Origin of the sequence: Burkholderia sp. Ac-20349, assembly GCF_017104865.1 — a bacterium.
GTDB classification, from domain to species: Bacteria; Pseudomonadota; Gammaproteobacteria; order Burkholderiales; family Burkholderiaceae; genus Burkholderia; species Burkholderia aenigmatica.
Genome location: NZ_JAAGPM010000047.1, coordinates 1 through 54,696, shown reverse-complemented (window position 1 = coordinate 54,696; position 54,696 = coordinate 1). Strand labels below are relative to the sequence as shown.

General features: G+C 63.5%; 53 protein-coding genes and 3 pseudogenes. 25 read left to right on the top strand and 31 right to left on the bottom strand.

Translation table 11 applies throughout. The features are described 5' to 3' along the window. From G3N61_RS17440 to G3N61_RS17410, 7 genes are all read right to left on the bottom strand, one after another. Positions 1-1,485, bottom strand: a 1,485-nt coding sequence (locus tag G3N61_RS17440; protein ID WP_205823181.1) for a pilus assembly protein N-terminal domain-containing protein, incomplete at its 3' end; no start/stop codon positions are given. Between the two features lie 104 nt (positions 1,486-1,589). Further along, positions 1,590-2,429, bottom strand: coding sequence for a Flp pilus assembly protein CpaB (cpaB, locus tag G3N61_RS17435; protein ID WP_043183817.1), 840 nt, complete (start codon positions 2,427-2,429; stop codon positions 1,590-1,592). A gap of 35 nt (positions 2,430-2,464) precedes the next feature. Beyond that, entirely contained in the window at positions 2,465-3,865 is a 1,401-nt protein-coding gene (locus tag G3N61_RS17430) for an ATPase (RefSeq protein ID WP_089452631.1), read from the bottom strand. Between the two features lie 32 nt (positions 3,866-3,897). Beyond that, complete coding sequence (locus G3N61_RS17425) at positions 3,898-4,437, bottom strand: prepilin peptidase (RefSeq protein WP_043183819.1); 540 nt, start codon at positions 4,435-4,437, stop codon at positions 3,898-3,900. A gap of 28 nt (positions 4,438-4,465) precedes the next feature. Continuing rightward, positions 4,466-4,672 (bottom strand): Flp family type IVb pilin, encoded by a 207-nt coding sequence (locus tag G3N61_RS17420; protein WP_089452630.1) that lies wholly within the window; start codon positions 4,670-4,672, stop codon positions 4,466-4,468. Positions 4,673-4,763: 91 nt separating this feature from the next. Further along, entirely contained in the window at positions 4,764-4,946 is a 183-nt protein-coding gene (locus tag G3N61_RS17415; RefSeq protein WP_043183821.1) for a Flp family type IVb pilin, read from the bottom strand. A 140-nt stretch (positions 4,947-5,086) separates the two neighbouring features. After that, on the bottom strand, positions 5,087-5,278 hold the full coding sequence (locus G3N61_RS17410; protein WP_089452629.1) for a Flp family type IVb pilin: 192 nt from the start codon (positions 5,276-5,278) through the stop codon (positions 5,087-5,089). A 1,050-nt stretch (positions 5,279-6,328) separates the two neighbouring features. Between G3N61_RS17410 and G3N61_RS17405 the strand changes: the two genes are divergently transcribed. Genes G3N61_RS17405 through G3N61_RS17390 form a run of 4 tightly spaced genes read left to right on the top strand, consistent with a single transcriptional unit; the run spans position 6,329 to position 10,416 of the window. Beyond that, positions 6,329-7,567, top strand: a complete 1,239-nt coding sequence (locus tag G3N61_RS17405; protein WP_205823180.1) for a glycosyltransferase family 87 protein — start codon at positions 6,329-6,331, stop codon at positions 7,565-7,567. Continuing rightward, positions 7,567-8,946, top strand: a complete 1,380-nt coding sequence (locus tag G3N61_RS17400) for a glycosyltransferase family 87 protein (protein ID WP_205823179.1) — start codon at positions 7,567-7,569, stop codon at positions 8,944-8,946. Before G3N61_RS17405 ends, G3N61_RS17400 begins: the two co-directional genes overlap by 1 nt. Before the next feature lie 24 nt (positions 8,947-8,970). Beyond that, positions 8,971-10,017, top strand: a complete 1,047-nt coding sequence (locus G3N61_RS17395; protein ID WP_089452626.1) for a glycosyltransferase family 2 protein — start codon at positions 8,971-8,973, stop codon at positions 10,015-10,017. A 15-nt stretch (positions 10,018-10,032) separates the two neighbouring features. Further along, positions 10,033-10,416 carry a GtrA family protein gene (locus tag G3N61_RS17390; RefSeq protein WP_043183829.1) on the top strand — a complete coding sequence of 128 codons (384 nt, stop codon included), beginning with the start codon at positions 10,033-10,035 and terminating at the stop codon, positions 10,414-10,416. Between the two features lie 140 nt (positions 10,417-10,556). Here the strand turns inward: G3N61_RS17390 and G3N61_RS17385 are convergent, their stop codons facing one another. Both G3N61_RS17385 and G3N61_RS17380 read right to left on the bottom strand, forming a co-directional pair. After that, a complete protein-coding gene (locus G3N61_RS17385) occupies positions 10,557-12,338 on the bottom strand; it encodes a DKNYY domain-containing protein (RefSeq protein ID WP_205823178.1) in 1,782 nt (593 codons plus the stop codon). Between the two features lie 119 nt (positions 12,339-12,457). After that, positions 12,458-12,967, bottom strand: a complete 510-nt coding sequence (locus tag G3N61_RS17380) for a GNAT family N-acetyltransferase (protein ID WP_205823177.1) — start codon at positions 12,965-12,967, stop codon at positions 12,458-12,460. A 520-nt stretch (positions 12,968-13,487) separates the two neighbouring features. Here G3N61_RS17380 and G3N61_RS17375 point away from each other — a divergent pair. From G3N61_RS17375 to G3N61_RS17365, 3 genes are all read left to right on the top strand, one after another. Next, a complete protein-coding gene (locus tag G3N61_RS17375; protein ID WP_205823176.1) occupies positions 13,488-14,681 on the top strand; it encodes an AAA family ATPase in 1,194 nt (397 codons plus the stop codon). A 4-nt stretch (positions 14,682-14,685) separates the two neighbouring features. Next, complete coding sequence (locus G3N61_RS17370) at positions 14,686-16,389, top strand: cobalamin biosynthesis protein CobT (RefSeq protein WP_205823175.1); 1,704 nt, start codon at positions 14,686-14,688, stop codon at positions 16,387-16,389. A gap of 257 nt (positions 16,390-16,646) precedes the next feature. Then, positions 16,647-17,738: an alpha/beta fold hydrolase gene (locus G3N61_RS17365; protein ID WP_205823184.1), complete on the top strand. Its 1,092-nt coding sequence runs from the start codon at positions 16,647-16,649 to the stop codon at positions 17,736-17,738. A gap of 46 nt (positions 17,739-17,784) precedes the next feature. Here the strand turns inward: G3N61_RS17365 and G3N61_RS17360 are convergent, their stop codons facing one another. The 4 genes from G3N61_RS17360 to G3N61_RS17345 all read right to left on the bottom strand — a co-directional run bounded on the left by G3N61_RS17360 (position 17,785) and on the right by G3N61_RS17345 (position 22,163). Next, a complete protein-coding gene (locus G3N61_RS17360; RefSeq protein ID WP_205823174.1) occupies positions 17,785-19,554 on the bottom strand; it encodes a histidine kinase in 1,770 nt (589 codons plus the stop codon). A gap of 79 nt (positions 19,555-19,633) precedes the next feature. Next, positions 19,634-21,055, bottom strand: a complete 1,422-nt coding sequence (locus G3N61_RS17355; RefSeq protein WP_043183836.1) for an HD domain-containing phosphohydrolase — start codon at positions 21,053-21,055, stop codon at positions 19,634-19,636. A gap of 137 nt (positions 21,056-21,192) precedes the next feature. Next, positions 21,193-21,642: a GNAT family N-acetyltransferase gene (locus G3N61_RS17350; protein WP_205823173.1), complete on the bottom strand. Its 450-nt coding sequence runs from the start codon at positions 21,640-21,642 to the stop codon at positions 21,193-21,195. Positions 21,643-21,725: 83 nt separating this feature from the next. Then, positions 21,726-22,163, bottom strand: coding sequence for a hypothetical protein (locus G3N61_RS17345; protein ID WP_043183838.1), 438 nt, complete (start codon positions 22,161-22,163; stop codon positions 21,726-21,728). 305 nt (positions 22,164-22,468) lie between these two features. Between G3N61_RS17345 and G3N61_RS17340 the strand changes: the two genes are divergently transcribed. Then, positions 22,469-23,770, top strand: a complete 1,302-nt coding sequence (locus tag G3N61_RS17340; protein WP_205823172.1) for a hypothetical protein — start codon at positions 22,469-22,471, stop codon at positions 23,768-23,770. Between the two features lie 11 nt (positions 23,771-23,781). Further along, positions 23,782-24,405 carry an ABC transporter ATP-binding protein gene (locus G3N61_RS17335; RefSeq protein ID WP_043183840.1) on the top strand — a complete coding sequence of 208 codons (624 nt, stop codon included), beginning with the start codon at positions 23,782-23,784 and terminating at the stop codon, positions 24,403-24,405. Positions 24,406-24,658: 253 nt separating this feature from the next. Here G3N61_RS17335 and pntB read toward each other — a convergent pair whose 3' ends face one another. From pntB to G3N61_RS17310, 5 genes are all read right to left on the bottom strand, one after another. Next, the gene (gene pntB / locus G3N61_RS17330) at positions 24,659-26,071 is read right to left on the bottom strand and encodes a Re/Si-specific NAD(P)(+) transhydrogenase subunit beta (RefSeq protein ID WP_089452616.1); all 1,413 of its coding nucleotides are present in this window, start codon (positions 26,069-26,071) and stop codon (positions 24,659-24,661) included. Positions 26,072-26,084: 13 nt separating this feature from the next. Further along, on the bottom strand, positions 26,085-27,677 hold the full coding sequence (locus G3N61_RS17325; RefSeq protein ID WP_205823171.1) for a Re/Si-specific NAD(P)(+) transhydrogenase subunit alpha: 1,593 nt from the start codon (positions 27,675-27,677) through the stop codon (positions 26,085-26,087). Positions 27,678-28,042: 365 nt separating this feature from the next. After that, complete coding sequence (locus G3N61_RS17320; protein ID WP_205823170.1) at positions 28,043-28,519, bottom strand: GNAT family N-acetyltransferase; 477 nt, start codon at positions 28,517-28,519, stop codon at positions 28,043-28,045. Between the two features lie 415 nt (positions 28,520-28,934). Next, positions 28,935-29,738, bottom strand: a complete 804-nt coding sequence (locus G3N61_RS17315; protein WP_205823169.1) for a lipid II flippase Amj family protein — start codon at positions 29,736-29,738, stop codon at positions 28,935-28,937. Between the two features lie 110 nt (positions 29,739-29,848). Beyond that, positions 29,849-30,754, bottom strand: a complete 906-nt coding sequence (locus G3N61_RS17310) for a LysR substrate-binding domain-containing protein (RefSeq protein ID WP_205823168.1) — start codon at positions 30,752-30,754, stop codon at positions 29,849-29,851. Between the two features lie 166 nt (positions 30,755-30,920). On the opposite strand from G3N61_RS17310, the gene G3N61_RS17305 reads away from it, so the two are divergent. The 6 genes from G3N61_RS17305 (at position 30,921) to G3N61_RS17280 (ending at position 35,241) form a co-directional block, all read left to right on the top strand. Next, on the top strand, positions 30,921-31,463 hold the full coding sequence (locus G3N61_RS17305) for a sugar ABC transporter (RefSeq protein WP_205823167.1): 543 nt from the start codon (positions 30,921-30,923) through the stop codon (positions 31,461-31,463). 7 nt (positions 31,464-31,470) lie between these two features. Next, positions 31,471-31,797 carry a hypothetical protein gene (locus tag G3N61_RS17300; RefSeq protein WP_043183847.1) on the top strand — a complete coding sequence of 109 codons (327 nt, stop codon included), beginning with the start codon at positions 31,471-31,473 and terminating at the stop codon, positions 31,795-31,797. Between the two features lie 18 nt (positions 31,798-31,815). Continuing rightward, positions 31,816-32,661: an MBL fold metallo-hydrolase gene (locus G3N61_RS17295; protein WP_205823166.1), complete on the top strand. Its 846-nt coding sequence runs from the start codon at positions 31,816-31,818 to the stop codon at positions 32,659-32,661. Between the two features lie 217 nt (positions 32,662-32,878). Next, positions 32,879-33,625, top strand: a complete 747-nt coding sequence (locus tag G3N61_RS17290) for an SDR family oxidoreductase (RefSeq protein WP_205823183.1) — start codon at positions 32,879-32,881, stop codon at positions 33,623-33,625. Positions 33,626-33,778: 153 nt separating this feature from the next. Continuing rightward, positions 33,779-34,633, top strand: coding sequence for a DJ-1/PfpI family protein (locus G3N61_RS17285; RefSeq protein WP_205823165.1), 855 nt, complete (start codon positions 33,779-33,781; stop codon positions 34,631-34,633). A gap of 125 nt (positions 34,634-34,758) precedes the next feature. Beyond that, positions 34,759-35,241, top strand: coding sequence for an SgcJ/EcaC family oxidoreductase (locus tag G3N61_RS17280; RefSeq protein ID WP_205823164.1), 483 nt, complete (start codon positions 34,759-34,761; stop codon positions 35,239-35,241). A 93-nt stretch (positions 35,242-35,334) separates the two neighbouring features. On the opposite strand, the gene G3N61_RS17275 is transcribed toward G3N61_RS17280, so the two are convergent. Continuing rightward, positions 35,335-36,282, bottom strand: coding sequence for a GlxA family transcriptional regulator (locus tag G3N61_RS17275; protein WP_043183852.1), 948 nt, complete (start codon positions 36,280-36,282; stop codon positions 35,335-35,337). Positions 36,283-36,539: 257 nt separating this feature from the next. On the opposite strand from G3N61_RS17275, the gene G3N61_RS17270 reads away from it, so the two are divergent. Continuing rightward, positions 36,540-37,151 (top strand): GNAT family N-acetyltransferase, encoded by a 612-nt coding sequence (locus tag G3N61_RS17270; RefSeq protein ID WP_205823163.1) that lies wholly within the window; start codon positions 36,540-36,542, stop codon positions 37,149-37,151. A 41-nt stretch (positions 37,152-37,192) separates the two neighbouring features. Here G3N61_RS17270 and G3N61_RS17265 read toward each other — a convergent pair whose 3' ends face one another. Next, positions 37,193-38,176, bottom strand: coding sequence for an AraC family transcriptional regulator (locus G3N61_RS17265; RefSeq protein WP_205823162.1), 984 nt, complete (start codon positions 38,174-38,176; stop codon positions 37,193-37,195). Between the two features lie 208 nt (positions 38,177-38,384). Between G3N61_RS17265 and G3N61_RS17260 the strand changes: the two genes are divergently transcribed. Next, positions 38,385-39,221: an alpha/beta hydrolase gene (locus G3N61_RS17260; protein WP_205823161.1), complete on the top strand. Its 837-nt coding sequence runs from the start codon at positions 38,385-38,387 to the stop codon at positions 39,219-39,221. 110 nt (positions 39,222-39,331) lie between these two features. Here the strand turns inward: G3N61_RS17260 and G3N61_RS17255 are convergent, their stop codons facing one another. The 9 genes and pseudogenes from G3N61_RS17255 to G3N61_RS17220 form a co-directional block, all read right to left on the bottom strand. After that, positions 39,332-40,255 carry an alpha/beta fold hydrolase gene (locus G3N61_RS17255; RefSeq protein ID WP_241017785.1) on the bottom strand — a complete coding sequence of 308 codons (924 nt, stop codon included), beginning with the start codon at positions 40,253-40,255 and terminating at the stop codon, positions 39,332-39,334. A 194-nt stretch (positions 40,256-40,449) separates the two neighbouring features. Beyond that, complete coding sequence (locus tag G3N61_RS17250) at positions 40,450-40,701, bottom strand: hypothetical protein (RefSeq protein ID WP_205823160.1); 252 nt, start codon at positions 40,699-40,701, stop codon at positions 40,450-40,452. Positions 40,702-40,756: 55 nt separating this feature from the next. Then, a pseudogene (locus G3N61_RS17245) lies at positions 40,757-41,080 on the bottom strand (integrase core domain-containing protein); the annotation flags it as partial. A 120-nt stretch (positions 41,081-41,200) separates the two neighbouring features. Continuing rightward, a complete protein-coding gene (locus G3N61_RS40280) occupies positions 41,201-42,358 on the bottom strand; it encodes a cytochrome P450 (protein ID WP_205823159.1) in 1,158 nt (385 codons plus the stop codon). 241 nt (positions 42,359-42,599) lie between these two features. Further along, positions 42,600-42,974, bottom strand: coding sequence for an adenosylmethionine decarboxylase (speD, locus tag G3N61_RS17235; protein ID WP_205823158.1), 375 nt, complete (start codon positions 42,972-42,974; stop codon positions 42,600-42,602). Continuing rightward, positions 42,975-44,189 (bottom strand): MFS transporter, encoded by a 1,215-nt coding sequence (locus G3N61_RS17230; RefSeq protein ID WP_205823157.1) that lies wholly within the window; start codon positions 44,187-44,189, stop codon positions 42,975-42,977. An 18-nt stretch (positions 44,190-44,207) separates the two neighbouring features. Then, positions 44,208-45,620, bottom strand: coding sequence for a radical SAM protein (locus tag G3N61_RS17225; RefSeq protein ID WP_205823156.1), 1,413 nt, complete (start codon positions 45,618-45,620; stop codon positions 44,208-44,210). Between the two features lie 481 nt (positions 45,621-46,101). Then, positions 46,102-46,332: pseudogene (locus G3N61_RS39585) on the bottom strand (IS30 family transposase); the annotation flags it as partial. A 632-nt stretch (positions 46,333-46,964) separates the two neighbouring features. After that, positions 46,965-47,279, bottom strand: a complete 315-nt coding sequence (locus tag G3N61_RS17220) for a hypothetical protein (RefSeq protein ID WP_089452596.1) — start codon at positions 47,277-47,279, stop codon at positions 46,965-46,967. A 200-nt stretch (positions 47,280-47,479) separates the two neighbouring features. Here G3N61_RS17220 and G3N61_RS17215 point away from each other — a divergent pair, with 200 nt between their 5' ends. From G3N61_RS17215 to G3N61_RS17200, 4 genes are all read left to right on the top strand, one after another. Further along, a complete protein-coding gene (locus G3N61_RS17215; RefSeq protein ID WP_080741607.1) occupies positions 47,480-47,695 on the top strand; it encodes a hypothetical protein in 216 nt (71 codons plus the stop codon). Between the two features lie 93 nt (positions 47,696-47,788). Next, a complete protein-coding gene (locus G3N61_RS17210; protein ID WP_205823155.1) occupies positions 47,789-48,106 on the top strand; it encodes a hypothetical protein in 318 nt (105 codons plus the stop codon). After that, the gene (gene pstS, locus G3N61_RS17205; protein ID WP_089452594.1) at positions 48,107-49,132 is read left to right on the top strand and encodes a phosphate ABC transporter substrate-binding protein PstS; all 1,026 of its coding nucleotides are present in this window, start codon (positions 48,107-48,109) and stop codon (positions 49,130-49,132) included. It abuts the gene before it with no gap. Positions 49,133-49,401: 269 nt separating this feature from the next. Then, the gene (locus G3N61_RS17200) at positions 49,402-49,719 is read left to right on the top strand and encodes a hypothetical protein (protein ID WP_205823154.1); all 318 of its coding nucleotides are present in this window, start codon (positions 49,402-49,404) and stop codon (positions 49,717-49,719) included. 10 nt (positions 49,720-49,729) lie between these two features. On the opposite strand, the gene G3N61_RS17195 is transcribed toward G3N61_RS17200, so the two are convergent. After that, a complete protein-coding gene (locus tag G3N61_RS17195; RefSeq protein ID WP_043183862.1) occupies positions 49,730-50,329 on the bottom strand; it encodes a DJ-1/PfpI family protein in 600 nt (199 codons plus the stop codon). A gap of 659 nt (positions 50,330-50,988) precedes the next feature. Between G3N61_RS17195 and thrS the strand changes: the two genes are divergently transcribed. From thrS to G3N61_RS40080, 4 genes are all read left to right on the top strand, one after another. Continuing rightward, positions 50,989-52,224 carry a threonine--tRNA ligase gene (gene thrS / locus G3N61_RS17190; RefSeq protein ID WP_051889902.1) on the top strand — a complete coding sequence of 412 codons (1,236 nt, stop codon included), beginning with the start codon at positions 50,989-50,991 and terminating at the stop codon, positions 52,222-52,224. Positions 52,225-52,542: 318 nt separating this feature from the next. Beyond that, entirely contained in the window at positions 52,543-53,022 is a 480-nt protein-coding gene (locus G3N61_RS17185) for a hypothetical protein (protein WP_205823153.1), read from the top strand. Then, complete coding sequence (locus tag G3N61_RS17180; RefSeq protein ID WP_205823152.1) at positions 52,992-53,567, top strand: hypothetical protein; 576 nt, start codon at positions 52,992-52,994, stop codon at positions 53,565-53,567. The genes G3N61_RS17185 and G3N61_RS17180 overlap by 31 nt, the downstream gene beginning before the upstream one ends. A gap of 642 nt (positions 53,568-54,209) precedes the next feature. Beyond that, positions 54,210-54,335, top strand: coding sequence for a hypothetical protein (locus tag G3N61_RS40080; protein WP_277405104.1), 126 nt, complete (start codon positions 54,210-54,212; stop codon positions 54,333-54,335). On the opposite strand, the pseudogene G3N61_RS17175 reads toward G3N61_RS40080, so the two are convergent. Next, positions 54,328-54,696 (bottom strand): annotated as a pseudogene (locus tag G3N61_RS17175) (FUSC family protein); the annotation flags it as partial. The gene G3N61_RS40080 and the pseudogene G3N61_RS17175 sit on opposite strands and share 8 nt — an antisense overlap.

The following is a 54,696-nucleotide window of genomic DNA, read 5'->3' as shown; positions in this document are numbered from 1 at the left end:
CGAAACTTCTTCGCTGCTCGGCGGACGCACCTTGAAAACGATATCGCTGCGTCCCCATAGATCGGCAGCCGTCGCCACGACTTCGGCCCCGGCCGTACGGTAGTCGTCGTCGCTGAAGTTCGCGCCGAGCACCGGCACTTCGCCGACACCCGGGATCGACTTCAGCGCGCCCGTCACGTTGTCCTTGATCAGCCCCCCGATCGCGAACGATTCGCCGTCGCTCATCTGAACCGTCGTCGATGCGCGTCGCGTCGTGATCAGCGGCAGGATCGACGTGCCGCCGATGTTGGTCGCGCTCAGCGTGACGCCCGTCTGCGACAGTTCCGACACTTCCGGCGCCACCTTCAGGCTGATCCGGCCATTCGCCAGCACGGTCGGCGTGAACTTCAGCGCGACGCCGAATTCCTCTTCCTGCAGCGTGATCGACGACGTGCCGTTGCCGCTGCTCTGCGGGATCGGGATGAAGATCTTGCCGCCGGCGAGGAACGTCGCTTCCTGGCCGCTGATCGTCACGAGATTCGGTTCCGCGAGGATCTTGACGAGGTTGTCGGTGTTCTGCACATCGGCCGCGATGCTGAACGGCTTGTTGTTCGCCTTGTTGAAGACGGCCCCGCTCGCGACGCCCGCCAGCAGGTTGCTGACCAGCGCGCCGCTCCACGAACCGAACCCGCCCTGGATGTTGAATGCGCTGCCCATCTGGTTCAACAGCGTCTTCGACACCTCGGCCACCTTCACCTCGAGCATCACCTGCTGCGGCGACGTGACGGCCAGCATGTTCAGCACGCCGCCACCGCCTGGCTTGCCGCCCGCGGCCGGATCGCCGGAGCTGTCGCCGTAGGCGTGCGCGATCTGCACGGCCTGTTGCGCGGCCTGCGAGCTCGACACCGTGCCCGACAGCACGATCGTGCCGGCCGCGGTCGTCACGCGAATGTCGCGCTCGTTCGGCATCAGTTGCTGCAGCGACGCCTGCAGGCCGCCGGCATCCGCGCCCACCGCCACGTCGATCACCCGGCATGCACCGCTTCTGCCCTGCACGATCATGTTGGTCGTGCCGACCGACAGCCCGAGGATGTACAGCGTCTGCGGCGACACCATCGTGGCCTGCGCGACGGCCGGATTGCCGATCGTCCGATTGCGGACCGGCTCCGGCATCGGCACCAGCAGCGACTTGCCGAGCGGCACGCTGACGCTGGTCGATTCACGCACCGCGCCGACGCAGTTCGGCCCGCGCAGCGGTCCCGCCGACGCGGCGGGCGCGGCGGCCGCCACCGGCGCCATGCTGATCGTCATCTGCATCGGCCCCTTGCCGACCGCGGCCGGCGCGCTGGCGCCCCCTTTCGTCAGCACGGCCGACTCGACACCTTCCTGGGCCAGTGCGCCATAGACGGTCAGCCATCCGGAACAGAGGATCGCGGCCATCATCGTGCCCCGAGCGACGCGTGTACGCAGCGGGCCGGTACCTGTGCATTGCGGTTTGATCTTCATTTCGTCTGATCCCCCGAGAGACCGGCGCTGCGCCGGTTATCGACTTCCAAGGCCGCCGTGTCTCACTGACGGCCGATCTGTTTATCTGGATGAATAGGTCTGCTTCAGAAACATTCGACGCTGCCCCGCACGCCCGTCAGCACGCCGACGCAGTCGCGCCGCACTTCCGGCGCCGCGTGCGATGCGACGTGTACGCGTACCGTCCGTACATGGACCGGTGCCGGCGGCGCTTCGGGTGCAGGCTCCTTGCCGAGCAGCGTCAGCTTGGTCGCGCCGTCGGTGTTCAGCGTCTTCTGGTCGACCTGGTTGCGCAGCACGAGCGACAGCGTGCCGACGCTGCGTGCGAGGTCGAGCCGTTCGGCCTGGTCGGGCGTGACTTCCAGCGTGACCGCGTTGACGACCTTCGGCGCCGTGTCGTCGCGGCTGACCTGCTGCGCGACGGCGAGCACGAGGATGTGTTCGAGCACGATCTTGGAGATGCTCTGCCCGTCGGTCTTGCCTTGCTGTTCCTGCGTGTTGACGATCACGTCGACGTAGTTGCCCGGCAGCGCGAAGCCCGCGACGCCGACCACGTCGTTCACGCGCACCGTGATCGCGCGGCTGCCGTCCGAGATCACCGCGGACAGCCCGCCCTTCGTGCCGATCGGCGCGAGCTTCGACTCGATCACCGGCTCGTCCCGCGACAGGCTGGTGCGGACCACGCGCCCTTCGAGCGACTTGGTATCGGTGAACGCGCCGGTCGGCACGCTGCCCGACGGCCAGTTCACCATGTGGATCTGGTTCGGCCCGAGCGGTTCGCCCAGGTTCAGGTCGGTGGCCGCCACCGCAACCGGCGTGACCGAGCTCGTGGATGTCTGCATCAGCCAGTGGGACGCGAACAAGACCGCGGCAAGACCCGCGACCATCGCGACGACCAGCATCATGACCGCTCGACTGTTTTTCATGGCAATGCTCCTCGACGAATCGTGAAAGAAACCGCTCAACCGGTGACGCTGGTGCGCCCGCCGCGCTCGACGGGCGGCGGATGGCCGCCGTCCCGTTCAGGCGCTGAACCGAAATAGCTCGCCCAGGCGTCGTACAGCGCGTCGTGCGTCACTTCGGGCGGATCGCCGCGGTAACGCGCGCCGGCAGCCACGAGACGCAACAGGTCTGCCGGGAAACAGGCGAGAAACGCCTTGCCGGTCGGCAGGTGCAGCCGATGCAGCAGGTAGTCGAATGCGTCGTGTGCCGCGACGAGGCCCAGCGACGCGCAGGCCGCGTCGAACAACGCGCGATAGTCGTCGATCGACAGCGCGCCGACGTGCAGCTTCGAGCCGAGGCGGCGCAGGAACGCGTCGTCGCCCAGCTGCTCCGGCGACAGGTTGCTCGAGAACACCGGCCAGACGTCGAACGGCATGACGAAGCGGTTGCCGGATTCGAGCGTCATGAAGTCGACGCCGCGATCGAGCGGGCGCAGCCAGCGATTGAGCAGGTCGCGCGGCTCGACGCGCTGGCGGCCGAGATCGTCGACGACGTACATGCCCATGTTCGCCTTCATGTGCGGCGGCGCCTGGTAGAAGCCGGCGGCCTCGTCGCGGCGCAGGTCGAGCTCGTCGAGCGTCAGTTCGCCGCCGGACATCACGACCGGCCGCTCGCACAGGCGCCAGCGGCGATCGACCGACTGGCCGCCGGGTTGCGATGCCGCGTCGACATGCACGAGCGGATCGTAGATCTGGATCACTTCGCCGGCCGCGCAGATCGCGTGCGGCACCGGCACGTACCCGTGCATCAGCGAGCCGAGCCGCTCGGCGAGGAAGGTCTTGCCGCTGCCGGCCGGGCCGTAGATCAGCAGCGGACGGCCCGCGTTCAGCGCCGCGGCTGCCGCGTCGAGCACCGCCGTGTCGATCACGATGCCTTCGAAGGCGGCCCACACGTCGTTCTGGCCGATGTGCAGCTTGCGCACCGAATGCGCGGCCACGCATTCGAGATACGCGTCGAGCGTCACCGGCGCGGGCCCGCTGTAGCCGCTGCGCGCCCGTTCCTCGAGCGCCAGCACGCGGCCCGCGTCGGTCAGACGGAACGTCACGTCGAGATCGGTCGCACCGCGATGGGTGAGTTCGACGAGGTGCTCGCGCACCAGGAATGCAAAGACGTCGTCGAGCACCGCGAGCGGCAGGCAGTGCCGCTCGACCAGGTCGCCGTACGACGGGCGGCCGAGCATCAGCGTCGACTTCAGCACGAGCCCGGCGACGAACGTCTTGCTCAGTCCCGTGTCGTCGAGCGAGCGCGGCGCCGCGGGCAACTGCGCACCCAGCTTCGTATGCGCCTCCCGCGACGGCAACGGATCGGGCAGATGGGCCACCTGCGCGTCGCGTCTCGGTTCGGTATGGTTCGTGTTCATGGTCGTTCCGTCCTCGTTGCGGATGCGTCGCGCTACACGTACGACGCGAACAACATGGCCAGCGTGCCGGCCGCGATCGCTACGCCATACGGCAGCGAGCCGACCGACGTCATTTCCGCGGCGCCGTCGGCGGCCGCCGCACCCTTGCCTTGCGCGTGCCGCGCGATCAGTGCGCGGACGTTCGCCCACATCTGGCGCATCCGCCCGCGCAACAGCACGACCGCGAGTGCACCGATCCCGCCGGCCACGAAGGTGGCCAGCACGATGTAAAACGTCATTTGCGCGCCGACCCATGCGCCGATCGCGAGCATCAGCTTCACGTCGCCGGCCGCCATTCCGCGCAACAGGTAGAACGGCAGCAGCAGCGCGAAACCGGTCGCGGCGCCGGCAAGCCAGCCGAGTGCGCCCGCCACGACGCCGTGCAACAGGCACTGGGCGACCAGCGCGCCGGCGAGGCCGAGCGCGACGAGGCGGTTCGGGATGCGGCGGGCCGCGATGTCCGTGCCGGCCGCGGCAACCGCGAGCAGCGTCACGCACAACGGAATCGGGTAAGGCGGCGCAACGGGTAACATGGCGAACCTCACGGAGCGGATCGAAGGATCAGGAAACCATCGCCAGCGCGGTGGCTGCGGCGGCCATGACGGCCGTTGCGATCACCACGTACGTATCGGCAAGCGCGCCCCGCAGCGTCACGACGCTGCCCAGCACCGCGACAGCGAACGTCGCGGCGAGGAACGCAGACTCGATCGACGTCACGCCCCGTTCGTCGCCGAACCTGGAGCTTGCGATACGCACCCTGGGTTGCATGATGGTCTCCGGTTCCCGGTCATCGGGGGCGTGGGAGCGGCTCGAACGCTGCACCGGCCGAGCCGTCCGCACGCGCTGCCCTTCAACGGCCTCAAATGGCCGAGGTCAGGTCGGCAGCGATCGTGGTGAACACGGTCTTGAGCTCCGTGCCGACCGCGGTGACTGCGACGATGATGCCGACTGCGATCAGTGCAGCGATGAGGCCGTATTCGATGGCGGTCACGCCGTCTTCATCGCGCACGAAACGGGCGGCTTGTTGAATGAACTTGGACATGATGATCTCCTTGCGTGGTTACTTTTAAAGCACCTCGGGTGCCGGCTGGTCGGATGACCATGCATCGATACGGCGAGGCAGGTGTTGATGCCGTGTGGTGGCGACGAGCAATTCGGATGTTTCGTTCGTCGTACCGTCCATCAGAGTGCTGTTACCGCCGAGTCCAGACTTGACGCGATCGTGCTGAACACGTTCGACAGGTCCGTACCCACCGCCGTCAATGCGACGATGATGCCGACCGCGATCAGCGCAGCGATCAGGCCGTACTCGATGGCCGTCACGCCGTCCTGATCCTGAACGAACCAGGCGATCTTTTCGATGATTCTTGACATAGGTACTCTCCTTTCGGACTGCTATTAATTACCCTTCGTCCGCCAGGACGTCGGGACGGGCACCACCGGCACTACTCGAAAAATCGGAACGCGCCGCTCAGCTGCGGGAACGGGGATGCACATCCCTGTCCGTACGAACGGGTATCAATGAGGCAGAGAGCCAGAGAGGCGTGTACGGTGCGACCGGCCGGATGAACCGCGCGATCCGATCGACCGGAACGGCACGACTGCCGTTCGACGCATGGAATCCAGTTGAACGGGAGACAAACTCCCGGCAAAGCTGCAATGTGTCTTTAACGCGGTTTGCGAGCCGCACTGTGCTGTGGTCTTTCATTTTTATTCCCCATATGCTGCCATGCCGATTTCTTATTGCCCTGAAGAGACCGGGTCTCATTGGTCATTCGACGAAAGCTGCGTGGTGAATCCACCTGGAGCTGCGTATTCCCCGACGCGCTCCGGCCTTCCTTTCCGCAGGTGATTCCGAAGCTGGTTCCGTCTGTCTTTTGCCGGAACCGCCCGGTCGTCACCTCGTCGACTGCCGTGCCAACGCTTACGCAAAGAGCAGGCCACCCAGGGCGAAATCGAGGCGTATCAAGGGTTCCGGCGATGCCCGCGTTCGTCGGCCCACGGCCCGATGCGAGAAATGTTTCAGAATTGATATGGGTTCGTCCGCAAGCGTTGTAAGCCGGAACGCCCGCAGCCGCGCTGCGTCAAGGATCAAAAATTTTTACTCAGGATTTTCCCGAACGTCCGCAGCGGCCTGCGCTGCACGCGATCGGCGGGATGCGGCCCCGGTCAAAATGACGGAATGTTTCAACGCAGAAACAAAAATGCCGATCGCGTCGATTACTCATACCTGAAAACACGCTTTTCGCGCGTCTCGCCAGACAATCTAAATACCGGCTTTCAGTGCGTGGTTTGCATCACGCGATTTTTTCTTCAACAATGAATTCACCGGACAACGCCATTTCAGGGCGATTCGATCCGCAGGCACGACAACATGAAACGGCTGCGACAGACCACGCAGCCTCTACACACAGACGGGGAATCATGTACACAGCCAATCGTGGGACGCGCGTTCGCGCCGTACGCTGTGCTCAATGGCTGACAGCCGACCGGATCATTCCGTACAGCTGCATCGTGCTGATGCTCTTCGTCGCATTGCTGGCCGTTTGGGGCGTCGTGACCGATGGCTTTACATCGAGCGACGTTACCCGTCCGGGTGTCGACTTCTCGGTCTTCTGGACCGCATCGCATCTCGTGTTGCAAGGCCATGCCGCATCGGCCTACGACCCTACGTCATTCCTGCAGGCCGAGACCGCGCACTTCGGTGCGTATCTGCAGCATCGGCCGCTCCCCTGGCTCTATCCGCCGACGATGTTGCTGTTCATCGCGCCGGTTGCCCTTGTGCCTTTCCTGCCCGCTTACCTCCTTTTTTCCGCGGGCAGTCTTTTATGCTACGCGCTCGCCGTCTCGCGGTTGTCGGGATTGCGCGCGCATCTTCCCGTGCCGCGCGCCACGGCGCTCGTCATGATCGCGTATTCGGCCGTGTGCCTGTCCGCACTGTTCGGCCAGAACAGCATCCTGACCGCCGGCATCGCCGCACTCGCGCTGCATCTGCTCGGCAAGCGCCCGATCGCGGCCGGCGTGTTGATCGGGCTGCTCGCGATCAAGCCGCAACTGGCCGTGGTGTTCCCGTTCGCGCTGATCGCCGCGCGTGCGTGGCGCGCGTTCGGGGCGGCGGCAATCAGCGCGGCGCTGTTAGCCGCGGCCGGGATCGCGCTGACCGGTGCCGGCGCGCTGCATGGACTGGGCGCGGCCGTGTCGACGGTGCGCGACCAGCATTTCATGCTGCCGTCGTACTGGCTTGCGTCGCCGACGCCGTTCGCCGCGCTGCGGCTCGCGGGCGCATCGGTGGCGGTCGCGCTGACCGCGCAGGCGGTGGTTGCGCTGCTCGCGATCGCGGCGACCGTCGACGTGTGGCGCCGCACGCCCGACATGCGCTTGCGCGGTGCGGTCTTGTCCGTCGCCACCTTGCTGATTACGCCCTATCTGTGGCACTACGAACTGACCTGGCTCGGTATCGCGATCTTCTGCCTGATCGCCCATGGCTTCGATGAAGGCTGGCTGCCCGGCGACCAGGCCGTGCTCGTGCTCGCCTGGCTGCTGCCGATCTTCGAGATGCTGAACCGGTTGATGAAGCTGCCGCAGATCGGTCCGATCGTGCTGCTTGCCGTGCTGTTCGTCGTCGTTCGCCGCACCGCGCAGCGCTCGCCGCGGAACGCGTGATGAAGACGCCCCTTTCCATTCGCCATGCCCATCCCGCGATGGATGTGCATCCGGAGCTCCCGATCGCCGGCCCGCGCCGCTATCCGCACTGGCTCAATCGCGATCGCGTGCGCGCCTACGCCACCGGCGTGTTGCTGACCGAGCTGCTGTTCATCGGCATCTATATTGCCCGGGTGGCCTTGCAGCATGCCAACGCGCTGACCCCGCTGTCGCAGGATTTCTCCGCAATCTGGAGCGCCGCATGGCTCGCCGCGCACGGGCGTGCCGCCGACGTCTGGCATTTCGACGCGTTGTTCGCGATCCAGCAGATCGCCGTCCCGGGCATGAATCTCGAGAACGGCGTGCTCCTGTGGCTCTATCCGCCCAGCATGCTGTTGCTGGTCTTGCCGCTGGGCTGGCTGCCGTATATGGCGGCGGTCGTGCTCTGGCTCGGGATCACGTGCGTGCTGTTCGCCGCCGTCATTCATGCGACCGTGCAGCGCGGCACCGCGTGGCTGTGCGCGCTGGCCTTCCCCGCCGTCTTCGTGACCGTCATCGTCGGGCAAACCAGCCTGTTTACCGCCACGCTCGGCGGCCTCGGCCTGCTGCTGCTGAATCGTCGCCCCGTCTGGGCCGGGATCTGCTTCGGCATGCTGATGATGAAGCCGCAGGTGGCCATCCTGATCCCGCTCGCGCTGCTGTGCGCCGGCCAGTGGCGTGCGCTGGCCGCGTGGGCGGCGACGATTGCCGCCTGTGTCGCGCTCGCCGCGCTCGCGTTCGGTACCGACTCGTGGCTTGCGTTCGCCCACGCGATGCACGAGGTCTACCAGGTCGTCGGCGCCGGCCACGCGAAGCTCGCGCGGATGCCCACCGTGTTCGCGCTGGCCGCGATGGCGGGGTGGCCCGCCTACGTCGCCAGCGGACTTCAGCTGCTGTCGGCATCGATCGCGGCCATCGCCGTCGTCTATGCATGGCGCGGCGCGTGCTCGTATGCGCTGCGCGCCGCGACGCTCGCCTGTGCCTGCCTGCTCGTGAGCCCCTATCTGTACGACTACGACCTGACCTGGTACGGCATCGTGATCGCGTGGTACGTGCGCTATGCGTGGACGCACGGCTGGCGGCGCTTCGACCGCGAATGGCTGGTGCTGCTGTGGCTGATGCCGCTCGCGGGCCTCGCCGTCGTGCCGCATCTGTCGTTCCAGTTCATGCCGCTCGTCACGCTGGCGTCGCTCGGGCTGCTCGTGATCCGGATCGCCCGGGAACGACACGACGTGCCGTCGATGCCGGACGCAAGCGACAACTCGACCGAAACCGCGTTCACGCATCAGGCCAGAACGCACCACCGCCCGGCGTACGGATTGCGCCGCACCGGCAGACCGACCATCGGCGCCCATCGGTGAAGCGACATCACAAGGGGAATCATCATGCGGGAACCACTCTTTACACCGCTCGTATCGCTGGTCGTGCCGTTCTATAACGAAGGCGAAGCCGTCGAACGCTTCTTCGACATCGTGATTCCGCTGATGACGTCGATCGACGCGATCCGTTTCGAGATCGTCTGCGTGAACGACGGCAGCCGCGACGACACGCTCGAGCGGCTGATCCGGATCAGCACCGGCGAGCGGCGCGTGCGCGTGATCGATCTCACCCGCAACTTCGGCAAGGAAGCCGCGCTGACGGCCGGCCTCGACGAAGCCGTCGGCGACGCGGTGATCCCGCTCGACGCCGACCTGCAGGATCCGCCGAGTCTGATTCCCGTGATGATCGAACACTGGCGCGACGGCGCGGAAGTCGTCGCCGCGAAGCGCAGCAACCGCGCGTGCGATTCGTTCGCGAAGCGCACCGCGGCCGCGATCTACTATCGCGTGCACAACATGCTGTCGGACGTGAAACTGCCGGAGAACGTCGGCGATTTCCGGCTGATGGATCGCAAGGTCGTGAACGCGCTGCGCAACCTGCCCGAGCGGCATCGCTTCATGAAGGGGCTGTTCGCGTGGGTCGGCTACCGGACCGTGATCGTCGAATACCAGCGCGACGCGCGCAGTGCCGGGCACTCGAAATTCTCCGGCTGGAAGCTGTGGAATTTCGCGCTGGAAGGCATCACCAGCTTCAGCACCGTGCCGCTGCGCAGCTGGACCTACATCGGCGTCGGCATCGCCGCACTCGCCTTCCTGTACGGCTCGTTCATCATCTTCCGCACGCTGCTGTTCGGCAATCCGGTGCTCGGCTACGCGTCGCTGATCTCGGTCACGCTGTTCATCGGCGGCATCGAGCTCATCGGGATCGGGATCGTCGGCGAATACGTCGGACGGATCTACGACGAGTCGAAGCAACGGCCCGTCTACCTGATCCGCCGCCGCTACCAAACGCACAGCAAGGTGATCGAGCTCCCGGTCGCGCGCGATGCGCGCCGCCAGATCGCACGCCGGCGCGTGCAGCCGACCCGTGCGCGGCTCGGCAGCGTACGCTGACGCGCACCGACGGCCATGATCGCCCTGCTTTATGCCGAGCGCACGCGGCTCATGCGCTTCGGCGTGTCCGGGCTCTGCTCGACCGCGATCCACGCGCTGGTCGCGGCGGCGATGTTCGCGCGGTTCGACGCGACGCTGGTGACGGCGAACGCGATCGCATTCCTCTGCGCGACGGCGTTCTCGTATCTCGCGAATACGCTGTGGAGCTTTTCGTCGACGGTGCGCACGCGCAACGTGGTGCGCTTTCTCGCGGTCACGCTGGCCGGCTTCGCCGAAACGCTGCTGCTCGCGCGGGCGGCCGAAGCGCTCGACGTGTCCCGCGGGATGAGCATCGTCGCGATCGCGCTGCTGATTCCGCCGACCACGTTCGTGCTGCACCGGTTCTGGACCTACCGGTAAGCGTCCTCGCTCCTCCGCGCCGCTCCCGAAAGCGCGAACCTGCCGGCGGCCCGTGTGTAGGACCGTGCGATTCGCTGCGTCGCCAACGAGTCACGCGGTGAATGATTTCAACAGCCCGTCAGTCACTCGACGCCCTTTTTTCAGGACTCGCGATCCCGAGATTCAACGGGCCGATCGAATTCATAGCGCCGATGCCGGTCGTGAGCTGCAGTCCTACCGTCCGCGACAAAACTGGCCGCATCGGCGTCGGGAATCTGTTCGGCGCGGAAATAGACTACCTTTCCCTGGCGCGCGTAATCGGAGTCAGCCCGATCGGAGTCAGCCAGCACGGTGAATTTCTTCGGATCAGCATCCTGAATCAGCTTTTCGCAGTTATAAACACGATTTCCGTCCGTCCAAAAGAATGAACCCATGAATTTGACGGCTTCGGGAGGCGAGTTCGGGATGACCTCGCCGTTGAGCCAGACATGCTGCGCATCCGCGCTGATAGTCGCGTTCGGCAGCGCGCGCATGATCCGGAACGCTGCCGGCTCCGCATCCTGCAAGATATGCAGGTCCGGGCTGAACGCGTGGCCATCCGAGACATCGCGAAGCTGGTAGACGTGGTGATTGTCTGCATATAAATCGTAGTCAAGATAGCGCAGCATGGCGGCATCGAGTGGGCGCTTGATCGCATGTCCTTGACGGAAGAACCGTCCGTTGTTGCAGCTCAGTCCGCCCAGATACGTCGTCATTCCTGGAAGGGCGCCCTCCATGCGGATCAGGCCCCGATCCGTCTGGACATAGACTGACTTGCCATCTTCAAACAAACGGTCTTTTACATGGACGAACGATGCGCCCTCCACCCGGGTGGGGCGAACATACTCGAAGTTGTATCTCTTCTCCCATACTGGAATGCCGCCGTGCGCTTGAATGATGCGCAAGACGCTCTTGACGTTGCCTTCGGTATTCCCGCCGTTCGGGTAGTCCGCGTGACCGAAAATACTCCCCCCATTGGGATAATCCACGGTAGCGACGGCCCACACGGTGTCGCCACAACGCAATAGCGGCTCTCCATCCGAACTGAAGGGCCGCCAACCCTGCATGGATATGGATGCGCCCGATTCGAGCGATTGCACCGGCACAACGTCCACCATCGGATGGTGATACCAGATCTGGCGCGCGTCGGCATAAAAGGCCGAGTCCATGCTGTTTGCTGGCGTGACCCGGCGAAAGGTTTTCGGGTCTGCGTTTTTCATTACCGGGTTATCCGAAGAGCCGCCGTAAACGTGCTCGCCATCGGTCCAGAAAAAACGATCGTAATCGTAGGGCGCTTGCGGGCTGGCGCGTAGCGCACCCAGTGCAACCTGCTGCTTCAGGGTCCGTGCCAATGGAGGGAACAGCGCAGCCATGACGTTGTCCGGGTCGCCGAAATTCTCTTGACCGATCCACTCATCGAACCAATCGGGGGACACCTGCGCATTGACAGGTTCGGGCACGATCCGCGAGGCCTTTTGACTGATCTCGATGCACAGAATATCGGCGCCGGTGTCGAACAAGCGGATGAAGGACGGCTTTTTTGCCGTGTAGATTTCCGCCATACCTCGCAGCAACGCGCAGAAAGCAAGCGCGGACTCCATGACTCCCGCTTCATCGCCATACTGAAAATACACCGCAAAACGCAGCGCTTTTGCTTGTTTGTCGTAGTTGCAATGAAGGTGACCATCACCCAGCCCGAAGCTGCTCACACAATGGGCAATCAATCCGTCAGCGACACTGAGGTCAGCCGATGTTGCCGCTTGGGAAATCCCGGAATCGCCGCGATCCACTGAACCTGGCCAGTCATCGAATGCCGTGGCAGAAAGTGGAGCGGATTTCAGCCATCGACGCAACGCCGCCTCACTGATTTCGACATCGGCGAGTACGAAAAGTGGTTCAGCCATTTATTTGCTTTCCTTTAATCATTGCATACTGTCGTGGACGTGGCGCTCGCGATTCATGCACGCCTATCTCCACGGTCCGGCCACCGGCTGCCGCTTCGCTGATTCGCGTGCCGGCACCGTCACAAGCTGCGCCCCAACAACTGCCCCGGCCAACCGTCCACGTCGAAGGTCGAGATTCGCTCATACCCGCAGGACTCGTAGAAATGCACCAGCGCGCCCGTCCCGCCGCCATAGCAGTCCACCCGCAAACGCCCCACGCCGGCAGCCCGGGCGCGCTCATCCGCGAAGGCCATCAGACGCCGGCCGACACCGCGCGCCCGCGCATCGCGCGACGCAACCAGCACACGGACATAGATTTCCGGCTCGGTCGCGGGCGGCACGTAGGGCATCGACTCGCCGAGGATCAATGCGCCCAGGACGCGACCGTCCTGATCCTCTGCCACCCACGCGTCGGGCAGCGCACAGGCTTCGGCCACGAGCGCAATCCGCTTGGGTTGCGTCGACCACGGCTCGCGGCCCCATTGCCCGTCGTTACCGATGGAAACGAACCACGCAATCACGTCGTCAAAGATCCCCAGCACGGCCGGGGCGTCGAGCGCACTGGCCCGGCGGATCACCCGTTCGTCCATTCCTGTCTCCGTCATGTTCAACGCTCCTTCGCCGGATTCGACGACCGGCGCACCAGTGGATGTCGCGCCGAGCCGTCCAGGGACACGCGATGGCAGCCAGGCGATCAAGCCTGCTACGGTACTGAAATTTCCCCCTGTTGATCAAGGCATGACGAGACGGCTGCCATTCGACATGACGGATTGTCTTCGTGAGAGGCCGGAGAGATCAGCGTCAGGCAGCGTGTCAATCGACCTTCGAATACATGAACGTTGCCGACTGGCGCCCACGAGCCGCAACCTTGCCGCCGGATCGGCACGACAAAGGCGGTTCGGTGCCGTGCCGACGGTGCCGAAAAGGCCATGCCGCAACGCATGCCCCGTGGCGCTCGCCTGCTCCGGCCGGCCGATGCACCGCCTGCGCTGCATCGGATCGCAGCGAATCGATTCCCGTACGAACGCCCTCCTTCACGACAAAAAAATCTACAATCGACGCGATGCATCGCAAGCATGAAGCGCCGGCCGCCCACTCTCGCTCGCCACCATGAACGCACCCGCTGATTCCTCCCCGTCGGTACTCGGCGTCTATCGTCAACTGGCGGACCCGTCCGCCGGGCAATGGATCGTCAGCCGCTCCGAACGCGCGCATATGTACCGGATCCAGCATCACCGGCCCGATGGCAGCACGTCGGTCGATACGGTCGTCGATGCGGACAACCTCGATGCGAAGCTGCACAAGTGGATCCAGGAAGGCTTCGTCCGGCGCGAAGCCGGCGACCGCGCGGCACCCGCTCATCGTGGCGAGTTCATGCAGGACCTGCGCCGCGCGCAGTCGTCGCGACCCGTGGCCGCCGGCAGCGCAACCCACGTCGCGCACGTGGGCGGCGTGCCGATGCCGCGCGGGCCCGGCGGGCCGCTCGTGCCGCCGCTGAACCCGGCCTACCTGTTCACCGCGCGTGCGACGAACGTGCTGGAAGACATCGTCGAGAACCGGCGCATCCTGTTGATCGGCCACACCGGCACGGGCAAGACGAGCCTCATCGAACAGGCCGCCGCGCTGGCCGGCCACGGCGTGCTGCGCTCGAACATGAACGGGCAGACGACGGTTGGCGACTTCGTCGGGTTCTGGACCGTCAAGGGCGGCGAGACGATCTGGGTCGACGGCGTGCTGCCGACCGCGATGCGCGAAGGGCTGTGGCTCATCGTCGACGAGATCGACTTCGCGGAACCGGCGATCCTCGCGGTGCTGACCGCCGTGCTCGAACCGGCCGGACGCCTGCTGCTGAAGGAGAAAGGCAACGAGATCGTCGTCCCGCATCCGTCGTTCCGGCTGTTCGCGACCGCCAATGCGGTGGGCGCGATGGGGCAGTTCCGCCATCTGTACCAGGGCGCCAACGTGATGAACGAGGCGTTTCTCGACCGCTGGCGCGTGTACCGCCTCGACTATCTGCCGCCGCCCGACGAGGCCCGCGTGCTGCAGCGCACGTTCGGCGCGGCCATGACCGCGGCGATGGCCGATACGCTCGCGGCGATCGCGGCCGACTGCCGCGCCGCGTTCGTCCGCGAGGATCTGGCCAGCGCGTTCTCGACGCGGCGCCTGATCGACTGGGCCGAGCTGATGCTGCGCACCGGCGATCCCGAATCGGCCGCCGGCCCGACGATCTACGCGAAGGTCGGCGCGGAAGACGCCGACCTGATCCGCAGCATCATTCGCCACTACATCGACGTCGAGGCCTGACGCGATGGACCGGGACGACGACGCGCGGTCGCTCCACCTGACCCGGCTCGCCCGCACGCTCGCGCAACGGCACGGCATCGAGGTGCGGTTCGCGCGCCACGGGCCGGTCGTGCAGCGCGACCTGCTGGTGCTGCCCGACACGCTGCTCGCCGGCAACGTCGACGACGACGCGATCATCGGCCTCGTCGACCTCTACGCGGCGCGCACCCGTTTCGGCGCGATCGATGACATTGCGGCGCTGGCGTCGCCCGCGGTGCGCGCCATTGCGCAGGCGATCGACGACCGGCGCGCGGCCGCTCGCCTCGCGTCGATCTATCCCGGCGCAATGACGTTCCTGCGGCGGATGCGGGCGGCATCCGCCGCCGACACGCTTCCCCGGTGGCAGCGAATGGCGTGGCGCGACAGGCTGGTGTGGCACATCGAACGCGCGCTGTGGGACGAATCGCCGTCCCCCATCGAGCGCGTGCCGTCGCTCGATGCGACGCTGGCCGCATCGGACGATCTCGTCGACGAAGCACGTGCGGCAACATCGACCGCCGACAGCATCCGCGCCGCGCACCGGATCGTCGAGCGTGTGCGCGCACTCGCATCGACCGGCGCGAACAACATGATGTTCACGGCCGATCCGGGCAGCACGATCGACAGCGACAGCATCGCCGCCGAATTCGAATCGGACGGACCGGGCGCGCCAGACGACGCACGTGCGCCGGTTTCGGCCGAATCGAGCGCCGGTGCGATCGCCGACACGGAATCGTCGGCCGAAGCGCCGACGCCGGGCGACGCAACGCCCGGCACGATCCGCCTGTCCGCAGACAACCGGCCGCTGCTGTCGGTCCCGCTGACCACCGCGTTCGACACGGTGACGGACTTCACCGGCCAGGGCGAACCGGCTCGCTGGCACCGCCTGCGAAGCGCGGCCCGCGCGCAAACCGAGCCGCTCAAGCTGCGACTCGAACGCGCGTTGAAAGTGGACGAGCAGACGCGCTGGAAGCGCGAACAGGAACGCGGCGCGCTCGACCGGACGTCGCTCGCCCGCCTCGTCACGTCACCCGGCTATCGCACGCCGTTCCGCGTCCGGCGCGCCGCGCCCGGGCGTGACGCGGCCGTCAGCCTGCTGATCGATTGCAGCGGGTCGATGGCCGGCAAGAAGATCGAGCTCGCCAGGCTGTGCGCGGCGGCGCTGTGCGATGCGCTGACGCAGCTCGGCTTCGCGTGCGAAGTGCTCGGCTACAGTTCCGTCGAGGATGCCGCGATGCGCGCGCACTACCAGCGCTGGATCGACGCCGGCCGCGACACCTTCGGCTACAACCGGTTCGTCGAACGGCTCGACCTGCGCGTCTACAAGCGGTTCGATTCCGACAACCCGAGCGGCCTCGCGTGCATCGAATGCGGCCACGAGAATCCCGACGGCGAGGCATTGAGCTGGGCCGCCGCCCGGCTGCTGGCGAAGCGGGCGCGGCGGCGCATCCTGATGGTGCTGTCGGACGGCTATCCGGCAACCGGCGACGGCAACCCGGCGATCCTGCGCACCGACCTGCGCGCACGCGTCGATGCGCTGCGCGAGCGGCGCGTCGAACTGATCGGCGTCGGGATCCTCGACGATTCGGTCGAAGCGTTCTATCCGGTCAGCAGCGTGGTCGAGCACCTGCACGAGCTGCCGGGCGCGGCGTTCAATGTGCTGAGCGATACGTTGCTGGACCGGCGCTAGCCCCGCGCGCGGCAGGCTCGATGCAGACTTCGATTCGCACGGGCGTCACATCGGACGGTGAACATCGCCGATGGCAGAATCGAATCGCTGCCGTCAAGCAGGCCGCTACTTTCCGTTGCTTTCGATCTGCCGACCGGTTCCGGTGCGCACGCGGCCGGCAGCACGAATCTTGCTCCGCGCCCCATTTCGATTTTCAACTCGACGGCGGATTCGGCTGCCTCTTCCTGCTACGGTCGGCCGCCGGCACGAAACTGCACATGTCCAGGAAAAAAACCAGCCTCTGGTTGCGGCCTCTCCACCTGCTCTCCGTCGCAACCGGCACGCGCCCGGCGAAGCGCACGAACAAGCCACGACCGGCCGCCAAACGGGCGGTCAAGCCCGCCGTCGTCGCCCGTACCGCAAAACGCCCGGGCACCGTGCATCCCGCCCACGCACGGACGGACAAGGCGCCCGGCACGTGGCTCCGGTCGTTTCATTCCGCCGGCCCGAGTGCCGGCCGCTACGTGAACCACCTTGCATACGCGCTGTATCTGCCCGCCGCGCCCGCGACGACAGCCGGCATGCCGGCCGTCGTCATGCTGCACGGCTGCAAGCAGAGCGCCGAATCGTTTGCCTCGGGCACGCGCATGTGCCGTCTCGCCGAGCGGTCGGGATTCGCCGTGCTGTTTCCCGAGCAAGCCAGGACGGCCCATGCGCACCGCTGCTGGCACTGGCATGGCGACGCGACGCAGTCCGAAGCCGCGGCCGTTGCGTCGCTGGTCGACGCTGTCGTGCGACAGCACGGATTCGACCGCGACCGGATCTACCTGGCCGGCATGTCCGCCGGTGCCGGGCTCGCCGCGGCACTGGCAATACGGTATCCCGATCGCTTCGCCGCAGTCGGACTGCACTCCGGCCCCGCCATCGCCCCGCCGTCGTCGACACTGGCGGCCATGAACCTGATGCGTCGAGGCCTGCGCGACGACCCGATACGCGCAGTCGAGGCCTGTGCCGACGTCGCCTCCTATCCCGGCATGCCGGCCCTTGTCATGCACGGCGCACTCGATACGGTCGTGACCGACCGGAACGCAACGCAGCTCGGCATCGCGTTCGCCCGGCTCAACCGGCTCGTCGATGAACACGGCGCGATGCGCGTTGGCGAGCAACGCGTCCATGCGCGCGACGATGCCGACTATGTCGACTATCTCAAGGCCGGACGTCTCGTCGTCAGGGTCTGCATCGTCCGCCGGCTGCCGCATGCATGGAGCGGTGGCGACCCGCGCGAGCCGTTTCATTCCGCCACCGGGCCGGACGCCGCCGCGATGTTCTGGCATTTCTTTCGTCGCCAGCGCCGCAAGCGACTGCGGTGACGTGCGACAACCGCGCCGGCCCGTGGCGCACGACACCGTCATGCGATCACGCCCGTTGCGCCAGCGCTGCCGCGTTCGCGCGATCGCCGGCCCGCCGGATCGGTATGCGGACGCAGAACGTCGTGCCGTGCCCGGGCTCGCTCGTCACGTCGATGGTGCCGCGATGGCGCTCGACGATCCCGTGCGACACCGACAAGCCCAGCCCCGTGCCCTGCCCGACCGGCTTCGTCGTGAAGAACGGATCGAAGATCCGCCGGACGACATCGGGCGTCATGCCCGTTCCGGTATCGCTGATCGCAATCGACACCTGCTCGCCGTCGCTCGACGTGCGGATCGTGATCACGCCGCGCTCGGGAATCGCGTGCGCCGCGTTCACCAGCAGGTTCATGAAGACCTGGTTCAACTGCGACGGCAGGCATTCGACCTGCGGCACGTCACCGTAATCGCGCACGATCTCGGCCTTGTACTTGAGTTCGTTGTGGACGACGTTGAGCGTGCTTTCCAGGCCCGCGCGAAGATCGACCACGCTCCATTCGCCGCTGGCCGGACGCGAGAAATCGCGCAGGTCCTGCACGATGCGCCGCACGCGCAGCGCGCCGTCGATCGATTCGTCGATCAGCGTCGCGATCTCGTCGCGCACGTAGTCCAGATCCGCCGCGCGACCCATCGCCGTCAGTGCGTCGCGCGTGGCCGGGTCGAGCTGCGGCAGCGCGGCCTCATGCGCGGCGATCACGTCGAGCAGACTGCGTACCCAGCTCTTCAACGTATTGAGGTTCGCGCTGACGAAGCCGATCGGATTGTTGATCTCGTGCGCGACGCCGGCCGCGAGCTGGCCGATCGACGCGAGCTTTTCCGACTGCAGCAACTGCACGTGGGTTTCCTCGAGTACCTGCAACAGGCGCCGCTGCTCGTCCTTCTCCTGTTCGAGCCGCGCCTGCGCGGCCTTGCGTTCGTCGATCTCGGTCGCCATGTTCTCGCGCGTACGCTGCAGCATCGCCGTCGTCTGTTCGTAGCGGTGCAGCGCGCGTTCCAGTTCGGCGGTGCGCAAGCGCACGAGCCGCTCGAGCGTATCGGTCATCCCGCGCAGGAAGGTTGTGCGCGCATCGAATCGACTCAGCAGCAAAGTGACGACCAGTGTCCCCGTCGTAAACAACGCGACGGTCGTCGCGAGCCACGGCGTGTCGACCCCGTTCGCGGCTCCGCATCGCGCGTCCGGCGCGAAATGGGCGGCCGCCATCGCCGTGTAGTGCATGCCGGTAATGGCGATGCCCATTACGAAGGCCGCGCCGACCCGCTGGGCAGTCGCATGGCGCGCCTGCTGCACGCGCAGCGCCTGTGCGATCCACAACGCGGCCGTCGACGCGATCACCGCGATGCCGATCGACGCGGCGAACAACGCCGCATCGTAGCGAATGCCGGGCTGCATGCGCAGCGCGGCCATCCCCGTGTAATGCATGCCGGCGATCCCGCCGCCCATCAGCGCGCCGCCCGCGAGCAGCCGCCACCAGCCCAGCCGCGCGCGCGTGACGACCGTCAGCGCGAAGTACGACACGAGCACGGCAATCGCCAGCGACGCACCTGTATCCGACAATGCGTAGCCGAGCGGAATCGGCAGCGAGAACGCGAGCATGCCGACGAAATGCATCGACCAGATGCCGGTACCCATCGCCATCGCGCCGCCGCCCAGCCACGCGCGCTTGAGCTTCGGGTTGTCGAGCAGCGAAATGAAGGCGGCCAGGTCGAGTGTCGTATAGGAGGCCAGCGTCGCGATCGCAAGCGACAGCAGGACGAGCGGGAGATCGTAGGTGCCGTACATGATGAGCGCCCGAATCGAGGTGAGTGCGTTGCCGCGGCGCGCGATCGCGCACCGCGGCCATCAGGCCGCGCGTCCGGGCTCAGGCAGGGGCCGCGCCCGCGTTCGGCGCGTTCGGCACCGGCTTCGCCGCGGCCTGGCCGGCCAGCACGAGGATGTCGAACGACGTCCCCTCGCGCGTCTCGAAGCGGCGCACGAGCTCGATCTGGTGCGCCGACATCACGCTGCCCTTGGTCATCAGCAGCACGCCGCGATGCGTGCGCAGATCGTCGGCGAGCTGCATCCCTTCGCGCAGCTGCGCGGACTTGATCTCCGCGACGGACGCCGCGATGCCGAGACTCGCCGGGTCCTGCAGCAGTTCGATCAGGCGGTCGACGATCCGCGGGTCGTAACGCACGCCGGCCTGCGAGCGCAACGCGTCGATCGCCTGCTCGACCGAATGCGGCGCACCGATGTCGCCGTTGCGCAGCCCTTCGAAATCGCGCACGATCGCCACGATCCGCGAGCCGAGCGGGATCGAGTCGCCCGCCAGGCCGTCCGGCGTGCCGCGTCCGTTGAAGCGTTCGTACTGGTGCAGCACGATCGATGCGACCTTGTGCAGTTGCGCGACCGGCGTCAGCACCATCTGCGCGCGCAGCGGATGCTGCTGGAACAGGCCGTGCTCTTCGGCCGTCATTTTCGCGAGCGGCTTGCGCAGCAATTCGTCCGGCAGCGACAGCTTGCCGATACCGTGCAGCAGCCCCGCGAAATAGACGTCCTGCGCATGCAGCTCACTCATCCCGGATGCCAGCGCGAGCCGCCGCGCAATCTCGCCGACCCGCATCGCGTGACCGCTGGCCGACCCGCAGCGCATCTCGATCATGCTCGCGCAGACCTGGACCATCGCGGTGAAACTGCTTTTCAGGTCGCGTTGCGCGGCTTCGAGGAACATCACGGTCTGGCCGAGCTCCTCCGTGCGCGCGCGAACCTGCGTTTCGAGTTCCGTGTTGAACCGGCGCAGCGCTTCGTTCTGTTCTTCCGTCAGCGCGGCCAGCCGGGCCGCTTCGCGCCGCAAATGCCGCTGTTCCAGCGCGTGTTCGATGGTCAGCAGCAGGTCGTGATCGTCCCACGGCTTGTTCAGGTAGCGATATACGCCGCCTTCGTTGACGGCCTGCACGACCGACGCGATCTCCGCATAGCCGGTCAGCAGGATGCGCATCGTATCCGGGTAGCGCGCCCGTGCACGGGCCAGGAACTCCGCGCCGCTCATGCCCGGCATCCGCATGTCGGACACGATCAGGTCGACTTCGGTCGACGCCAGTATCTCGAGGGCGGCCTCGCCGCTTTCCGCAGTCAGGATCGCGTAGCCCGCGGGCCGGAACACGCGCTTGAGCGCCGACAGCACGCTCGGCTCGTCGTCGACCAGCAGGATCGACGGTACGCCACCCGCATCGTCGGATGTCGCTGCCGCCCCGGTCGTTTCAGGCGATACCGCATTCGGTCCGTTTGTTGCAGATGTCGTCATGATGAGCCTCGGAGCATGTATTTATAGTCTCTCTGCATCAACGGCACGCGCCGCGCATTCCGTATCCGGGAAAACGCTGATGCGCTCGCCCGGATCGCACCGCGGATGCGTCGCCGCAGTGCGTGGCCGCATACGATCTACACGGTTGCCGAACCCGGTTCGCGCACGTAGTAGATGTCCCACTCCGCTTCGTCGGCCTGCACGAAGCCGTGCCGCGCATAGAAGCGGTTCGACGCGCTGCCGCGCAGCGCGCCGACGCGGACGGGCACGCGCTTCTCATCCGCCTCGGTAAAGATCCTGCGCAGCACGGCCGCGCCGATGCCCTTCCCCTGATGCTCGGGCGCAATGTACAGATGGTCGAGCTGCCAGTGGTCTTCCTGCGGCCGAACCACGAAAAAGCCCGCGTTCACACCATCGGCTTCGATGAAGCGGCATAGCGCCGGGTCGAACGACGCGAGAAAGCGTTCGCGCGCACGCTGGGGATCGAAGCGGCCGACACGCTCGAGGCTGTCGCGCATCGCGGCGATGCGGATCGCGACCAGCGTTTCGGCGTCGGATCGGGTGGCGAGAGGAAAGGTCAGGTTCATCGGCGGGTCGCGCTCGTGCGAAGGAAACGCCCGGCATCGCGGCGCGGGCGTCGAAGCCTGCTCGCGATGCCGGCACGCGTGCGTCAGGGCGTCTCGATGCCTTCCGCCCGCGTCGCCAGGAATCGCAGGTACTTGTCGTCCTCGTCCTCGAACAGCTCCGGCCCGCCGCCCATGTACGCGCGCATCAGCTCGTCCGCCGCGCGGTCGAGATTGCCCAGTTCGAACTGGCATTGGCCGAGCCGCAGGTGCAGGAACGGGTTGCCGATCGCGTTGGGGAAATGCATCGCCTCGCCGAGCGTGTCGCGTCCGGCCGCGTAGTCCTCCAGATAGAAATTCGCGTCGCCGATCGCGGCCATCAACCAGGTTCCGGCTTCCCAATTGGTCTTGGGTTCGGGAAGCAGGTCGAAACCCGCCCAGAATTTCGCCAGCGCGCCTGCGTAGTCGCCGTCTTCCATCAATTCATCGCCCGCGTCGCTCAGCGCGCCGATCCGTTCGTACAGCGCGTTGTCCAGTTCTGCCATGTCGAGTCCCTGTTCCGGAGTTGAAAGCGGCCCGGTGCGGCCGGTGGTTGCGATACGATCGCGGCGATTGTGTGCAGTTTTGCCGTCCTGCGTGTTCATCCGGCCGGCATTCATCCAGCATACCCGAGCCGTATGACGCGCGTGCCTCGACTTTCGGCGCATCGCTGCGGCGTCTGCTCGTGAATCCAACAAGACTCGTATCAGGGTGCTACGCTGACGGATGCCTTGAGCCGCCGTGCCCCACCCGTTTGCGCAACCGGCGCGGCCATACGTGGCGACGGTTTTTCATATGACGCGGCGATCTCATGCGTGTCGCCACGCTCAGCGAAGACGGATGTGGTTGTGGCGCGGCGACTGCCGTGGCACGATGCCAGGTTCGATTGCGCAGTGAAAGGGAGCTGGAAGCGATGTTGTCTTGCCGACTGAGGTGGTACGCGCTTGCGACGTCCAGCCTGCTGCGCAGGCATTGGCAGGCACTGTTCCTGTTGATTCTGCTGTTGCTGCCGGCGATGCCGGTGTTTTCGCAGACACGCATCCTGGGCGCCCCCGTACTCGAAGCGCTGGCCCCGTCGCATGGCATCGAATGGCGGTTCGCGTGGGTGCACCTGCTCGAAGCCGTCGGCATCGTGTGGGTTTTGGCGCAGCGCACCGCGATCACCGGCGGGCCGTTCGTCACCTTCCTTGCATCTTTGCCCGTCCCCGACAGCCGCCGTCGTCTCGTCGACACCCTCGTCGTGATCATCGCGAGCACGCCGCTGTTGCTGCCCGTATTGGCGGCTGCCATCGCGCTCGCCTTCGTGCCGCAGAAGGCGGTCAACTACCTGTTCGTGTTCGACCTGTTCCTGATTACGCTGGGATGGCAACTGACCGCGCTGTCGCGCAATATGCGCGACGCAATCGCGTTGATCGTTGCCAATGCCTTCCTCGTCGGCGGCTTTCACGCCGAGGGCGCGTTGCGTCCGGTGTTGCTGATCGTGGCATTGTTGCTCGCGGCGTTCACGATTGCGCATACCGCCACCGCATCGTCCGCTCGGTCGAGAACGCCGGGCGCATGCGCGCGTCGCGTCACGCATGCCATCCGCGCCCGTGTGCGGAATGGGCTTTCGCCCATCGCCACGCTGCAAATCGGCATCCTGCGGGACCGTGCCGCGAGCACCGTCGGACACTGCCTGATGATGGGTGCGGTCGCCGCCGCGACAGGGTTCCTGCTCGCACTCTGGGATTTCGACAAGCGCGCCGTGCCGCTGACGCTGATGGCGCAGACCGTCATCGCACTGATTGCGGCGACGACCTATCGCGATTTGCAGGCGGCTCACCAGCGTGCATCTCACTTCATGCGGTCGCTGCCGCTGTCGGCCTTCGCGAAGCGCCGCGCCGACTGGCTGACCGTTGCCGCGCTGGCGCTGCCGTTCGCCGCGATCGCACCGCTGCTGCTGGTGTTGCACGGCGTGCTGTCGTCGCAGATGGCGGCAGCGCTCGTCTGCTCGGGCGCACCGCTCGTCGCATTACACTATCTGCCGCAACGCTACGCGTCCCGACAATCCGTGTTGCTGGACGTCCTGCTGACCGTGATCTGGGTCACGCTCACCTGGCCAATTTTCATTTGATCGACCGATTCATGCTCCGCTTCGACAATCTCGGCAAGCGCTACGACAAGCGCGTCATCTTCCAGGGACTCCACTACGCATCCGGTGCCGGATGTGTCGCGCTGTGCGACGAAAACGGCAGTGGCAAATCGACGTTGCTCGCCATTCTCGCCGGCACGATCGACGCGGACGAAGGCGAGGTGTGGCTCGGCGGCCATTCGCTGCGCACCGCGCCGCTCGATGCGAAATCCGCGCTGGCGTACGTGCCCGACGATTGCCTCGCGTATCCGTTCCAGACCGGTCGCGAGTTTCTCGATCTCGTGGCGGCTGCCAAGAAGACGGCTGTCGACACCCGCACGCTCGAACTGGCGGATCGATTCGGGCTGGCCCCGCATATGGAGAAGCGTTTCGAGCAGATGTCGCTCGGCACGCGCAAGAAACTGTTCCTGACGGCGACGACGCTCGGCGCGCCCACCGTCGTGATCGCAGACGAACCGGGCAACGGGCTCGATGCGGCGTCGCGTGCGGTGCTGATCGATCTGTTCAAGACGTTGGCCAAGGACCGGGCCGTCTTTTTTTCGAGTCACGATCCGGCGCTGGCGCGCGCCTGCGACGCCAGGATCACCAGTTTCGCGGAGCTTGGATTCGCTGGATAGCCGGTATCGTCGCCGGCGCAGTCACGGGAAAGGATCGGGTGTGACGGCTTGTCGAAGGGTGATCGGCGCACCGACAATCGATCGCCGTCATTTTCCGGAAGGAAGAAAGGAAGTGCGAAACGGACCATCCCGCCCCGCACTTCCGTGAATTTTACGACGCACATGTCCGGCGTGCCGGGCCCCGATCAACCGACTGTCCGACACCCCAGCCGCTTATCGTTCGACCCGCGCACGTGCCCGAACACGCGCCCCGTCAGGCCTTCAACGCCCCGAAGACCTCGTCCAGCATCTTCTTCGCGTCGCCGAACAGCATCCGGTTGTTGTCCTTGTAGAACAGCGGATTGTCGACGCCCGCATAGCCGGACGCCATGCTGCGCTTCATCACGATCGAGGTCTTCGCCTTCCACACCTCGAGCACCGGCATGCCGGCGATCGGGCTGCCCGGATCTTCCTGCGCCGCCGGGTTCACGATGTCGTTCGCGCCGATCACCATCGACACGTCGGCTTCCGGGAAGTCGCCGTTGATCTCGTCCATCTCCATCACGATGTCGTAAGGCACCTTCGCCTCGGCGAGCAGCACGTTCATGTGCCCCGGCATGCGGCCGGCCACCGGATGGATCGCGAAACGCACGTCGACGCCCTTCTCGCGCAGCACCTTCGTGAGTTCATGCACGGTGTGTTGGGCTTGCGCCACGGCCATCCCGTACCCAGGCACGATGATCACGCTCTTGGCATCGCGCAGCAGCTCGGCCGTTTCCAGCGCGCTCACCGCCACCACTTCGCCGGCCGGCTGCGCGCTGCCGCCCGACGCCGCGGGCGCACCGCTGCCGGTACCGAAGCCGCCGGCAATCACGCTGATGAAGTTGCGGTTCATCGCGCGGCACATGATGTACGACAGGATCGCACCCGACGAGCCCACCAGCGCGCCGATCACGATCAGCAGGTCGTTGCCGAGCATGAAGCCGGTGGCCGCCGCCGCCCAGCCCGAGTAGCTGTTGAGCATCGACACCACGACGGGCATGTCCGCGCCGCCGATCGCCATCACCATGTGCACGCCGAACAGCAGCGACACCACCGTCATCACGATGAGCGGCGTCAGGCCGTCCTGGACCGTCTCCGCATGCAGGAACGCGCGGCCGAACACGATCACCACCACCAGTGCGGCCAGGTTGAGCCAGTGACGTGCCGGCAGCAGCAGCGGCTTGCCGCCGATCTTGCCGGAGAGCTTGCCGAACGCAATCACCGAGCCCGCGAAGGTCACCGCACCGATCAGGATGCCGACGTAGATTTCCACTTCGTGGATCGCGTGCTCGGCACCCGTGAACTGCACCGACGTATCGATGTAGCTCGCGAAGCCCACCAGGCACGCCGCCAGACCGACCAGGCTGTGCATCAGCGCAACCAGCTCGGGCATCTGCGTCATCTGCACCTTCTTCGCGGCGAACAGGCCGACCGCGCCGCCGACGACCAGTGCCGCCACGATATACGGAATGCCCTCGGCGGAAACGCGCGGGCCGAGTACGGTCGCGAGCACGGCGATCAGCATGCCGATCATGCCGAGCAGGTTGCCGCGGCGCGCGGTCTCGGGATTGGCCAGCCCGCCGAGGCTGAGAATGAACAGGATGGCCGCGCCGATATAGGAGACGGTAGTCAGATTGGAAGTCATTATTGTCGTCTCCTTACTTGCGGAACATCGCCAGCATGCGGCGCGTCACGGCAAAGCCGCCGAACATGTTGACGGCCGTGAGCGTCAGCGCGCCCACCGCCAGGCCCAGGATCAGCCCCGACGGGCGGCCGTCTGCCGCCGCCTCGCCCAACGGCGGCGCGACCTGCACCAGCGCGCCGATCGCGATGATCGACGAGATCGCATTGGTGACGCTCATCAACGGCGTATGCAGCGACGGCGTGACGTTCCAGATCACCATGTAGCCGACGAAGCAGGCGAGCACGAACACCGTGAAGTGCGACAGGAACGTGGCCGGCGCGAACTGGCCGACCAGCAGGAACGCCAGTGCGCCGACGGCGAACGTGATGGCGAGCGACTTGGCCGACATCGGCGCGCCGCTGCCGTGACCGTGGCCCTTGGATGCGGCTGCCGCGACCGGCGGCGCGGCGGGTTTCGGTGCGGCGGCCGGCTGCTGGATCGGCGGCGGCGGCCAGGTCACGTTGCCTTCCTTGATGACCGTGAGGCCGCGGATCGCGTCGTCATTGAAGTCGACGTTGATCGTGCCGTCCTTGTTCTTGCACAGCTCCTCGGCCACGCGCAGCAGGTTGGTCGCATACAGCGTCGACGACTGGCGTGCCAGGCGCGACGCGAGATCCGTATAGCCGACGATGGTCACGCCGTGACGCACCACCGCCTCGCCCGGCACCGTCAGCTCGCAGTTGCCGCCTTGCTCGCCGGCCATGTCGACGATCACGCTGCCCGGCTTCATCGATTGCACCATCTCGGCCGTGATCAGCTTCGGTGCCGGTTTGCCGGGAATCAGCGCGGTGGTGATGATGATGTCCGCCTCCTTGGCCTGCTGCGCGTACATCGCGCGCTGCGCCTGCTGGAAGCCTTCGCTCATCACCTTCGCATAGCCGCCGCCGCCCGAGCCCTCTTCCTCGTAGTCGACCTTGACGAATTCGCCGCCCAGCGACTTGACCTGGTCGGCGACTTCCGCGCGCGTGTCGTTGGCGCGCACGATCGCGCCGAGGCCTGCGGCCGTGCCGATCGCCGCGAGACCGGCGACGCCCGCGCCGGCGATGAACACCTTGGCCGGCGGCACCTTGCCCGCGGCCGTGATCTGCCCGTTGAAGTAACGGCCGAATGCGTGAGCCGCCTCGATGACGGCACGGTAGCCGCTCACGCCGGCCATCGACGTGAGCGCATCCATCTTCTGCGCGCGCGACAGCGTGCGCGGCAGCGAATCGATCGCCAGCACCGTGGCCCGCTTCGCGGCCAGCTGCTGCATCAGTTCAGGGTTCTGGGCCGGCCAGACGAAGCCGATCAGCGTGCCACCCTCACGCATCAGCGAAACTTCTTCGCTGCTCGGCGGACGCACCTTGAAAACGATATCGCTGCGTCCCCATAGATCGGCAGCCGTCGCCACGACTTCGGCCCCGGCCGTACGGTAGTCGTCGTCGCTGAAGTTCGCGCCGGTGCCGGCACCGCTTTGCACGGCCACCGAGAACCCGAGCTTGATCAGCTTTTCGACCACGTCGGGAACGGTCGCTACGCGCCGCTCCTCGTGGGCCGTCTCCAGAGGGACCCCAATCAGTAATGTCATATCCTGAACTGTCAGTAGTGGCCGTCGCAAGGAATTACGGCCTGCGTTTCACGTCACCCAACTCAATCCATCCGTGTACGACTTTGCTTCGCGCGCAGCTTGGCACTGCCGCGCGGATTTCACAAACGATCCATCCTCTAATTGATCGTCTTGTCAGATCAACCCGGTTCATGCTGTTGTCTGATTTTCCTGACGAATATCCGGCCGCTGTTCCGATCGGATAAGAACTGCGAAGCATATCCCGTGCCAGAGTCTTTCCGAAATTTATATTTTGAATCGACGCGCATTCAATCCATGAATCCCCTGTCTGGACACGACGGGCCGGCCACCTTCCGTTCATTCTTCGGGGCCGTCCCGCGCGCCGCCTAGAGCGGCGCCAACCGTCGCTCCATCTTCACGATCTCGAGCTCGACCTGGCTGCGCCCGTGCGAAAAACGCCCCTGCCCGACGACCTCGAACCCGTGTCGTTCATAGAACGGCCGGGCGTTCGTGGTGGCTTCGAGATACGCACGCGCATGGCCGCCGTTCGCGATCTTGGAGACCGCATGCGCGAGCAACATGGCGCCAACGCCGCCCCCCGCCGAATGGCCGCGGACGAACAGCTTGGTGACCTCCTCGCCCGCCGTCTCGACGAAGCCGCATATTCCGCCGTCGTCGGCGACCCAGATCGCGCCATCGGCGACGGCGGCCAGGTACATCGAAGGATCCCGCCCGTCCAGCCAGCCCTCGATCTGTTGCTGCGTGTAATGGCCGGCGCAAAGCTTGACGACCGAGTCGCGGTGTACCGCGTAGATGTCTCCAACGTCTTTTGCGACGGCGGCCCGAATCACCGGGGAATTCATTCGATTGGCTCCCTGAGGCACGTAGTTCGAGTTGTACAAGACTGCTGATTTTTTGAGGCCACGACAGCGAGACCTGGCGGCAGGAATCGGTTTCATCGCGCATCCCCCGCTCGCCGGCACGATGCGATGTGTCGCGCCCCGACGACGCACGCTGCGTCACCGGGGATCTTCCGCGCAACCGAGTTTAAACGAGGATGTGGCGTATTCCGGTTAAACCCCTCAACGCCCACTCGCGCGCAGCGTCGACATGAGCACGCATGCGGCGCGCACCCGCGTCCGGCATCCATGTCGACATGTCGATGCGCATCGCGCAAAACCGCGAGCAAGCCGATACGCGAACCGGAACCGCGCCATTCCGCCACCTCGAACCGATCTCGCCTGTTCGCGCCTGTTCGCGCCGTTCAGGCCGGCCGCACTAGATCAGCTCGGCGACGTGCACGATGACGAGCGCGGCCGGAACGAGCAGCGCCTGCGCGCACAACGTGCCGAGCACGCGCGCGCCCGCGAGTGTCGTGATGGCCCGCCGGAAGCTGTTTTCCGAGATCCGCCCTTCGATGACGTCGTCGGTCATGACGGACACCTGCGGGTCGATGATGACCGCCAGCACGACGGTCGCGAAACCGTTGATGACGGACGACAGGTTCGCGCATGTCACTCTCAGATCGGGCTTCAGGTAGCCCGCATACAGCGACGCGAACACGCCGACCGTCCAGATCGCCATCGCGGCAACGTTCAACGCGATGACGCGCCACGACACGCCCGTGTTCGCGGCCAATTGCGTGACGTTCTGGCTCGAGGGCAGTCGTGCGCCGACGCGAAGCGTGTTGATCCCTGCGCGACTGCACGCGTCCAGCAGCAGGCGCGGAATCGAGCGGTTCGCCTGGAAGTGTTCGACGGCGCGACTGAAATAACGCTGGAACGTCGGGATCAGGAATGTCCCGACAATGGTCGCTATGGTTGCGGACAGCAGGAACCACCGGAAGTCGGCCAGCAACCCGCTCCCCATCCGATGCGCGATGTCCATTTCAACCCGTTTCGCGATGAACGGCCCCTGAAACGAATTGGCCGTCCGGGACACCAGCGCGATGATCCCGAACAACGAGAACGACAACGCGATGCGACGCGTGCGAACGCCGGCGATCCGCACCGCATACGCGAGTGTCGCGATCACATGGATGACGAAGGTAAGCCCGCAGATGATCCAAAGCTGACTGTCCATGCTGGTGCCGCGTGCGTGACGGGATCACGAGTGTACCCGAGCCCGGCCCGCGCCCGGCGCGTCGGCCGGGGGAGGCCGCCTTCGCAGACGTAACGGTTGGGCGACGCGCGTCAGGCGCTACCGTGCGATGCCAATCCCCGGGCCTCATTCAGCATCCATGTCGCGAATGCCTGCAACGGCCCCTCGGCCAGTTCGATCGGCTCGGGCAGGACGAGACAGAAGTTTTTCGTAATCGACTTGCCCGCCGGCCAGGGCGCGACCAGCCGGCCCTGCTCGAGCTCCGCGTCGATGTAAAGGCGCGGCACCAGCGCGACACCCAGGCCGGCCAGCGCCGCTTCGATCAGCATCGAATGGAGATCGTAACGCGCGCCGACCGCCGAATTGGTCAGCACGATGCCGGACTCCTGCGCATACGCCTGCCACGCGTCCGGGTTCTGTCGCCGGTGCAGACGCGGCAGTGCGTCCAGCGACGGGTTCGCCCCGGCACCGGCGAGCAGCGCCGGGCTGCAGACGGGCACCAGCACTTCCTCCAGCAGCGGATGCAGATGCATCCCCGCCCATGCCGGATGCTCGAAATGAATGGCGGCGTCGAAGCCGCTCCCGGCCAGCAGGAACGGTTCCATCCGCTCGGCGATATGCACCGTGATATTCGGATGCCGGTCTTGAAAGTGCTTCAGCCGGGGGATCAGCCAGCGGGTGGCAAAGGTTGGAATGGCGGCGATATCGATGCTCGCGCCTTCGATGGGCTGGCCCATCAGGTACAGGCTGTCCCGTTCCAGCCGATCCAGAATCTCGCGAACCTGCCCCGCGTATCGCGCGCCGTTCGGCGCCAGCCGCACCCGATTGCCGATCCGTTCGAACAGCGTGACGCCCAGGAACGCCTCCAGCCGGCCGATCTGACGGCTGACGGCGCCCTCCGTCCGTGCCAGCTCTTCGGCGGCTCGGGCAAAGCTGCCGTGTCGGGCCGCGGCTTCGAACGCCTGGAGCGCGGAATTGCTTGGGATCTTGCGGGGCATGGGTGTCTCGACGGTCAGGGTGTACTTGCGGTCAGCTTGAGTAAATATCACTGAAGGCTGACTTTATTTCGTTTTATCGGGCAGAAATGCGAGCTTAGCATTACGTTACCGCACTGAAAATCGACGATTCGCAGATGGATGTGCATCCTGTTCAAAGGACAACGTGATGATCTACACCGTGGAATGCAGCTTCGCCGACCTCGGCAGCGAAGCCGAATGGAACGACTTCTACAGCCTCGAAAAACTGCCCGCGCTGATCTCGGTAACGGGGTTTCACACGTCGCAGCGGTTCAAGGCGATCAGCGGCGGTTGCCCGGTCTATCTGGCGATCCACACGATCGACGGGCACGATGTGCTGACCGGCGATGAATATCGCCGGAAAGGCGGCGGCAATTTCGCGAAATGGCAGCAGCACATCACCGACTGGCATCGGAATCTCTACAGCGATATCGGTGTTGCGCCGGCGGTAAAGGACGGCGAATACCTCGCGCTGTGTGCCGGCGGCCCGGATCCGCTGATCCGGTTGGGCCTCGAACCGCTGGCCATGCAGGCCGTTGCGCTGGAGAGGTTTCCGGAGCGCCGGTGGCTCGCCGTCCTGCCACGGCACAGCGCTCAGCTTGTCGAGAATCTTCCTGAAGGCATTCACCTTTACGCGCCGATGACGCCGCAACTGACCAGCGCGCGCGCCCTTTCCGCTGCGCAGGAGTAAGCCCGCGATGCCGAACGTCACTTTCTCGATCGATGCGAACCGGATGCCGGCTGATGACAGTCTTGCCGAGCTGTCGCGCGACTGCGTCGAGCTCTGTACGCACGTGCTTGAGGCGGCGCTCAAGAACGTCCACGTCATTTTTCTGGAAGCTCGGCATGGGCATGGACATCCCGTGTTCGCAGACATCCGGTATCGCGTCGGGACGTCTCGCACGCCGGCCGTCATGAACCGCTTCATGGAAGCGCTGGATCACGCGATCGTTCGCCGCACCGGTCTCACCGCGCGCATCCGGTGTTTTGGTTATACCGCGACGAACCTTCACGCCCGCAACTAGCCGATCCGGAGAAACACGATGTCCACACTTACTTTTCCCGGTCAGCAAGTCGGGGATTTCACGATCACGGCCATCAGCGATGGCTACCTCACGGCCAGCCTCGACTTTCTATCGAACATCGATTCGGCCGACGCATCAAGAATGCAGCATGAAGCCGGGCAGAAAGCGCCCGACGCCGTGCATATCAATTGCTACGTCGTGCGCGGCGCGGGCCGTACCGTCCTCATCGACGGGGGCGCGGGCGGGTTCAAGCAATGGGGTGGGCAACTCCGGACGAACCTGGTGCTTGCCGGTATCGAACCCACTGCGATCGACACCATCCTGCTGACCCACGCGCATCCCGATCACGTCGGGGGACTGGTGAATGAGGTAGGGCAGGCCGCGTTTCCGAATGCGGAGCTGGTGGTGCATCGGCGCGAGGTCCGGTTCTGGCAGGACGACGGCAATCTGAGCCGCGCCAGCGAGCGGGCGCGCGGTAACTTCTTCAAAGCGCGTCAGGTGTTCGATGCCTATGACGACACGCTCCGTCTGTTCGACTCGGGTCAGGTGCTCCCCGGCATCAGCGCGCTGCCGCTGCCGGGACATACCGATGGACACACCGGATATGTGCTCGAATCCCGCGATCAAAGCCTGCTTGTGTGGGGGGACGTGGTTCATTTTCCGCATATCCAGGTTCAACGGCCGGAGGTCTCGATTGCGTTCGATCACGATGCGTCGCTGGCGGTGGCGACGCGGTCACGGCTTCTCGATCAGGTCAGTTCGGAGGGGCTGTTGATCGCCGGCATGCATCTGGGGGAACTCGGGTTCGCACGCATCAAGCGGACGCGTGACGGGTATGGCTTGCTTTACGAACACGAAGGCTGACACCACCGGTGCACTGACGTGCGATGCCACCACCTGGCGTCCCGATGCATGAGTCGCCCGCTCAACTGAGTGGCGTTTTTTGAGGGTTATACGACCTTTGCGCCATCCGCTTCGCGTTCCATACTTCGCGTGGAAGATCGAGCCGAGCAAGGCACACCGACGCCATCGCGCCATGTGCCTTCGGCCCGATCCATCACGACGTAGAAAGGAGCAGAAGATGAGACTTAAAAACAAGGCGGCGTTGATCACGGGCGGCACCAGCGGCATCGGTCTTGCAACCGCGAAGCTGTTCATGGCGGAAGGCGCTCGTGTAGCGGTGACGGGTCGTGACGATGCGGTGTTCGACCGCGTGAAGGCCGAACTCGGCGAGCAGGCGCTCGTTCTCAAGGGCGACGTCCGTTCGATCGCCGACATGCGCGCGATTGCCGCCGAGGTCAACGAGAAGTTCGGTGGCCTGGATGTGGTGTTCGCGAATGCGGGCTGGGCTTTCCCGTCCGCAGTCAACGACATCGACGACGCACTCTATGACGAGATCATGGACATCAACGTCAAGGGCGTGGTGTCCACGCTTCAGGCGGTGCTGCCGGATTTGCGCGCAGGCGCGTCGGTCATTCTCAATACCTCGTTCGTCGCGCAGACCGGCAAGCACGGCATCTCGTTGACCGCGGCAGCGAAGGCTGCCGTGCGATCGCTTGCCCGCAGCTGGTCCTACGAGTTTCTCGACCGGAAAATCCGCTTCAACGCGATTGCGCCAGGCCCGATCGACACGCCGCTGCTCGGCAGATGGGGCATGCCCGACGAATGGGTTCGCGACCGCAAGGCCGCGTTCGCCGAAGCCATTCCGGTGGGCCGCATGGGCACGGCCGACGACATCGCCTACGCGGCACTCTATCTCGCCAGCGACGAATCCTCGTACGTCGTCGGCACCGAGCTGGTCGTCGATGGCGGCGCCTCGCAGCTTTGAGCCTGCGGAGCCCGTTTCCAGCGCCCTGCACGTCATCCCGGCTCATCCCCCCATCCGATCCCACGCCCGCCACGCTTTTCGTCGCGGCGGTGATTCCATCCGGCCCAGCCTGCTTGCGCTCGCAGCGGGGCCGACATGCAAGGAGAAGCGATCTTGACCGACAGTAGCGAAAACCATGCTTCCGGACAGCCCCTCACCCAAGCAGGCCGCTCGCGCCGCGATATGCTCAAGTTTGGCGGCGTCGCGACCCTCGGCGCCGTCCTGGGTGGCGGAGCCTTGCTGGGGCACACAACCCCTGCGCTTGCGCAGACAGGCAGCGCAGGCGCACTTGCCCCGAATGACCCGCTCAATATCCTGATCGTCAATTACGACGGCGGGACGCTGCTCGACTTCGCCGGGCCCAGCGAGATTTTCCATCGGCTACCGAATACGAACGTTCGCTACGCGAGCCTCGATGGCGGCAACGTGACGCTCGAATTCGGTGTCGTGTACGGCAACACCGAACGACTGGCCGATATCGACAAGACCGACCTGCTTCTGGTCCCCGGCGGGTCCGATTTGTCAGCGCCGATGCGACCCGCGTATCAAGCGCAGATCCGGCGTCTGGCAGAAAGCGCCAAACACGTGACGTCGGTTTGCAACGGATCGCTCGTGCTCGCCGCGACCGGCGTTCTCAAGGGCAAGCGCAGTGCCTGCCATTGGGCGTTCGTCAACAAGCTGGCCGAATATGGCGCCATTCCCGTGCCCGATCGCTTCGTGGAAGACGACAACGGCCGGTTCATGAGCGGTGGCGGCGTGACGGCGGGCATCGACTTCGCACTGCGCGTGGCCGCGAAGCTGCGCGGGCAGCAGGCCGCCGAATTCACGCAACTCGCGATCGAATATGATCCCGCGCCGCCGTTCCACTCCGGCCATCCCAGGGACGCGCGGCCAGAAATCATCGCGATGGTCGACAAGAAACTGCCCGGCGCATCCAGGGGGCTCGCACGCGTCCCGGGCGTTCGTTGAGCCGCTTGCAGGCGATGTAAGCGCGACCAGCTTCAGGTCTCGATGATCACCGCCGCCGACGTTGCCGTCTCCAACCGATAACCTTCGCAGTCCTCTTAAATAAATTCACGATCGGAAATCACTCGATGCAACAGATTCGTATGTGTACCGCTGCGCTCGCAGCCAGTGTCACCTTTTTCGCGTTTGCCGCGCCGGCGACTGCCGGTGGTGTGCAACGTCCGCCCGAAGCGGCCATCAAAGCCGAGAATGCGCGATGGGCGGATGCCTTTGCGCGAGGCGACTACGAGGCGATCGGCCGTCTCTATACCCGCGACGGCACGCTCTTGCCGCCCGGTGGCGACAAGGTAACGGGAAGCAGCGCGATCACCGCGTACTTCACCAACGGGTATGCCGGCTCGAAGCCCGCCACCGTATCGTTCAGCAATTACGAGTTCTACGGTAACGATCGGGTCGTGACGGAGGTTTCGGATGCGGAGATCCATGACCACGACGGAAAGCTCAAATATCGCGGCAAGCAGACCCTCGTCTTTCTGAAGCAAGGCGGTGCCTGGAAGTTGCATCGCGACATGTGGAACGACTACGGGCCGCTGAAAGCGGATGACCATTGATCGACTGGCGAAACGGATCGTGACCTGCCCACAGCGCCACTAGCCCGTTCGACGGACGTTGACCGGGCAGCGCGCTGATCGGCCAGCAGTCGATCAGCGCGCCCCGTTCGATCGACTCTCGCGTCGAATCGCTTGCGGCGGGTGTCCATGCAGTTTGATGAAGGCCCGCCGCATCCGTTCCGGATCGGTGAATCCGACCGCCAGCGCAATCTGTTCGATCGGTTCGCTACCGCCCTGCAGGCGCAGCCGCGCCGCTTCGACTCGCAAGCGCTCGACCGCCTTCGCAGGTGTTTCACCGGTTTCCCGGCGAAATGCGCGTCCGAACTGTCGCGGACTCAATCGTGCCGCATCGGCGAGCCGTTCGACAGGTAACGCTTCGGCCAGATGTTCCCTCGCAAAGTTCAGCGCGATGCGGATACGATCCGATTCCGGCTCCATCTGCGACATCGCGGAGAATTGGGACTGACCGCCTGGCCGACGATACGGAACAACCAGAAGCCTGGAAACCGCGCGCGCAACCTCCGCGCCCATATCGCGTTCGATCATGCCGAGCGCGAGGTCGATTCCGGACGCGATGCCCGCCGACGTCCAGATGCGGCCCTCCTCGATATAGATACTGTCGCCCTCGACCTTGGTGCGCGGGAAGCGCGACTGCAATTGCGCGGCGTATCGCCAGTGCGTCGTGGCTCTCAAGCCGTCCAGCAAGCCGGTTTCCGCAAGCAGAAACGCCCCCGTACACACGCTTGCCACCCGCGCGGCCCTCGCGCCCAGTTTCCTGGCGGCGGCGATATTCTCGGGTGTCTGCATCGGATCGACATCGCCGCCCACGAACACGACGGTGTCGAACGTGCGCCGTCCGATCGGCTTCGTTTCGACCGACAGGCCCGTATTGCCCGGAACCGGGCCGCCGGACTGCGAGATGACATGGAGATCATAGGGCGTGTGGCCCGCCGCTGTGGCCACCTGATTGAAGGCCGACAGTGGCCCGCCCAGATCAAGCACATCGTAGCCACGGCAAACGAAGAATCCGATTCGATGCATGACGAAGTCGTTAACTAAAAAAGCCCGGAAAGTCGTATTTTATAGAGAACCCTCAAATAGCGCCATGTGGCCTGAAATGACGGAACAAGGACGTTTACGCGCTGATCGATTGTCCGTATGGCCGCTCAGACCCGACGCACACAGCGCAATTTCTTCAGCCATGCCTGTACCGTTCCTGCAGAGGAATCGAGTCATGCGCTACGCTGCAAGTTACGCGAACGTTCCCCCCGCAACTTTCCATCCGGGCCGCCTCGAACATGCACGGTAAAGAATTGAAGGTAGCCTCGCTGCCCCCTCGGTTTCTCGAAGCAGCGCTGGCGTTGCTCGATTCGGCATTCGAGCGGGACCCGACGCTTGGCTGGTGCCTGTTCGCCGAAAATCCGGGATTCCACGAGCGCCGCGCCCGCTATCTCGGGCGCTATCTGAAGTATCACTACGATGCAGGCCTGCCGGCTTTGGGCGCGTGGCGCAATGACGATCTCGTTGCGGTCAGCTACTTTGCGCCCGCATCCTGCAGTGAATCGCCCCGCATGCTGGCAGCGCTGGGGCGCGACATCGCGATCGGTTGCGGCGCGTCATCGTTGAGCCGGATCGATTTGCTTCGCGACACGCCTGCCGCGAGTGCGCCGGACGCGGCGTGCAGCCGGATCGAATTCATCGGCGTATCCCCGGTTCGGCAAGGCGAAGGCATCGGATCGGTGCTGCTCCGTGCAACGTTGTCACATCTTGGCGACACCGATCCGTCGGCGAAAATAGCGCTGGAGACGGGAGAATCGCGCAATCTCCCGTTCTATGAACGCCATGGGTTGTCGGTCACAGCGCGCATGGAACATGACGGACTGACGCAATACCGATTGCAGACCGTCTAACCGACGACATCAGCCGCGCCAGGATCGGAACCCGGCCCGCCCTACTCCGCATTCACCTTTCGCCATTGCATCGGCGACATCTCATACCGTCCGCGAAACGCCCGACTGAACGCCGCTTCCGACGTATACCCGACGCGCCCGGCGATATCCGAAATCGGCGCGCGGCTGTACCGCAACAACTCCGCCGCCCGATCCAGGCGCCAGGTCGTGAGATAGCTCAGCGGCGCCTGCCCCACGACGCGCTGGAACCGGTCCGCAAAAGCCGATCGCGACAGATTCGACAACGCGGCCAGATCGCTGACGCTCCAGGCACGCCCGGGATCCGCATGGATGGCGGACATTGCCGGGTTGATCCGGCTGTCGATCGCACCGGACAACCACCCGTGCCCTGCCGAGCCCTCCGTCGCCCAGGTGCGCAGCAACTGGACGAAGATGACATCGAGCAACCGGGAGATCATCGCGGCGGCGCCCGCGCGCGGACTCAACGCCTCGTCGAGAATGAAATGGCAGCTCAGCTCCAGCCACTCGAACGGCCGCTCCCGTAACCCTTTCAGCACCAGCACCGGCGGCAGCACGGACAGCAAACGTTGCGACAGCACGCCGTCGAATCCGAAGTCGCCGCACAGCCAGGTGGTGTCGCCACTCCCGATCGTCAGGCGCTCGCGATCGTAGTACTTCGGCGCGAGATCCGTCACGAGACTGGCGGAGCGGCCCGGCCGGTCGGCGATGACATGGCCGTGACCATGCATCAGCATGACCAGGTCGCCTTGCGAAGCGTGGTAGCGCGCCTCGATCCCCTCCACTTCGATCGCCACGCTGCCGCTCCGGATGATATGCAGACGATACTTTCCGGCAGGAAAACGCAATCCGAAAGGTGCCGATGCCGCGCACGTGAAGACCGTGTTGCCGCGGATGCGGATCAGCTCCAGCACGTCGGAAAAGGCGTCCCGCTTGAAGGAGAACGGATCTGCGTCATCGTCCAGCGGCGTCGGCGTTTGAGCAAAGAATTCCGGCTTTTGGGCCATGTCGCGTACTCGGATGGTCTTTATGATGGACACATCATTCACGCTGAACGACGCCCGTGTCAAAGACTATTCTCAAGATACGTGGCGCACGGCAACCGCGTAGTACGCGTCGTTTCGACGCTGGCACGGCACGGGGTAGACGGATCCGGAAATACCGGGGTCCCGCAGGCGTGATTTTCATCATCGAGCGATCTACAGGAGCACGGATATGAATCCGGAAACGCGTACCGACACGGTTGTACTGATTCACGGCCTGTGGATGACGCCGTTGTCGTGGGAACATTGGGTCAGCCGCTACGAGCAGCGCGGCATGCGCGTCATTACGCCGGGGTATCCGGGTATCCAGCCGGGCACGGCCGGCGTCGAGGCACTTCGCCGCGATCCGTCGCCGCTGGTGAATCTGGGCGTGCGCGAGATCTTCGATCACCTGGCCCGGACCATCGCGGCGCTCGACACGAAGCCGATCATCATGGGGCATTCGTTCGGCGGCGCATTCGCCCAGCTTCTGCTCGATGCCGGCTACGGCTCGGCCGGTGTATCGATCGACGGCGCCGCGGTGAAGGGCGTATGGGCGCTGCCGTTCAGCGAGATCAAGGCAACGTTCCCGGTCCTGCGCAATCCGGCCAACCTGCATCGTGCGGTGCCCATTACCGAGCAAGACTTTCACTACGCATTCACGAACAACCTGAGCCTCGCGGAGTCGAAGCCGGTTTATGACCGCTACGCGGTTCCCGTGTCGGGGCGCATCCTGTTTCAAGGCGGGTTCGCGAACGTCAACCCGAATGCCCCGACGCGCTACAACTTCGCGAACGACAATCGGGCGCCGCTCCTCTTTATCGCCGGCGGCAACGACAACATCCTGCCGCCGGCCGTACAGCGCGAGAACTTCGAGAAGAACGCGAAGCGCTCGCGGGCCATATCCGCCTACAAGCTGTTTGCCGGGCGTAGCCACTACACCTGTGGCGAGAAAGGCTGGGAGGATGTTGCTGACTTCGCGCTCGATTGGGCGCTGGCGCCTAAGGCGGGCGATCTCGGCAAGGGCTGAAGGGCCGGCAGGCATCGGAGAGGCGAAGGCGGTCCAACTGCACTGCGGTCGGCAGGCGTCAGCCGTCGCCGCAGATAACGTTCAGCGCCCAACCCTGCGCACCACCTCCATCATGGTTGCCGTCGAGCGGGGAATCCCTGACGCTCGAGAAACTCGGATACCACGGGCTCCCAGACGTCGACACCGTGCGCAAACAGCATGTGCCCGTTTTTCTCGAACGGCGGAAGCAGCCGATAGTCGGCGTTGCCGCCAGCGTGAACGAAGGCATCGTGCCACGCACGGCTATAGGTTGGGCCAAAGTACTGGTCATTCTCCGTATAGATCCACAGCATCGGGACGCGTGCTGTTTTTCCAAATCGCGAATACATCGCCTCCATCAGCTCGTCCTGACAGGGCGATCCGGGATGTTGAACCGGATCGCCGCCCGCACCGCCCGCAAAGTTGATTGCAGCAACCACGCCCGCCGGATTGTCGGCGGCCATCGCTGTCGTCACAAAACCGCCGACAGATTGACCGACGATGACGATGCGATTCGACGTGACGTGCGGTTGGCGTTTTGCATAGTCGAGCACCGCGAGTTCCTCGGCTCGGGCGGCATCGATCATCGGGTGGTAGTCTTTGTGGCGACACGCGCCGCTATATTCGGGATCGAACTGTATGCCGTACGCACCGTAACCGATCCGGGTCGGCGCGAATACGGCAAATCCGAGTTTCAGGAACACGGCGACTTGTTGCGTGTAGCGGAATCGTTCGGGCGCGGCTCGATTGTTTGAATTGCGTCCGTGATTGAGGATCAGGATGGGGAATGGTCCATCGCCATCTGGAAAGAACTGCGTGATCGCGACCTTACCGGTCTGTTCCGCGCCATAAAAATCCTTGACCGTCACGTCGATCGTCGACACGGCTTCGTGGAGATCCGTTCTGAGCTGTTCGGCGCGGGCGTCGGAGATCACGAGCGCAACGCAGATCCACAGCAGGTGCCTGGCAATAGTCATCGTGACCGGCATGTCGGGAATAGATATTTTCTGATTCATCGGAGATGCTGCGCGGGCGTCGCGAAGGAACGTTACAAAGCAAACGAATCGTCACGCGTCGACGCTACGGAACGTAACATGCGCGCCGATGATTAGCGACAATTGAACTATCGCAATGTGTCAGGACGGATCCTGAATGATGGTCAAGTATGGACTTGCCCCCGCATCTCCGGACACGCGCTAAATCGAACTCGTCAATGGTGCGAATCGGGTGTTCGACAGATGTCCGTAATGACGCCATCTGCGAAGACCCCGCCCTCCCACATCTGGATTTCCTTGCCGATAGCCAGAAGTGGGGCAACCAGGGCGAATGACAGAAACTTTACCGGTACATCGTGTTCGCGACCCAGTTCGAGCGTCCGACCTTCCACCAACCAGCGACAATCAAAGTACTGGCCTTCGATGACCAGCGGGCAACCGTAGTGCATGCCTGGATTGACGAGCACCGGTCCATTTCGCCCGCCTTCGGCTGTGGTTCTCAGACGAAGACGTAGTACTGCGTCAGGTTGCATCAAATTCCTCCCGGACCAAGGTTCGCCTGAACTCACGTGGGGAGCGATATTTCAAAGCGCTATGCGGATGCTTCTCGTTGTAGTGTTCGAACGCGAAGGCCAGATTGCGAACGGCCGTTGCTGCATCAGGCTTCGGTGTAGTGACAATGTAGTCGCGCTTCATTGTCATTACAAAGCTTTCGGCCATGCCGTTGCTTTGTGGGCTGCACACCGGCGTAGTCAACGGCTTCAGGCCGATGTCGGCAGCGAAGGCGCGGGTCTTCTCGGCAGTGTAGCCCGAGCTGTTATCCGTGAGCCATTCGATTTCCGCTGGCGCCGCCACGCCCCGATACGCGGCATTCGGATCGACGCGGCTGATGTGGCCGTGTTGTCGCAACAAGACCAGCCGGCGACAACGCCCTTTACGCTCCCCTCCGAGTGACGTGATGTCGCCTCAACGAGGCCTCAGAGAGAAGCTGGCCGTTTTCAATCCGCGCGCAGACAGGCCGTGATCAAACCGGGTCTGCTCGTTGTGATAATGCACGCGCGAAAAGCGCGCAAGGAACGCTGTGAGGTATTCCGTTGCGCACGCGGCCGCGAATTCCGACCCGACGCATCGCGTGGGGCCCCACCCGAATCCAAGATGCATCGGTTGCCGGTTCTCGTCGAACACGTCAGCATTGCTGAACACTTGATCGTCCCGGTTAGCGGCGCCGACATGCAGATAGACGCGCTCGCCCTTTCGAACCAGGTAGTCACCGATTCGGGCATCATCGAGTGCGACGCGACCGCTTATCTGAACGGGCGAATCGTACCGCAAGGCCTCGGCGATGAACGACGCGAGATGGGGGAGCAGAGCATTGTCGAGGCCTCCCTCTCTCGTCGAGAGGCGCCACAGGCAGGTGTAGAGCAGATACGAAACGCTTTCGTGAGCGGCCACGTAGAGCAGGACGAGATCGGCCAGTATCTCTGCGTCGTTCGCGCGCGACAAACCGCGCTCCGTCGCCAGCCAGTCCGCCAGGCGATCGGTCGCTTCCATGGCGGCAATCAGATCTTCTCGCTTGGGCCTTTTCCCGTCGAAGAAGTAGGTGACGGTCACGGCATCCTCGGTGACGTATGCAGGCACCTCTGCCATTTGCAGCACGAGGAAATTGGCACAGCGAGCCACGAACGGTCGCAACGAGGTCAGGAACACTTCGGCCGGTTCGTCGGCAGGAAGAAGGTCAATCGATTTCGACGCCGCCCCGCGGATACGATCGAGGCGGGGATCATGCCTGGCGTGACCGACGGCTTCCAGGAGTCGCTGACGTCGTGCCGCATAAGCGGAGCCCGCGGGCAAGAAAATGGACATCGCCTGCATGACTTCGTATCCCGATCGGGCTTGCCTGCTGCTGCTAACAAGGTCGGACGGCAACGACAGGCTTCTGCGCCCAAACTCGTCGATGCGCCGGGCCACTTCCTTGCAATTTTCGTAGCCGATTACGACGTGACCATCGAGATACCTGTCGAAAAACACGCCGTGGCCGCCGCCGAACGAGCGTAACGTCTCGTAGTAGATCCGTGAGTCGTAAAAGCCACGCTTCAGCGCCGTCAAAATGGTGGGTTCTTGCACGTTATGCCCTCAGATCCGGATCGGGAATGCCTCATCGAACGCGGCTTCAATTGCATCGAACATTTTCGCCCGCTCTCCATTCGATACGACACGCTCGCCGGCGGCCATCTCGCCTTCGTAGCGCTTGTTTGTGCCGTGGGTCCACCTGGGGCTGCGAGTGAGAATGTGAACAGAACCTCTGGTGTCCGTTGCCGATGAGCCGGCAACGGACAGCGATACGTCGCACGCCGCAGTCAGATCGTCACGTCTCGTTGCTCCGATCCCCTCGCTCGCACTGAACGATCCGATAGGATCCGACGGCGCTAGCCCGAGCGAAGCCGTGGAAAATATTGGCCGGTTCGAACTGCACACCGCACGTGAACGCATCAAAGAACGCTTTTCCCTGCTCAGGATAGGTGTGCAACGATACGTGGGATTCGGCGAGGAGCAAAAGGATGGTTACTCCGCTTGGCTGGAACGCATGCCGGATCACCCCGAGAACCGTCACCCCTTCCGTGATGGCCGCCTCCGTCAACGCCCGTTCGAGCGACGACAGATCATTCAGCACCTCGGGGTTGGTATCCGATATGTCGACAAAGACGTGGCGACCGCAAGCCAGATACGATGCCCCGTCCATTCAAACCTCGACCCGAATCTTGCCGAGATAGGCGACCGACGCAATCAGCAGCCCCGTGATCACCAGACTGCCACCGACAGGTGAAATCAGCGTCAGCAATCCTGCCAAGCCACCCGACAATGCTTCACTCGTGTTCGCCAATGTAGAGAACAGGCTGAAGTTCTTGCCGACGTTCGCGTCGGTCGAGAGATTCTGAATGTTGGTCGGCAATATGACGTCGGCGAATGCGCCTACCGCGCCCAGCAAGAAGCATCCCGCAAAAATGGTCGGTGTACTAACCACGCAGGCCGGCAGGATCGCGAGTGCAATGCCGTACATGCTCCAATAGAGCATCAGATTGCGCGTATCGAATCGCCGCATCACCTTGCTGCACACGACGGCTCCGGCCAGTGCGCCGAACGCGATGAAGCTCATTGCATAACCGACCATGCTGTCCGAGTAGCCGTTGCCTTTCAACAGCGCCGGAATCAGGATGCGTAAGGCCGAACCGACGAACAGAATGCAAAGCGCAGAGTATCCAATCGTGACGAACAATTCGCGCTTTTGTAACGCCCCCTTGAGATTCTGCCCGAAATCGCCGTAGAGACTCCGGATCGTCAGTTTCTCCTGGGAAAGCGAGGCGTCGTCGCGCATGTGCGCCGCGATGGCACACCAGACGCAAAGCGTCGACAGCAGATAGGTCGCAGCGTCGATGATCAACACGAAGCCCGGATTGCCGACGGTCGCCAGCATGACGCCGCCGAGCGCGGGCCCGACGAGTCCGCCCATTTCGGCGGCCATTTGCGTTGCCCCGTTGGCAGCAGGCAGGTGCTCGGTTTTGACGATCGCCGGAATCGTCCCCTGAAACGCCGGCTGGAACAATGTGCGGAAAGAAGTCATCGCCATGCCGATCAGCCCCAGCGAAACGAGGTCGACACGATCGATCGCGAGCAGCACGCAGAATAGTCCCGTCGTGACGGCACGGGAGAGATCCGCGAATACCATCAGCGCGCGGCGAGGCAGTCGATCGGACAATGCGCCGCCGAGCGGCCCGAGCACCAGATACGGGATGAAGCGGAAGAAGTAGACGATGCCGGCGAGCGCCACGTTGTTGTGTGCGGCGTGCAACACCGTGATGACGAATACGAACTCGTGAACGCCATCGCCAATTTGGGACATGGCATTGCCGGCCAGCAACACCGAGAATCGCCGTTCACGACGGAGCATTCCGATCATATGTCCTGCCTCCTTTCGCTACGCTGCCGCCAGAGGAATGATCGGATACAGCAATTCTCGCTTCGAGAACTGGCGCCCCGGGTCCTTGAGTTTGTCGACGACCATGCCGTTCATCAACAGCTGGTCTGCCTTTGGCATCAGGAAGTACATGAGATTGACGTACCAATACCAACCGAGCTTGGTCAGCGAAATGGACGTATCGTCTTCCGTGACGAATCCCTCGCCTCTCAGCGTGTCAAATTTGGCAAGCACTTCGGGATGAACCTGGTCCCAGACGACGCGCTGCTTCTCGATCGTTCCGTGATAGGGAAGGCGGAGGACGAGCGGGCGAGCGTAGTCGAGCGACACGTCGTGCTGGCTGACCACACTGGGAAACTCGCCGGCGGCGATCTTCTCCTGATAGACCTTCCTGCTATGCGTGTTCGTCGTGACGTGCCCCATCGTCGAACTGATCGCGTTCACGCCGAAACCCAACAGGTCGAGGTCGTGGTAGCCGTACACATGTTCGTGATAGACGAACGAATAGGCGTCGCTCACGACGCTGGTCGTTGCCGGTGTGCGAACGTAGCCGTGGCCGTTGTGCGGCATGAATCCGGCGTGCCGCATGAACTGGTCGACGAGGAGGTTCATCCCGAATTTGCGCATCGCCGATGTCGGCGCTGCGGCTTCGTCAGACAGCTTTTTGTGCAACCCGACCTGGGTCACGATGTTGTCGATCGGGTAGATATCGACGTTTGTCGTACCGAGCGCGACGGCTTTCTGAAGATCCGCGACGAGTTCTTCCTCGTCCTGCCCGCTCATGCCATACAGGATATCGAACGTCTGGTACGGAAACATTTCCTTGAGCAGCGTCGCTGCGCCGTGGATCTGGTCGAGCGTCGCGGTCAGGTCGAATATTTCACGCCACCTGGGTGAGAACGTCTGCAAGCCAAAGCGCGGGTGCGTCACGCCGATGTCTCGCATGGCTGCGGCACGCTCGGGCGTGAGGCTCTTGACCTCGACTTCGAACGAGAATTCACGCAACTGCGACAGATCGAAGGTCGCACGAATCAGTTCGCCGATCTGCCTGATCTGCTCAGGATCAAGCAGGCTCGGCGTGCCGCCGCCGAAGAAGATCGAGCTCACCGGAACGTGCTTCAGATCGACCGACTCGGCTCTCATCCTGATCTCGGTGAGGAGCGCATCGAAGTACTGATCGATGGTGGAACGATCCGAATACTTTCCCCGGGTAAACGGGCAGAAATTGCAGATCGTGTCGCAAAACGGAATGTGGAAATACAGCGCCCGCGACCGAGCGTGTTGTTGCGCGTGATGCCACACGCGAGACGCCGATACCGCGGACTGTTCCTTGCCCTGATTGGGAAAGAAGAAGTTGTAGATTGGAAACTGACGATCAAACTTGATTAGCGATGCCCCTGCCAGCAGATTCATGTCGCCCCCCGTGTTTGCCAGGAAGGAGGGGCATGCGCCCCTCCTCTTTCAACGCCTGATCGTGGCTTACCAGACGCCCATCTTCACCGGCATGGCCTGGACTTCCTGGGTTTCGAAATAGCTGAGCACGTCTTCCATTCTGGACTCCAAAATAAAAGAACAGGATGCCTCCTGCGAGGATGTCAGATTGATTCCGACATTCGATACCAGACCCGCTTCACTCGGAGCGGATGCTGCGTGACACGGCTCGATATTGCCGTCGTTTCGGGAGGGCACGAGGCCTCCTCATGACGCCAATCGGTAAGCGCTTATTTGTCTTATGAAACGTGAATGAAACGTATCAGGAGAAAATATGACAGTCAAACTTTTTTTGACTACACCAAAAAATGTATGACTGGTGATGGGGCGTCACCAAATGGACTGGCTCCACGGCGGGTTATCCGCCCTTCGGCAAGGCGTGTGACGTATCCATGAAGCCGTCGGCGACGACTGCGTGCGAGTTCTCCTCGCGTTCAGAAAGCGTCAAGGCAAGCCGAGAGCGATGTCGAGGCGCTGGCCGAATTCCGCCCGTCCTGGCGAGAATCCCCTGAATAGAGGAGCGATAGCGATCGAACAGTTGGGCAATTTGATGAAGCGTGTTCCCCCTGCACCACCGTTCCCGCATCAGTGCCTTTTGAGGCTCGGTGTAGCAGATCCTGCGCCGCTGTTTCATTGCAACACCGCCACTGCTTATGCAGCGACTGGCGTGTTGCATCGACCGGTTGAATCCCCCGTTACGGACAACCGGAAAACATGGCATGGAAGCGGGCATTACCATGCCACACTGCACAGGAATACTATCGAATCTTCGTTCTAGAATCGTGCCGACCACCGCTACAAACCGGATAGGAAGCGGGAACGTCAGCTATTGATCCCACCGAAGCCAAGAGGTCTTGTACCGAGGTCACTCGTCAGTCTAAGCAGGTACCCGTCTGGCTCTTGAACGAGAAATTGCCTCAGTCCAATTTCCCAATCGCGGGATCGGTACCATTTTTCTTCTTCATCCGTGAATAACGCCCAGCCTGCATCAAGCAATCGCTGACGCGCGCCCGCCATCGGCAACACCTGACGGGATGGCGAATTTCGAGCAGTCGCGCTCCAGATTCAGACAAATTCGGATTGCAAATGAAAATTTGCCCGCCCCCCGTGAACCCCCAACCCACCGCATCACCTGCAAACGTCACCCCGACGATGCTGCGCGACCTGCACCATTCCTGACAACACCCAACACGAGAAGTTACGCAAAGTCCTGCGCCCGCTCTTTCCGAAACCGGGCACGCCACCCGCTCATCCTCCCTGCGGCGCTCATCGCATCACAGCCCAAGAACCCTGCTCGGCCCGCGCGTTGCCGGTTCGAACAAAATCCGAAACATTCAGCGAAACCGTATCGGCCTTCGCATTGGTGCGCGCCTTCCGTGCGACTGCCAGGATCGGCGCCACGTGCTCGTAAAAGCATTCGAGTTGTCGCGCGTCAGATGCCAGTCGCTCGAGCTCGCACGCTTTCTCGAGAATCAACCGGGAAATATGAAAACGCTGAAGCCCGCGGCCGACCCGAATCTGAAACACGACGCCATCGCTGTTATGCGGCACCCCCGCCCATACGAGCGAACTGCGATCCATGAAGCCTCCGGGAAATCTTAATCGTCACATCAATATGCCAGCCATCTCCGACCTTGCATATTTGTATTTCAAAATTGTGGCGCTCGACGCATCGGCGCTTTCGCGGGATCCGCATATTGCGCCGCAGCAAAAGTGCCCGTAGACTGGGTTCGCATTCAATGTAGTTGCCCTGCAGTCGCCCCATGACGGGAGAGCACGCCATGACGACTTCTTCACCCGCACTGAGCCCAGCGCCTCCCGCCCTCCACGTGTTCCAGCAGGATGGAGGCTGGCACTGGGGCATCACGGTTCCTCGCTCCGCGGGATCCGGCTTCAAACTGATCGCATTCAGTCACCACATCTTTTCCACTGAAGACACGGCCCAACGCGACGGCGATCGGGCGTTGGCCTCCATCGTCGCAAGTGACGTGCATTGAAAGGCGAATCGAGCCATTGCACCGTCCTTGAGTTTTCACAAGCAGATGCAATACTCGTATTTCCCTTCGATGCGAGACCACGTACCGCGCACGATGACGGACTCCGCCACTTGTCTGACTTACCCGATCGTCGGTGACGATCCACGCCGGCCGCTCTCCACCTTTGGCCCCGGCCGGGGGAACGTTGCAATCAAGCTCGCAGCGGACGTCATCCGAGAAAAGCGCGGCGCACCGACTGCCACACCTACGCAATTGCTCACCGTGTTTGAAAGCAATCGAGAGACGATCGCGGCCACGGTCAACCGTCCGACGTTGACGAAAGACAGCCCGCGGATCCCGCTCGACAAGTCAGACTTCTCAACCGAGGCCAGCTCGCAGGCCAGCATGTCGACAGCAGACAGGAGGCGTTAGATGAACATCCGGATCTTGGTTCCCTGCACCGTATTTCTTGTTGCCCTCAGTGCTCAAGCTGCAGATATCACCGGCGCAGGCAGCACGTTTGCCGCACCGATTTACGCAAAGTGGGCCGACGCGTACAAGAAGGCGGGGGGTGGCAAGGTCAACTATCAAGGCATCGGGTCGTCGGGCGGCCTGAAGCAGATCAACGCGAAGACGGTGGATTTTGCCGGTTCGGACGCTCCGTTGAAGGATGACGAACTCGCGAAGACCGGCCTGTTTCAGTTCCCGACCGTGGTCGGCGGCGTGGTGCCGGTCGTCAACGTGCCGGGCGTGAAGGCTGGCGAGTTGACGCTGTCGGGCCCGGTGCTCGGCGACATCTACCTCGGCAAGATCAAGAAATGGAACGACCCGGCGATCGCCGCACTGAATCCGAAGGTCAAGCTATCGGACACCGACATCGCCGTGGTTCGCCGGGCTGACGGCTCGGGCACCAGCTTCATCTGGACGAACTACCTGTCGAAGGTCAACGGCGAATGGAAGTCGAAGGTCGGCGAAGGCACGACGGTCAACTGGCCGACGGGCACGGGCGGCAAGGGCAACGACGGCGTCGCAGCGTTCGTGCAACGCCTGCCGGGTGCAATCGGCTACGTCGAATGGGCCTACGCGAAAAAGAACAACATGGTCTACACCGCGCTGAAAAACTCGACGGGCACGGTGGTCGAGCCGAAGACCGAAACGTTCAAGGCCGCGGCTGCGGGCGCGAACTGGTCGAAGTCGTTCTACCAGATCCTGACGGACGAGCCGGGCAAGGACGCATGGCCGGTCGTCGGCGCAACGTTCGTGCTGTTGTACGCGAAGCAGGACAAGCCCGCACAAGGGGCGGAAACGCTCAAGTTCTTCGACTGGGCATTCCACAACGGCAACCAGGCCGCCACGGAGCTGGACTACATCTCGCTTCCCGATTCGGTGGTGTCCGAAATCCGCAAGCAATGGAAAGCGAAAATCAAGGATGCCGCCGGTAAGGCGATTGCAAACTGAGTGCGTCAGGTGGGACGCGCCCTCGCCCACCTTCGCACTGCGGCGAGGGCGATCGTCCCTCCGAAGCGCTTCCAGCATGTTCGATATGGCCGACAGTCGATGCCCGCCGCGATCATGAGCACGCTTGAATGGCACTTGGGCCGGATCCGCCGATCACGTTGCAATCAGCGGACCATTCGAGTCATGAGCGAAGAGACGCTTCCTCGCGCCGACGCATTCCTGAAAGGCTGACGCACATGCCTTGTGAAGCCTGCACGAACATGCGCACAATGTCCGATCCTGTCGCCCATGGCGAACTGGTGGAATTGCACAAGCCGACGAAGTTGCGGCCGCTGGGACGCCCGGCAATCGTCGTGCGGCAGTATCGCTGCCGTCTTTGCAAGACGAACTGGCTGCTGGAGTTCGACCCCTTGCAAGCCGGCGCCACCGAATGGCTCTGCCTGAACGGGGCATCGAACATTCTCGCCCCCACCTCCACACGTCAGCCCAACGACGTGGCAACCGCGCGCGCCGGAGAAGCCGCGGTCGGGAACACGGCGATACTGCCGAACCCGGCTCACTGCAATGGAGGCGGCGCCCTCTTTTAGTTCACTACGGCTACGGCAAGTAAGGCGTGATGTTCGCGAGCGCACGGGAAACGTACTCGTCCTTCTCGCCGACCGGCGCAACGTAGTGCAGTGCGCTCCGCGCGGCTTCCTCGCCTTCCGTGCGCGCAATGATCCATGCGGCCAGATACGGCGAAGCAAAGCAGCCACCTGCGGTTGCGACGTTACCTTGCGCGAAGAATGGCTGATTGAGGACGTCGACGCCCGCCTCGACTACCCAGGGTTTGGTCGTGAGATCCGTGCAGGCCGGGATGTTGCCGAGGAAGCCGAGCTTTGCGAGAACCAGCGTGCCCGAACATTGGGCACCAATCAGTTGCCGGGCAGGATCGAGCTTCAACTGCTCCATCAGCGTGGCGTCGTTGACGACCTCCCGGGTTTGAATGCCGCTTCCGACGATGACGGCATCCGCCGTGCAGGCATCCGCCAACGTCGACTGCGCCTGCACGGTCACACCATTCATCGACGTGACGAAATGCTCCGGGCAGGCAAGCGTTACCCGCCAGTCGGGCTTCTTGATTCGATTGAGCACGCCAAGTGCGATGAGGGAATCGAGTTCGTTGAAGCCCTGGAACGTCAGAATCGCGATGTGCATGGGGCGCCCTGTCTGAAGTCTGCCGACGCATATTGCCAGATCACCGTGATGAACGTCGCTTCCGTGCCGAAAACTTGTCGTTGCGACCACTGAAACCTGGTCAGAAGGCGCAGTTCGTGCACTCATGTCAGCGCGACTGTCGACTTCGGCGGACAACGCCACTTTTTCAGGTCACGTGAGCACGCAACCTGCTGCAGCACCCGCGAACGCCGCGCCACCGATGCAGCAGTCGCTTTATTTTGATAATGCCCCACCACGAAAGCTACGCGTGGATCTACTCGCGCTCTTTGGGGAAATGACCCCGAAGAAGCATTCGACACATCCGGATTCGGTCGTTCCCGCACGTCCAGAAGCAGCCGCGCGCATGCGTGTATGCATGCATTTGAAGATGTCATCGTCGCGCTGATTTACCGAGTCAATGATCTCCATACAATTGACGCGACCTGTTCATTTGATTTATCGTGGCCTCATGCAACGCCAATTTATTTCCCTCGCGAGCATCACCACCACGACGACCACCGGTAACGGCGGGTCGTCTGGAGGGTGCGCGCGGTAGTTTCGGCAGTTGCATACCTTCAAGGGCCCCGCCGGCAACGGACGGGGCCCTTGGCGTTTATGGCGCTCCGTGTGTTGTCAGCACATACCAACACGGAGTCATCATGAACGACAGCGATCATCGCATTCTCGGGAGCAAACTCGGCCTGTTCCATCAGCAGCAGGAAGGTCCGGGTATGGTTTTCTGGCATCCACGCGGCTGGGCGCTGTACCGCGTGCTGGAAGATTACGTGCGAATGCGAATGCGCCGCGCGGGCTTCCGCGAGATCCGCACGCCGCAACTACTGGCTCGCGAGTTGTGGGAACGCAGTGGGCATTGGGACAAATTCGGCTCGCAAATGTATGCGCTACCCGAGCGATCGTTGATCGAGCCATCGGCCGATGTCGATCACGACGATGCGCTGGCGCTGTGTCTGAAACCGATGAGTTGCCCATGTCACGTGCAGGTGTTCAATCAGGGGCTGCGTTCATATCGTGAGTTGCCGATTCGCTATAGCGAGTTCGGTGCGTGTCACCGCGACGAACCTTCTGGCTCGCTGGAAGGACTCAAGCGCACGCGTGCGTTTGTGCAAGACGATGCGCATGTGTTCTGCACGCAATCGCAAATCGAAAATGAAGTCGTGCGCTTTTGCGAGTTGCTGAGCGCGGTCTATGCGGACCTTGGATTTTCGTCCGTCACGGTCGCGCTGGCGACGCGGCCGATGCAACGGGCCGGCGAAGAGGCAGTGTGGGATCAAGCCGAAGCATCGCTCGCGGCCGCGGCTCGTGCGGCCGGTCTGGCATTCGAACTGTCCGAGGGCGAAGGTGCCTTTTATGGGCCCAAGCTCGAATTCAAGCTGTCTGACAGTCGCGGCCGGGAATGGCAATGCGGGACGATTCAGCTGGACTTCGTGCTCCCCGAGCGGCTGTCCGCGTATTTCATCAACGCGGAAAACGTACGTGAGACGCCGGTCATGGTGCATCACGCCGTGCTGGGCAGCATGGAGCGTTTCATCGCAATACTGCTTGAACACTACGACGGGTGGTTGCCTGTGTGGCTCGCGCCCGAACAGATTGTCGTGGCGAGTATCAGCGATGCGCACGCGCCCTACGCGATGCGGGTGGTGCAGAGGCTTGAAAGCGCGGGACTGCGCGTCGTTGCTGACTGCCGTGCCGAGCGACTGGAGCGAAAAATCATTGACGCCCGGAATTTGCAGATTCCGTTCCTGATTGCCGTAGGCGCACGCGACGAACAGAATGGAACGGTCAGTATCCGCAACCGCAATGGCGATCAGGTTACGTTGCCGCTTGAGGAGGCAATCACGGTTTTATCGTGCGAGGCCAAGGTACCGGCGCCATAATCTGCGTAAGTCAAGACCTGATCTCTCAGTCAGCGTCAGATCAGGTCTGAGCTTGCTTCGCCGTCACTTCATCAGGGGCGGTGATCGACCCACAAGAGACGCTCAGTTTCCCCCGAAGCAGTCAGTCGTCGCCGCCCAAAGCGGCCGCTTGACCTACGTGTTCGAGATGCATCCTCGGCTTGTTATATGCTCCAAAGCTGAACCCAGTCGTTGTATCCTCACGCAGCTTCGCTACGTGCCGCATGGCGCGCTTTCCCATTTGTTCCAGTTCGTGGTATCCGGAGAACGGAGCGCGCGAACCTACCAATCTGACAAGGTATGGACTTGATAACAATACCGCAGGTCGCGGAGCAGCTAAACCAGCGTGCTGAAGGATACGAGATTGGAAAGCTTCAGCACCTTCGTGTAAAGCTCAAAGACAAGAAGCGCTTGCCGTCACGGAAGTTATTTCTGCCGGCAACAATCTCCGACGACTGGGCTTTCCATTATGGTGGACGTGCGGAACTGCAGTTCAATATAGGCATGGAAGAGAGTCACGGCAAGAAGTACATTCGTCATGGCGTAGCGTTCTCCCTGGAACTGAGCCAAACGCTTCAGAACATCGACACCCTGTTGCCTAAAATGCGGTTGTTCAACGAATTTCTTAGAACGGAATTCAAGGCGCCGGCGGACTTTAGAGTTTGGTACTTTCGCAAAGGTGTCCGTTCGGACACCCTCCCTCTTGCCCCCTCCCGCACGAATTGTTTCAAACGGGTACCTTCGTGTTCATGGGTGCCCTTGTCCCCATCGACCAGATAGACCTGGACAGAATTCTTCGGGACTTCGACCTGCTTCTTCCGCTCTACACTTTTGTAGAATCAGGAGGGAAACTTCCTCCTGACAAAGACTCTCCCGTCCCCTTCAATTTCCGGGCTGGAAACCATGCAAAATGCTCGTGGGCGAATGCATCGTTACCGGAGCGACAACTTTCAATCGAGTTGCGCCATAACGCGTTGCAGTCGGCGCTCTATTCAGAACTCTGTACCGAGTATGGAGAGGAAAACGTTGGCACGGAGATATGTAACGGCAGCGGAGGTCGAATTGACGCAGCCGCTCGATCCGATGAAGATTATGCTTTTTTTGAGATAAAAGTCGGTCAATCACTGAAAAGCTGTATTCGCGAGGCGATTGGCCAGTTACTGGAATATTCCTATTGGCCCGGCGCGCGCTCTGCTATTGAACTCGTCATCGTCGGTGAAGCAGCGCTTGATGAAGGAAGCGCCCGATATATTGAGACACTGAAAAATAGCTTGAACCTGCCAATCAGCTACCGCCGGGTAAGCTTGGGCGACGAGGCGTTGTGATCACACACCCTGCTCGAGACACACTCCTCGAGTGACGGTGCCGTCTGCTACGGCAGTAGGGAGATGAAATGCAGTCTGGCATCCGTTTGCTTTCTCCAGAGCTGGGGACCGTAGTATGAACGGGCCATTCGCTAAGGCATTGCCGAACGGCCGGTGCTGGCCGATAGCTGTCACTCGCCATCAGCGACAACTGCCGAATGACGACCATCGAGCTGCCCCGTTGGGCTGCCGACAAACTCGGGCTACATCTAGCCGATCCAAACTTCCGTACCGATTGGAACCTCGTCCTTGGATAGCGCTTCAAGCGTGCACGACCAGCGTCGCTCCCGGGATGGTGGAGACTGAAAATGGTAAGTCACGGTTAGCTGCGCTTGACTGATCGAGCCGTCTGGCCGACGAAGCTCGACGTCCATGTTTCTTGGGCCCGAGAAATCCTCTTCAAGAGGGCCAGGCACCACGACTAGACCGCGTCCCGCGATGAAAAATGTGTCTGCGATGGTCAAAAGTCGCCTCACTGTCGCCTCCTTTAGTTCACGCTGGCGATTGATTGTCGCGAATCCAAGGACGAACGTCGACTCGTAGCGTCATCGACTACCGCCAGACAATACGGGTCTGCACGCCGCGTTTCTCTCCCTCGCTTATGTGACGCAGGCGGCTCCAGCCAAATTCAACGTATTCACGCGCCCGATCGAGCGCACGCTGCTCGAACTGAACCGCGAGCCGCTGCCGGCGGAAGTGACGCCCGGCAAGGTCTATCGGCTCAGTTGAGCCACGCCATACCGCTCGCGGCCCAAGGCAGACGCCCGCGCAGGAAACGGCTGTGCGCAGCAGCGGCCTCCGCGATCGTCCGCACCAGCACGACGCCGCGCAGCAGCGCGCGCCCGTCGTCGCTGTCGAGGTCGGCCACGCGCCGCCGCAATGCGCGGGCGGCCACGTCGCAGGTCCGTTCGAGCCGGACGAAATCGCCCTGCCCGATCCGCCCGCGCACCGCCGCGACGGCCCGGCGTGCCGCCGGTTCGCGTGTCGCCAGTTCGGCCAGCGCCAGCAGGCTGTCGCCGATCGTCCAGGCCGCGAGCAGATCGCGCAGGTCGCGCTCGACCAGACTCTGCGGCAGGCTGCCGGCGAAGCC

Bases quoted from the DNA above. Each gene is read 5' to 3' on its own strand.
- cpaB (WP_043183817.1), bottom strand. From the start codon at position 2,429: ATGAAAAACAGTCGAGCGGTCATGATGCTGGTCGTCGCGATGGTCGCG.
- G3N61_RS17430 (WP_089452631.1), bottom strand. From the start codon at position 3,865: ATGAACACGAACCATACCGAACCGAGACGCGACGCGCAGGTGGCCCAT.
- G3N61_RS17425 (WP_043183819.1), bottom strand. From the start codon at position 4,437: ATGTTACCCGTTGCGCCGCCTTACCCGATTCCGTTGTGCGTGACGCTG.
- G3N61_RS17420 (WP_089452630.1), bottom strand. From the start codon at position 4,672: ATGCAACCCAGGGTGCGTATCGCAAGCTCCAGGTTCGGCGACGAACGG.
- G3N61_RS17415 (WP_043183821.1), bottom strand. From the start codon at position 4,946: ATGTCCAAGTTCATTCAACAAGCCGCCCGTTTCGTGCGCGATGAAGAC.
- G3N61_RS17410 (WP_089452629.1), bottom strand. From the start codon at position 5,278: ATGTCAAGAATCATCGAAAAGATCGCCTGGTTCGTTCAGGATCAGGAC.
- G3N61_RS17405 (WP_205823180.1), top strand. From the start codon at position 6,329: ATGTACACAGCCAATCGTGGGACGCGCGTTCGCGCCGTACGCTGTGCT.
- G3N61_RS17400 (WP_205823179.1), top strand. From the start codon at position 7,567: ATGAAGACGCCCCTTTCCATTCGCCATGCCCATCCCGCGATGGATGTG.
- G3N61_RS17395 (WP_089452626.1), top strand. From the start codon at position 8,971: ATGCGGGAACCACTCTTTACACCGCTCGTATCGCTGGTCGTGCCGTTC.
- G3N61_RS17390 (WP_043183829.1), top strand. From the start codon at position 10,033: ATGATCGCCCTGCTTTATGCCGAGCGCACGCGGCTCATGCGCTTCGGC.
- G3N61_RS17385 (WP_205823178.1), bottom strand. From the start codon at position 12,338: ATGGCTGAACCACTTTTCGTACTCGCCGATGTCGAAATCAGTGAGGCG.
- G3N61_RS17380 (WP_205823177.1), bottom strand. From the start codon at position 12,967: ATGGACGAACGGGTGATCCGCCGGGCCAGTGCGCTCGACGCCCCGGCC.
- G3N61_RS17375 (WP_205823176.1), top strand. From the start codon at position 13,488: ATGAACGCACCCGCTGATTCCTCCCCGTCGGTACTCGGCGTCTATCGT.
- G3N61_RS17370 (WP_205823175.1), top strand. From the start codon at position 14,686: ATGGACCGGGACGACGACGCGCGGTCGCTCCACCTGACCCGGCTCGCC.
- G3N61_RS17365 (WP_205823184.1), top strand. From the start codon at position 16,647: ATGTCCAGGAAAAAAACCAGCCTCTGGTTGCGGCCTCTCCACCTGCTC.
- G3N61_RS17360 (WP_205823174.1), bottom strand. From the start codon at position 19,554: ATGTACGGCACCTACGATCTCCCGCTCGTCCTGCTGTCGCTTGCGATC.
- G3N61_RS17355 (WP_043183836.1), bottom strand. From the start codon at position 21,055: ATGACGACATCTGCAACAAACGGACCGAATGCGGTATCGCCTGAAACG.
- G3N61_RS17350 (WP_205823173.1), bottom strand. From the start codon at position 21,642: ATGAACCTGACCTTTCCTCTCGCCACCCGATCCGACGCCGAAACGCTG.
- G3N61_RS17345 (WP_043183838.1), bottom strand. From the start codon at position 22,163: ATGGCAGAACTGGACAACGCGCTGTACGAACGGATCGGCGCGCTGAGC.
- G3N61_RS17340 (WP_205823172.1), top strand. From the start codon at position 22,469: ATGCGTGTCGCCACGCTCAGCGAAGACGGATGTGGTTGTGGCGCGGCG.
- G3N61_RS17335 (WP_043183840.1), top strand. From the start codon at position 23,782: ATGCTCCGCTTCGACAATCTCGGCAAGCGCTACGACAAGCGCGTCATC.
- pntB (WP_089452616.1), bottom strand. From the start codon at position 26,071: ATGACTTCCAATCTGACTACCGTCTCCTATATCGGCGCGGCCATCCTG.
- G3N61_RS17325 (WP_205823171.1), bottom strand. From the start codon at position 27,677: ATGACATTACTGATTGGGGTCCCTCTGGAGACGGCCCACGAGGAGCGG.
- G3N61_RS17320 (WP_205823170.1), bottom strand. From the start codon at position 28,519: ATGAATTCCCCGGTGATTCGGGCCGCCGTCGCAAAAGACGTTGGAGAC.
- G3N61_RS17315 (WP_205823169.1), bottom strand. From the start codon at position 29,738: ATGGACAGTCAGCTTTGGATCATCTGCGGGCTTACCTTCGTCATCCAT.
- G3N61_RS17310 (WP_205823168.1), bottom strand. From the start codon at position 30,754: ATGCCCCGCAAGATCCCAAGCAATTCCGCGCTCCAGGCGTTCGAAGCC.
- G3N61_RS17305 (WP_205823167.1), top strand. From the start codon at position 30,921: ATGATCTACACCGTGGAATGCAGCTTCGCCGACCTCGGCAGCGAAGCC.
- G3N61_RS17300 (WP_043183847.1), top strand. From the start codon at position 31,471: ATGCCGAACGTCACTTTCTCGATCGATGCGAACCGGATGCCGGCTGAT.
- G3N61_RS17295 (WP_205823166.1), top strand. From the start codon at position 31,816: ATGTCCACACTTACTTTTCCCGGTCAGCAAGTCGGGGATTTCACGATC.
- G3N61_RS17290 (WP_205823183.1), top strand. From the start codon at position 32,879: ATGAGACTTAAAAACAAGGCGGCGTTGATCACGGGCGGCACCAGCGGC.
- G3N61_RS17280 (WP_205823164.1), top strand. From the start codon at position 34,759: ATGCAACAGATTCGTATGTGTACCGCTGCGCTCGCAGCCAGTGTCACC.
- G3N61_RS17275 (WP_043183852.1), bottom strand. From the start codon at position 36,282: ATGCATCGAATCGGATTCTTCGTTTGCCGTGGCTACGATGTGCTTGAT.
- G3N61_RS17270 (WP_205823163.1), top strand. From the start codon at position 36,540: ATGCACGGTAAAGAATTGAAGGTAGCCTCGCTGCCCCCTCGGTTTCTC.
- G3N61_RS17265 (WP_205823162.1), bottom strand. From the start codon at position 38,176: ATGGCCCAAAAGCCGGAATTCTTTGCTCAAACGCCGACGCCGCTGGAC.
- G3N61_RS17260 (WP_205823161.1), top strand. From the start codon at position 38,385: ATGAATCCGGAAACGCGTACCGACACGGTTGTACTGATTCACGGCCTG.
- G3N61_RS17255 (WP_241017785.1), bottom strand. From the start codon at position 40,255: ATGAATCAGAAAATATCTATTCCCGACATGCCGGTCACGATGACTATT.
- speD (WP_205823158.1), bottom strand. From the start codon at position 42,974: ATGGACGGGGCATCGTATCTGGCTTGCGGTCGCCACGTCTTTGTCGAC.
- G3N61_RS17230 (WP_205823157.1), bottom strand. From the start codon at position 44,189: ATGATCGGAATGCTCCGTCGTGAACGGCGATTCTCGGTGTTGCTGGCC.
- G3N61_RS17225 (WP_205823156.1), bottom strand. From the start codon at position 45,620: ATGAATCTGCTGGCAGGGGCATCGCTAATCAAGTTTGATCGTCAGTTT.
- G3N61_RS17220 (WP_089452596.1), bottom strand. From the start codon at position 47,279: ATGGATCGCAGTTCGCTCGTATGGGCGGGGGTGCCGCATAACAGCGAT.
- G3N61_RS17215 (WP_080741607.1), top strand. From the start codon at position 47,480: ATGACGACTTCTTCACCCGCACTGAGCCCAGCGCCTCCCGCCCTCCAC.
- G3N61_RS17210 (WP_205823155.1), top strand. From the start codon at position 47,789: ATGACGGACTCCGCCACTTGTCTGACTTACCCGATCGTCGGTGACGAT.
- pstS (WP_089452594.1), top strand. From the start codon at position 48,107: ATGAACATCCGGATCTTGGTTCCCTGCACCGTATTTCTTGTTGCCCTC.
- G3N61_RS17200 (WP_205823154.1), top strand. From the start codon at position 49,402: ATGTCCGATCCTGTCGCCCATGGCGAACTGGTGGAATTGCACAAGCCG.
- G3N61_RS17195 (WP_043183862.1), bottom strand. From the start codon at position 50,329: ATGCACATCGCGATTCTGACGTTCCAGGGCTTCAACGAACTCGATTCC.
- thrS (WP_051889902.1), top strand. From the start codon at position 50,989: ATGAACGACAGCGATCATCGCATTCTCGGGAGCAAACTCGGCCTGTTC.
- G3N61_RS17185 (WP_205823153.1), top strand. From the start codon at position 52,543: ATGGACTTGATAACAATACCGCAGGTCGCGGAGCAGCTAAACCAGCGT.
- G3N61_RS17180 (WP_205823152.1), top strand. From the start codon at position 52,992: ATGGGTGCCCTTGTCCCCATCGACCAGATAGACCTGGACAGAATTCTT.